Annotated in this window: 51 protein-coding genes and 1 riboswitch (2 of these 52 cut by a window edge); of the genes, 31 read left to right on the top strand and 20 right to left on the bottom strand. The window is 67.5% G+C overall.

From position 1 onward, the window contains the following. The 5 genes from AUL33_RS02345 to AUL33_RS02325 all read left to right on the top strand — a co-directional run. A protein-coding gene (locus AUL33_RS02345; protein ID WP_062203252.1) for a 2-dehydro-3-deoxy-6-phosphogalactonate aldolase crosses the window boundary here: on the top strand, positions 1 to 373 show its 3' portion. The gene continues 272 nt to the left of window position 1, outside the view; only the last 373 of its 645 coding nucleotides appear in the window; its start codon lies beyond the left edge, outside the window; the stop codon is at positions 371 to 373. Positions 374 to 608: 235 nt separating this feature from the next. Continuing rightward, complete coding sequence (gene chvE, locus AUL33_RS02340; protein WP_062203249.1) at positions 609 to 1673, top strand: multiple monosaccharide ABC transporter substrate-binding protein; 1065 nt, start codon at positions 609 to 611, stop codon at positions 1671 to 1673. A 78-nt stretch (positions 1674 to 1751) separates the two neighbouring features. Beyond that, entirely contained in the window at positions 1752 to 3293 is a 1542-nt protein-coding gene (gene mmsA, locus AUL33_RS02335; protein ID WP_062203247.1) for a multiple monosaccharide ABC transporter ATP-binding protein, read from the top strand. After that, positions 3283 to 4488 (top strand): multiple monosaccharide ABC transporter permease, encoded by a 1206-nt coding sequence (gene mmsB, locus AUL33_RS02330; RefSeq protein WP_062203245.1) that lies wholly within the window; start codon positions 3283 to 3285, stop codon positions 4486 to 4488. Before mmsA ends, mmsB begins: the two co-directional genes overlap by 11 nt. A 413-nt stretch (positions 4489 to 4901) precedes the next feature. Further along, complete coding sequence (locus AUL33_RS02325) at positions 4902 to 5828, top strand: manganese catalase family protein (protein ID WP_062203243.1); 927 nt, start codon at positions 4902 to 4904, stop codon at positions 5826 to 5828. A 75-nt stretch (positions 5829 to 5903) separates the two neighbouring features. Here AUL33_RS02325 and choV read toward each other — a convergent pair whose 3' ends face one another. The 3 genes from choV to AUL33_RS02310 all read right to left on the bottom strand — a co-directional run bounded on the left by choV (position 5904) and on the right by AUL33_RS02310 (position 9018). Beyond that, positions 5904 to 7106, bottom strand: a complete 1203-nt coding sequence (choV, locus tag AUL33_RS02320; protein WP_062203241.1) for a choline ABC transporter ATP-binding protein — start codon at positions 7104 to 7106, stop codon at positions 5904 to 5906. 4 nt (positions 7107 to 7110) lie between these two features. Beyond that, a complete protein-coding gene (choW, locus tag AUL33_RS02315; RefSeq protein ID WP_062203239.1) occupies positions 7111 to 7968 on the bottom strand; it encodes a choline ABC transporter permease subunit in 858 nt (285 codons plus the stop codon). Positions 7969 to 8067: 99 nt separating this feature from the next. Further along, entirely contained in the window at positions 8068 to 9018 is a 951-nt protein-coding gene (locus AUL33_RS02310) for a choline ABC transporter substrate-binding protein (RefSeq protein ID WP_156419245.1), read from the bottom strand. Between the two features lie 357 nt (positions 9019 to 9375). On the opposite strand from AUL33_RS02310, the gene betB reads away from it, so the two are divergent. Then, positions 9376 to 11490: a betaine-aldehyde dehydrogenase gene (betB, locus tag AUL33_RS02305; protein WP_082652254.1), complete on the top strand. Its 2115-nt coding sequence runs from the start codon at positions 9376 to 9378 to the stop codon at positions 11488 to 11490. 29 nt (positions 11491 to 11519) lie between these two features. Further along, a complete protein-coding gene (gene betA / locus AUL33_RS02300) occupies positions 11520 to 13190 on the top strand; it encodes a choline dehydrogenase (RefSeq protein ID WP_062203235.1) in 1671 nt (556 codons plus the stop codon). A gap of 28 nt (positions 13191 to 13218) precedes the next feature. Here betA and AUL33_RS02295 read toward each other — a convergent pair whose 3' ends face one another. The 8 genes from AUL33_RS02295 to AUL33_RS02260 all read right to left on the bottom strand — a co-directional run bounded on the left by AUL33_RS02295 (position 13219) and on the right by AUL33_RS02260 (position 23642). Beyond that, the gene (locus AUL33_RS02295; protein WP_082652253.1) at positions 13219 to 14286 is read right to left on the bottom strand and encodes a GlxA family transcriptional regulator; all 1068 of its coding nucleotides are present in this window, start codon (positions 14284 to 14286) and stop codon (positions 13219 to 13221) included. Then, a complete protein-coding gene (locus tag AUL33_RS02290) occupies positions 14286 to 15389 on the bottom strand; it encodes a hybrid-cluster NAD(P)-dependent oxidoreductase (RefSeq protein WP_062203233.1) in 1104 nt (367 codons plus the stop codon). The genes AUL33_RS02295 and AUL33_RS02290 overlap by 1 nt, the downstream gene beginning before the upstream one ends. A gap of 8 nt (positions 15390 to 15397) precedes the next feature. After that, complete coding sequence (locus tag AUL33_RS02285; RefSeq protein ID WP_062203231.1) at positions 15398 to 16675, bottom strand: SRPBCC family protein; 1278 nt, start codon at positions 16673 to 16675, stop codon at positions 15398 to 15400. Between the two features lie 169 nt (positions 16676 to 16844). After that, positions 16845 to 17411, bottom strand: coding sequence for a sarcosine oxidase subunit gamma (locus AUL33_RS02280; protein WP_062203229.1), 567 nt, complete (start codon positions 17409 to 17411; stop codon positions 16845 to 16847). After that, positions 17404 to 20382: a sarcosine oxidase subunit alpha family protein gene (locus AUL33_RS02275; RefSeq protein ID WP_062203227.1), complete on the bottom strand. Its 2979-nt coding sequence runs from the start codon at positions 20380 to 20382 to the stop codon at positions 17404 to 17406. The genes AUL33_RS02280 and AUL33_RS02275 overlap by 8 nt, the downstream gene beginning before the upstream one ends. Next, positions 20379 to 20729, bottom strand: coding sequence for a sarcosine oxidase subunit delta (locus AUL33_RS02270; RefSeq protein WP_062203225.1), 351 nt, complete (start codon positions 20727 to 20729; stop codon positions 20379 to 20381). Before AUL33_RS02270 ends, AUL33_RS02275 begins: the two co-directional genes overlap by 4 nt. 82 nt (positions 20730 to 20811) lie before the next feature. Continuing rightward, positions 20812 to 22068 (bottom strand): sarcosine oxidase subunit beta family protein, encoded by a 1257-nt coding sequence (locus AUL33_RS02265; RefSeq protein WP_062203224.1) that lies wholly within the window; start codon positions 22066 to 22068, stop codon positions 20812 to 20814. Between the two features lie 143 nt (positions 22069 to 22211). Next, positions 22212 to 23642, bottom strand: coding sequence for a diguanylate cyclase domain-containing protein (locus tag AUL33_RS02260; RefSeq protein WP_062203222.1), 1431 nt, complete (start codon positions 23640 to 23642; stop codon positions 22212 to 22214). Positions 23643 to 23801: 159 nt separating this feature from the next. Further along, a riboswitch (TPP riboswitch) is annotated at positions 23802 to 23913 on the top strand. A 165-nt stretch (positions 23914 to 24078) separates the two neighbouring features. Here AUL33_RS02260 and AUL33_RS02255 point away from each other — a divergent pair. The 7 genes from AUL33_RS02255 (at position 24079) to AUL33_RS02225 (ending at position 30007) form a co-directional block, all read left to right on the top strand. Then, the gene (locus AUL33_RS02255; RefSeq protein ID WP_062203221.1) at positions 24079 to 25041 is read left to right on the top strand and encodes an FAD-dependent oxidoreductase; all 963 of its coding nucleotides are present in this window, start codon (positions 24079 to 24081) and stop codon (positions 25039 to 25041) included. Continuing rightward, positions 25038 to 25235 (top strand): sulfur carrier protein ThiS, encoded by a 198-nt coding sequence (gene thiS / locus AUL33_RS02250; protein ID WP_062203219.1) that lies wholly within the window; start codon positions 25038 to 25040, stop codon positions 25233 to 25235. The genes AUL33_RS02255 and thiS overlap by 4 nt, the downstream gene beginning before the upstream one ends. 5 nt (positions 25236 to 25240) lie before the next feature. Continuing rightward, entirely contained in the window at positions 25241 to 26014 is a 774-nt protein-coding gene (locus AUL33_RS02245) for a thiazole synthase (RefSeq protein ID WP_062203218.1), read from the top strand. Then, entirely contained in the window at positions 26011 to 26664 is a 654-nt protein-coding gene (locus AUL33_RS02240) for a thiamine phosphate synthase (protein ID WP_244491893.1), read from the top strand. The genes AUL33_RS02245 and AUL33_RS02240 overlap by 4 nt, the downstream gene beginning before the upstream one ends. Positions 26665 to 26784: 120 nt before the next feature. After that, positions 26785 to 27501: a GntR family transcriptional regulator gene (locus tag AUL33_RS02235; RefSeq protein WP_062203214.1), complete on the top strand. Its 717-nt coding sequence runs from the start codon at positions 26785 to 26787 to the stop codon at positions 27499 to 27501. Positions 27502 to 27858: 357 nt separating this feature from the next. Continuing rightward, positions 27859 to 29151: a hypothetical protein gene (locus AUL33_RS02230; RefSeq protein WP_062203212.1), complete on the top strand. Its 1293-nt coding sequence runs from the start codon at positions 27859 to 27861 to the stop codon at positions 29149 to 29151. A 4-nt stretch (positions 29152 to 29155) separates the two neighbouring features. Next, a complete protein-coding gene (locus AUL33_RS02225; RefSeq protein ID WP_062203210.1) occupies positions 29156 to 30007 on the top strand; it encodes a hypothetical protein in 852 nt (283 codons plus the stop codon). 21 nt (positions 30008 to 30028) lie between these two features. On the opposite strand, the gene AUL33_RS02220 is transcribed toward AUL33_RS02225, so the two are convergent. Continuing rightward, positions 30029 to 30988: an alpha/beta fold hydrolase gene (locus AUL33_RS02220; RefSeq protein WP_062203208.1), complete on the bottom strand. Its 960-nt coding sequence runs from the start codon at positions 30986 to 30988 to the stop codon at positions 30029 to 30031. A gap of 134 nt (positions 30989 to 31122) precedes the next feature. Between AUL33_RS02220 and AUL33_RS02215 the strand changes: the two genes are divergently transcribed. Beyond that, the gene (locus tag AUL33_RS02215) at positions 31123 to 32136 is read left to right on the top strand and encodes a hypothetical protein (protein WP_062203206.1); all 1014 of its coding nucleotides are present in this window, start codon (positions 31123 to 31125) and stop codon (positions 32134 to 32136) included. Between the two features lie 8 nt (positions 32137 to 32144). Here the strand turns inward: AUL33_RS02215 and AUL33_RS02210 are convergent, their stop codons facing one another. Together AUL33_RS02210 and AUL33_RS02205 are read right to left on the bottom strand one after the other, a co-directional pair. Continuing rightward, complete coding sequence (locus tag AUL33_RS02210; protein WP_062203204.1) at positions 32145 to 32441, bottom strand: Dabb family protein; 297 nt, start codon at positions 32439 to 32441, stop codon at positions 32145 to 32147. A 38-nt stretch (positions 32442 to 32479) separates the two neighbouring features. Next, positions 32480 to 33007 carry an MAPEG family protein gene (locus AUL33_RS02205; protein WP_062203203.1) on the bottom strand — a complete coding sequence of 176 codons (528 nt, stop codon included), beginning with the start codon at positions 33005 to 33007 and terminating at the stop codon, positions 32480 to 32482. A 64-nt stretch (positions 33008 to 33071) separates the two neighbouring features. Between AUL33_RS02205 and ettA the strand changes: the two genes are divergently transcribed. The 5 genes from ettA to AUL33_RS02180 all read left to right on the top strand — a co-directional run bounded on the left by ettA (position 33072) and on the right by AUL33_RS02180 (position 38115). Next, the gene (ettA, locus tag AUL33_RS02200; protein WP_062203201.1) at positions 33072 to 34721 is read left to right on the top strand and encodes an energy-dependent translational throttle protein EttA; all 1650 of its coding nucleotides are present in this window, start codon (positions 33072 to 33074) and stop codon (positions 34719 to 34721) included. Positions 34722 to 34875: 154 nt separating this feature from the next. Further along, positions 34876 to 36345: a sensor histidine kinase gene (locus tag AUL33_RS02195; RefSeq protein ID WP_082652251.1), complete on the top strand. Its 1470-nt coding sequence runs from the start codon at positions 34876 to 34878 to the stop codon at positions 36343 to 36345. Further along, positions 36338 to 36751, top strand: a complete 414-nt coding sequence (locus tag AUL33_RS02190) for a response regulator (RefSeq protein ID WP_062203196.1) — start codon at positions 36338 to 36340, stop codon at positions 36749 to 36751. The genes AUL33_RS02195 and AUL33_RS02190 overlap by 8 nt, the downstream gene beginning before the upstream one ends. Positions 36752 to 36869: 118 nt before the next feature. Beyond that, positions 36870 to 37520, top strand: coding sequence for a DedA family protein (locus AUL33_RS02185; protein WP_062203194.1), 651 nt, complete (start codon positions 36870 to 36872; stop codon positions 37518 to 37520). 7 nt (positions 37521 to 37527) lie between these two features. Next, on the top strand, positions 37528 to 38115 hold the full coding sequence (locus tag AUL33_RS02180; RefSeq protein WP_156419237.1) for an MOSC domain-containing protein: 588 nt from the start codon (positions 37528 to 37530) through the stop codon (positions 38113 to 38115). 9 nt (positions 38116 to 38124) lie between these two features. Here the strand turns inward: AUL33_RS02180 and AUL33_RS02175 are convergent, their stop codons facing one another. Both AUL33_RS02175 and tsaA read right to left on the bottom strand, forming a co-directional pair. Next, on the bottom strand, positions 38125 to 38499 hold the full coding sequence (locus AUL33_RS02175) for a DUF2293 domain-containing protein (RefSeq protein WP_062203190.1): 375 nt from the start codon (positions 38497 to 38499) through the stop codon (positions 38125 to 38127). Position 38500: 1 nt separating this feature from the next. Next, complete coding sequence (gene tsaA, locus AUL33_RS02170; RefSeq protein ID WP_062203187.1) at positions 38501 to 38992, bottom strand: tRNA (N6-threonylcarbamoyladenosine(37)-N6)-methyltransferase TrmO; 492 nt, start codon at positions 38990 to 38992, stop codon at positions 38501 to 38503. A 119-nt stretch (positions 38993 to 39111) separates the two neighbouring features. Between tsaA and AUL33_RS02165 the strand changes: the two genes are divergently transcribed. Both AUL33_RS02165 and metF read left to right on the top strand, forming a co-directional pair. Continuing rightward, on the top strand, positions 39112 to 40113 hold the full coding sequence (locus tag AUL33_RS02165; protein WP_062203185.1) for a metalloregulator ArsR/SmtB family transcription factor: 1002 nt from the start codon (positions 39112 to 39114) through the stop codon (positions 40111 to 40113). Positions 40114 to 40125: 12 nt separating this feature from the next. After that, a complete protein-coding gene (gene metF, locus AUL33_RS02160; RefSeq protein WP_062203183.1) occupies positions 40126 to 41040 on the top strand; it encodes a methylenetetrahydrofolate reductase [NAD(P)H] in 915 nt (304 codons plus the stop codon). Positions 41041 to 41131: 91 nt separating this feature from the next. Here metF and AUL33_RS22920 read toward each other — a convergent pair whose 3' ends face one another. Continuing rightward, positions 41132 to 41254 (bottom strand): hypothetical protein, encoded by a 123-nt coding sequence (locus AUL33_RS22920; protein ID WP_280137794.1) that lies wholly within the window; start codon positions 41252 to 41254, stop codon positions 41132 to 41134. Positions 41255 to 41396: 142 nt separating this feature from the next. After that, positions 41397 to 42689: an amidase gene (locus AUL33_RS02155; RefSeq protein WP_062203181.1), complete on the bottom strand. Its 1293-nt coding sequence runs from the start codon at positions 42687 to 42689 to the stop codon at positions 41397 to 41399. A gap of 157 nt (positions 42690 to 42846) precedes the next feature. Here AUL33_RS02155 and AUL33_RS02150 point away from each other — a divergent pair, with 157 nt between their 5' ends. Further along, the gene (locus tag AUL33_RS02150) at positions 42847 to 44067 is read left to right on the top strand and encodes an alanine racemase (protein WP_062203179.1); all 1221 of its coding nucleotides are present in this window, start codon (positions 42847 to 42849) and stop codon (positions 44065 to 44067) included. A gap of 28 nt (positions 44068 to 44095) precedes the next feature. Here the strand turns inward: AUL33_RS02150 and AUL33_RS02145 are convergent, their stop codons facing one another. Next, positions 44096 to 44542 carry a DUF4112 domain-containing protein gene (locus AUL33_RS02145; RefSeq protein WP_062203177.1) on the bottom strand — a complete coding sequence of 149 codons (447 nt, stop codon included), beginning with the start codon at positions 44540 to 44542 and terminating at the stop codon, positions 44096 to 44098. A gap of 175 nt (positions 44543 to 44717) precedes the next feature. Here AUL33_RS02145 and AUL33_RS02140 point away from each other — a divergent pair, with 175 nt between their 5' ends. From AUL33_RS02140 to AUL33_RS02110, 7 genes are all read left to right on the top strand, one after another. Next, entirely contained in the window at positions 44718 to 45611 is an 894-nt protein-coding gene (locus tag AUL33_RS02140) for a neutral zinc metallopeptidase (RefSeq protein WP_062203176.1), read from the top strand. A gap of 101 nt (positions 45612 to 45712) precedes the next feature. Continuing rightward, complete coding sequence (gene glyS, locus AUL33_RS02135) at positions 45713 to 47842, top strand: glycine--tRNA ligase subunit beta (protein WP_062203174.1); 2130 nt, start codon at positions 45713 to 45715, stop codon at positions 47840 to 47842. Between the two features lie 5 nt (positions 47843 to 47847). Continuing rightward, positions 47848 to 48930 carry an acyltransferase gene (locus AUL33_RS02130; protein ID WP_062203172.1) on the top strand — a complete coding sequence of 361 codons (1083 nt, stop codon included), beginning with the start codon at positions 47848 to 47850 and terminating at the stop codon, positions 48928 to 48930. 301 nt (positions 48931 to 49231) lie between these two features. Further along, a complete protein-coding gene (locus tag AUL33_RS02125) occupies positions 49232 to 50755 on the top strand; it encodes a glycoside hydrolase family 25 protein (protein WP_244491885.1) in 1524 nt (507 codons plus the stop codon). A gap of 167 nt (positions 50756 to 50922) precedes the next feature. Then, positions 50923 to 51891, top strand: a complete 969-nt coding sequence (locus tag AUL33_RS02120) for an L-threonylcarbamoyladenylate synthase (protein WP_062203168.1) — start codon at positions 50923 to 50925, stop codon at positions 51889 to 51891. Positions 51892 to 51929: 38 nt separating this feature from the next. Further along, on the top strand, positions 51930 to 53360 hold the full coding sequence (locus tag AUL33_RS02115) for an FAD-binding oxidoreductase (protein ID WP_062203386.1): 1431 nt from the start codon (positions 51930 to 51932) through the stop codon (positions 53358 to 53360). Positions 53361 to 53536: 176 nt separating this feature from the next. Next, entirely contained in the window at positions 53537 to 54112 is a 576-nt protein-coding gene (locus AUL33_RS02110) for a DUF6101 family protein (protein WP_062203165.1), read from the top strand. A 30-nt stretch (positions 54113 to 54142) separates the two neighbouring features. On the opposite strand, the gene ubiA is transcribed toward AUL33_RS02110, so the two are convergent. Next, positions 54143 to 55147, bottom strand: coding sequence for a 4-hydroxybenzoate octaprenyltransferase (gene ubiA / locus AUL33_RS02105; protein ID WP_062203163.1), 1005 nt, complete (start codon positions 55145 to 55147; stop codon positions 54143 to 54145). A 138-nt stretch (positions 55148 to 55285) separates the two neighbouring features. Between ubiA and purD the strand changes: the two genes are divergently transcribed. Beyond that, a protein-coding gene (purD, locus tag AUL33_RS02100) for a phosphoribosylamine--glycine ligase (protein ID WP_156419236.1) crosses the window boundary here: on the top strand, positions 55286 to 56522 show its 5' portion. It continues 29 nt past the right edge of the window; the window shows 1237 of its 1266 coding nt (coding positions 1-1237); it begins with the start codon at positions 55286 to 55288; its stop codon lies beyond the right edge, outside the window.

Raw genomic sequence — 56522 nt, 5'->3', positions numbered from 1 at the left:
CGTCTCCCCCAATGTCGATGCGAGCGTGCTCCGCCGGGCCGGCGAGCATGGCATGGTCACGATGCCCGGCGTCTTCACGCCGACGGAGGCCTTCCAGGCCTTGGCCGCAGGGGCGTCGGCGCTGAAGTTCTTTCCCGCCAGCGTGCTCGGGCCCGCCGGTGTCGCGGCGATCCGCGCCGTCCTGCCGAGGGATCGGGAGGTCGGTGTCGTCGGCGGCGTGTCGGAGCACGACTTCGAGGCCTTCTCGAAAGTCGGGGTGCGCACCTTCGGCCTGGGGTCGTCGCTCTACAAGCCGGGAATGACGGTCACGGAAATTCGCTCGCGCGCCGATGCGGCGGTCTTGCTCTACGACCGCGTTTTCGGTTTAGGATAAATCAGTTCGCCGCAAGAATCCGTTTGTGGGCTTTCGGGCGATAGGATAATTCATCAGACAATAGAGTGCAGTTGCCGAAGGGACGCCATGATGGCGGGGATGGGCGACGGTTCTGGACGGATCGTGGCGGCAGGCGGGGAGCCGGTCGCCACATGGAGCGGATCGGCGGCGCGAGGGATCGCGGCGTAGTTCGGCGACGGCGAATGACGCGCGTTGCCGTTTCGGGAGGATGAGCATGATTTCGATGAAGTCCCTGCTGGCGGCCGTGGCCATCGGCGCGATGACGTTTGCCGGTAGCGCCATGGCGCAGGACAAGGGCACGGTCGGCGTTTCGATGCCGACGAAGTCCTCGGCCCGCTGGATCGCCGACGGCGACAACATGGTGAAGGCGCTGCAGGAGAAGGGCTACACGGCCGATCTCCAGTACGCCGAAGACGATATCCCGACCCAGCTCTCGCAGATCGAGAACATGGTCACCAAGGGCGTCAAGGTTCTCGTGGTCGCCTCGATCGACGGCACCACGCTCTCCGACATTCTCAAGCAGGCGCACGACGCCGGCGTGAAGGTCATCGCCTACGATCGCCTCATCCGCGAGACGCCGGATGTCGACTACTACGCGACCTTCGACAACTTCCAGGTCGGCGTGCTTCAGGCCCAGTCGCTCGTCGAGGGTCTCGACGCGGCCAACAAGCCCGGCCCGTTCAACGTCGAGCTGTTCGGTGGTTCGCCGGACGACAACAACGCCTTCTTCTTCTACAACGGTGCGATGAGCGTCCTTCAGCCGCTGATCGACAGCGGCAAGGTCGTCGTGCCGTCGGGCCAGATGGGCATGGAGACGGTCGGCACGCTGCGCTGGGATCCGGCGGTCGCGCAGGCCCGCATGGATAACCTCCTCTCGGCCTACTACACCGACAAGAAGGTCGATGCGGTCCTCTCGCCCTACGATGGCCTGTCGATCGGCATCATCTCCTCGCTGAAGGGCGTCGGCTACGGTTCGGGCGACCTCAAGATGCCCATCGTCTCGGGCCAGGACGCCGAAGTGCCTTCGGTCAAGTCGATCCTCGCGGGCGAACAGTACGCGACGATCTACAAGGACACCCGCGAACTCGCCAAGGTCACCGTCGACATGGTGGACGCCATGGCCGCCGGCACCGAAGTGACGGTCAACGACTCGACGACCTACAACAACGGCGTCAAGGTCGTCCCGTCCTACCTCCTGAAGCCGGTTCTCGTGACCAAGGCCAATGCCGAAGAGGTTCTCGTCGGCGGCGGTTACTACACGGCCGACCAGATCAAGTAATCGGGTCTGACAGAACGGGTTCGGGAGGCCGCGATCGGTCTCCCGAACCTCTTTGGTATCCGGCGGCGGGAGGATAGGATGAGCCCCATTCTGGAGATGCGCGGCATCACCAAGACCTTTCCGGGCGTGAAGGCACTCGACAACGTCAACCTGTCCGTCGTGGCCGGCGAGATCCATGCGATCTGCGGCGAGAACGGCGCGGGCAAGTCCACGCTCATGAAGGTTTTGTCGGGCGTCTATCCGCATGGCACCTATGAGGGCGAGATCCGCTACGAGAACGAGACGCGGGCGTTCCGCGACATCTCCGACTCCGAGAAGCTCGGCATCATCATCATTCACCAGGAACTGGCTCTCGTGCCGCTCCTGTCGATCGCCGAGAACATGTTCCTCGGCAACGAGGTCGCCTCCTACGGCATCATCGACTGGGACACGGCGCACGATCGCTGCCGCGATCTCCTGGCGCAGGTCGGCCTCAAGGAAGCGCCGACGACGCTCATCAAGGATCTCGGCATCGGCAAGCAGCAGCTTGTCGAGATCGCCAAGGCGCTGGCCAAGAAGGTCCGCCTGCTGATCCTCGACGAGCCGACCGCGAGCCTGAACGAAAGCGACAGCCAGGCGCTGCTCGACCTCCTTCTGGAGTTCAAGCGCAAGGGCATTTCCTCGATCATCATCTCGCACAAGCTGAACGAGATCGCGCGCGTCGCCGACTCGATCACCGTGATCCGCGACGGCTCGACGGTCTCGACCATCGACTGCCGCTCCGAGCCGATCTCGGAAGACCGCATCATCCGCGACATGGTGGGCCGCAGTCTGGCCGACCGCTATCCCTCTCGCGAGGCCAAGATCGGCGAGATCCTGTTCGAGGCGAAGAACTGGAGCTGCTTCCACCATCTCAACTCGTCGCGGCAGGTGCTGAAGAACGTCGCGGTGAACGTGCGACGCGGCGAGGTTGTCGGCATTGCCGGCCTGATGGGCGCGGGCCGCACCGAGTTCGCGATGAGCGTCTTCGGTCGCTCCTACGGCCGCAACGTGACCGGCGAAGTGCGCATGCACGGCAAGCCGGTGGACGTGTCGTCGATCAACAAGGCGATCGATGCGGGCATCGCCTACGTCACCGAGGACCGCAAGCATCTCGGCCTGATCCTCGACGACGACATCAAGCAGAACATCTCGCTGGCCAATCTCTCGGGCATCTCGAAGGGCGGCATCGTCGACAATCACCGGGAGCAGGAGGTCGCAGACGGCTTCCGCGAGAAGCTTAAGATCCGCTGCTCCTCGATCCTGCAGAAGACCCTCAATCTCTCGGGGGGCAACCAGCAGAAGGTCGTTCTGTCGAAGTGGCTCTTCTCGAACCCGGATCTCCTGATCCTCGACGAGCCGACACGCGGCATCGACGTCGGCGCCAAGTTCGAAATCTATTCCATCATCAACAAGCTCGCGGAAGAGGGGAAGGCGGTTCTGATGATCTCGTCGGAAATGCCCGAACTCCTCGGCATGTGCGATCGGATCTACGTCATGAACGAAGGCCGAATCGTGGCCGAGATGACCGCGGCCGACGCCTCTCAGGAGAACATCATGCGTGCGATCATCCGCTCGGGAGGGGTGAACCATGAGCATTAAGACGGCCGACGAGTCCGCCGGTGGCGGCTCGGGTGGAGGCTTCAACCTCGACTTTCTGAAGGCGCATGTCCGCGAATACGGCATGCTGATCGCTCTGATCGTGATCATGGCCTTCTTCCAGTACATGACCAACGGCGTGCTGATGCGGCCGCTGAATCTGACGAACCTCGTTCTCCAGAACAGCTACGTCGTCATCATGGCGATCGGCATGCTGCTGATCATCATCACCGGCCATATCGACCTGTCGATCGGCTCGGTCGCCGGCTTCATCGGCGGTCTCGGCGCCGTGCTGATGGTCAAATACGGGCTCGACGGCTTCACCGCAGCCGCGATCGGCCTTGCCGTCGGCGGCGTCATCGGCGCCGTACAGGGCTATCTCGTTGCCTACTTCAAGGTGCCATCGTTCATCGTGACGCTGGCGGGCATGCTCGTCTTCCGCGGCCTGACGCTGAAAGTGCTCGGATCGGCCTCGGTCGGCCCGTTCCCCGAAGGGTTCCAGAAGCTCTCCAAAGGCTTCATTCCCGACTTCTTCGCCGGCAACGGTCTGCACCTGACGACGGTCGCCATCGGCGCCTTCGCCTCGGCCCTCATCGTCTTCCTGAGCGCCCGCAAGCGCTCGAAGCAGGCGCGCGTCGGCCATGCGGACGAGCCGTTCGGCCTGTTCGTCGGCCGCAACCTCTTCATCGCCGCGGCGATCATGCTCATCAGCTACCTGATGGCGACCTATAACGGCTTTCCGAACGTCCTCATCGTGATGGCGCTTCTCATCGCCGTCTACGGGTTCGTGACGACGCGCACGACGATGGGTCGCCGCATCTATGCGGTGGGCGGCAACGAAAAGGCCGCCAAGCTCTCGGGCATCCGCACCGAGCGCCTAACCTTCTTCACCTTCGTCAACATGGGCGTCCTCGCCGCTTTGGCCGGCCTCATCTTCGCGGCTCGCCTGAACTCGGCGACCCCGAAGGCCGGCGTCGGCTTCGAGCTCGACGTCATCGCGGCCTGCTTCATCGGCGGCGCCTCGGCCTATGGCGGCGTCGGCAAGGTGATCGGCGCGGTGGTCGGCGCCTTCATCATCGGCGTGATGAACAACGGCATGTCGATCATGGGCATCGGCATCGATGACCAGCAGGTCATCAAGGGCATCGTGCTCCTAGCGGCCGTCTGCTTCGACGTCTACAATCGCAACAAGGCCTGAGGCGTCTCCGCCTCGGACTGATAGGGCGCCCCGGGCAACCGCGGGCGCCCTTTCTTTTTTGTTGCGCGCAGTCCGCACGCTTAGCAAACGAACGCGCTGCCACGACTGCGCTGAATCGGAGCGCCACCAGCCCGCTCACGGACCGAGCGTTCCCAAGAGGTGCGACCCGTTGGTTATGATGCGCGATGACGCTAAGGGCGTTAGGACGCTGGGCTTTCTGCAGCGTCCTCGGCCGGTGATCCTAACCGCTTCGCTGTCGCGGAAATGCTTGCCGAAATGCGATAATGAGTCGACGGTCGACGATGCAGCGCCGCCGTCCGGCGCCCGACTACGGTTAGGGGCGACCGTTGATGGTGCGGAACGATGCCTTCAACGACCGGTTGCTTTCCTGAACCGACAGGAGAGGTCCCCCCATGTTCATGCGCGTCGACAAGTTGCAGGCCGAGCTGCCAGCCCCCAAGCGAGCCGATCCCAACGCCGCCGCGGCGCTGCAGGAACTCCTCGGCGGCAAGTACGGAGAGATGTCCACGCTCGGGAACTACATGTTCCAGAGCTTCAATTTCCGCTCGAAGGACAAGCTGAAGCCCTTCTACAGCCTTGTCGCCTCGATCACGGCCGAGGAACTCGGCCACGTCGAACTCGTCTCGAACGGCGTGGCGATGCTGAACAACGGTCCGGACAAGCCGAAGGGCGACCTCGGCGACGGCGGCGACATCTCCGGAGCCCCGTTCGAAGACATGAAGGACATTCGCCTTGCGGCCGCCTTCCTCTCCGGTGGTGGCGGCGCGATGCCGGTCAACTCGAACGGCGTCTCCTGGAACAACGACTTCATCACCACGACCGGCAATGTCGTGGTCGATCTCCTCCACAACTTCCACCTCGAGTGCGGTGCGCGGCTGCACAAGCTGCGGGTCTACGAGACGCTGACCGACCCGACCGGCCGCGAGGTCTGCGGCTATCTCCTCGTGCGCGGATCCGTCCACGCCCACGCTTATGCGCTGGCGCTGGAGAAGATCACGGGCGTCAAGATCAAGGACTTCCTGCCGACGCCGAACATTCCGCTGTCGAAGATCCCGGAGTGCCAGAAGTATCTGGACGAGGGTTCCCATCGCCGCCTCTATACGTTCAGCCCGAACGACTACAGGGAAATGTCGGGCATCTGGGGCAATGGCGAAGTGGCACTGCCCGACGATCCGCAGGGCGAGCTGGAGGTGGTCGACGGCATGCCCGAGGGCGGCAAGATCCACCAGCTGACTGGCGTTCCCTCGGCTTTCACTCCAGACTATGCGCCGGAGGAAATGTTCGAGATCGCGCAGAAGCTCTATAAGGCGTCGCGCTGATCCTCATTCAGATCTGATCGAAGGACCCGGTCTCGTAGGAGGCCGGGTTTTTCTGTCTTCGTGGAGCCTGAACGGTTATCGCGGTTCGGCGCGCTGCATCAGGCCGCGATAGATCTCCTCGTTGTCGCAAAGGCCGGCGAGGCGGCCGAGCTCGTCGACGAGGAGAATCGGGTGGTTGGTCTGGCGCTTCAGCGCGATGGCTGCCCGGAGGCGAAGATCGGCAGGGGCGACGATGACGTCGCAGTCGCGATCGACATGGCCTTCCTCGGCATCGGCATGACCGATAGTGCCGGCGCCGCCCTTGATGTCGACCGAGATCGGACGGTCGCCGTCGTCGAGCTTGAGGCGGATTTCGCCGGCGTCGTCGAGCAACAGCGCCGCGCCGTCGCGCTTCAGCGAGCGCACGGGGCGCATCACGGCCGAGCCCCGCAGCACGTTCAGCGGGTTCATGTGCTTGACGAACTCGGCGACGTAAGGGGTGGCCGGCGTCAACAGAATGTCCTCGGCCTGTCCGACCTGCACGATCCGCCCGTCCTGCATGATGGCGATCTTGTTGCCGAGCTTCAGCGCCTCGTCGAGATCATGGCTGACGAAGAGAATGGTCTTCTTGATACTCTGCTGGAGTTCGAGCAGCTCATCCTGCAGCTTGGTGCGGATGAGCGGGTCGAGCGCGGAAAAGGGCTCGTCCATCAAGAGGATATCGGCATCCGTTGCGAAGGCGCGTGCGAGGCCGACGCGTTGCTGCATGCCGCCCGACAGTTCATGGGCGTATTTGTCGGCCCATTTCGTCAGGCCGACCATGGCCAGCTTCTCGTCGACGATCCGGTTGCGCTCGGCCACCGGGATGCCCTGCAATTCCAGACCAAGCCCGGCATTCTGCCGCACGGTGCGCCAGGGCAGGAGCGCGAACTGCTGGAAGACCATCGAGACCGTGTGCGTGCGCACGTCGCGCAGCGTGGTGTCGTCGCATTTCGCGACATCGACGCCCTTGTCCCGATGCTTCACGATGACCTCGCCGCGCGCCACCTCGTTGAGGCGATTCACGGCGCGCAGGATCGTCGACTTGCCGGAGCCCGACAGGCCCATGAGCACGCAGATCTCGCCGCGCTCGACGGTGAGGTTGACGCCGGCGGCGCCCAGCACGGCGTCGGTCGCGGCGAGGATCTCGTCGCGCGTCTTGCCGGCGTCGATCATCTGGATCGCGATCTTGCGCTTCTCGCCGAAGACGATGTCGACGTTTCGAAATTCGATGGCGGGAACGGCGGTTGCGTCGGCCATGAGGTCAGCTCCGCTTCGCCACACGGCGCGGTTCGGGTTTCTTGCAGATCCGGTCGAGCAGAATGGCAAGGATGACGATGGCGAGACCCGCCTCGAAGCCCATGCCGATGTTCACCGTGTTGAGCGCCCGCACCACCGGCTTGCCGAGCCCGTCGGCGCCGACGAGCGCAGCGATCACCACCATCGAGAGGCTGAGCATGATGCACTGGGTGATGCCCGCCATGATCGTCGGCAGGGCATGCGGCAGCTCGACCTTGAACAGGAGCTGCCGGTCGGTGGCCCCGAAGGCCGAGGCGGCTTCGCGTAGGTTCAGCGGAACCGAAGAGAGCCCGAGATAGGTGAGACGGATGGGGGCGGGGATCGAGAAGATCACCGTCGAGATCAGGCCCGGCACGGCGCCGAGGCCGAACAGGACGAGCGTCGGGATGAGATAGACGAAGGTCGGGATGGTCTGCATCAGGTCGAGGAACGGTCGCAGCGCCGTGTAGACCCACGGGCGATGCGCGGCGGCGATGCCGAGCGGCACGCCGATGATGACGCAGACGAAGGTCGCGCAGAAGACGAGCGACAGCGTCTGGATCGTCTCGGTCCAGTAGCCGAGATTGACGATCAGAAGCAGCGACAGCACCGCGAACACCACCAGCCCGATTGAGCGGTGCAGGAACCACGCCCCCGCCGCGACGAGCGCGATGAAGACGAAGGGCGGGATGAACTCCAGCCCGGCCGTCAGGCCGTCGATCAGCGTTCCCAGCGTCAGCGAGATCGCGTCGAACAGGCCTTGGGCGTTCGTGGTCAGCCCGTCGACCAGGCTGCGCAGCCAGACCCCCAGGGGGATCTTGTGGTCGGTCAGCCAGTCATACATGGCGGCAATCCGTCGTGTCGGGGAGGAAGGGAGCGGCGGGTCCGCATGGCCGGGGCGGCCGGGCGCTCAGCGCCAGCCGCCTCAAGCCGCGCTCTGCGGTCAGTCGGCCAGAGCGGTCTTCACGGCCTCCGCCGCAGGCTTGCCGTCGAAGGTCGTGACGCCGTCGAGCCAGGCGGCATAGGCTTCGGGGTGGGCTGCCAGCCATTCCTTCGCCGCGGCACCGGCTTCCTTGGAGTCGTTGAGGATGGCGCCCATGATCTCGTTCTCCATCGGCAGCGAGAACACCATGTTGGCGAAGAGCTTGCCGAGGTTCGGGCATTCCGCCGCGAAGCCCTTTCGGGTCAACGTGTAGATCGTAGCGCCGCCGTAGTTCGGTCCGAACACCTCGTCGCCGCCGGCAAGGTAGGAAAGCATGAAGTTGGCGTTCATCGGATGGGGCTCCCAGCCGAGGAAGACGATCGGCTTGTCGGATCGGGTCTGGCGCGCCACCTGCGCCAGCATGCCTTGTTCGGACGACTCGACGAGTTCGAACTTGCCGAGCCCGAACTGGTCCTTCTCGATCATGCCGAGGATGAGGCGATTGCCGTCGTTGCCCGGCTCGATGCCGTAGAGCTTGCCGTCGAGTTGATCGTGGAATTTGCCGATGTCGGCGAAGGTCTTGAGACCGGCGTCGTAGAGTGCGGTCGGCACGGCGAGCGTGTACTTGGCGCCTTCGAGATTGGCGCGCACCACCTCGATCGATCCCTCGGCCTTGTAGGGTGCGAGATCGGCCTCCATCGTCGGCATCCAGTTGCCGAGGAAGATGTCGATGTCATTGTTCTTCAGCGAGGCGAAGGTGACCGGGAGCGCCAGAACGTCGGTCTTGGGCTCGTAGCCGAGCGCCGTCAGGAGGGTCGAGGCGGCGGCGGTGGTGGCGGTGATGTCGGTCCAGCCGACATCGGCGAACCGGACCGTCCGGCAGGACGCGGGCTCGGCGGCATGGGCGGGCACCGAGGCGGCGAGGAGGGCCACGGCGAGAAGTCCGGGGCCGATGGAGCGTCGCGAAAGCATCATGCGTCTTGTTCCCTGCATCCGATGGCGCGCGCGCGCCGGAGTTGCGAAAATACACGACAGGATGCGTTGATCGCATCGACAATCGACGACATCCTCACGATGTGAAAACGTCCGTGTGCAGTTGTCAAGACGAAGATTGAATGCTCGTTCAATACTTGTGCTGAACTCGGCTCCCGGCGCAGAGCTTCGGCGTCGTGAGTAAAAAATAATGGACGCTTTCATCGAAGACGGTCTTAACGCCATCATCGCGCAGCCTTAAGCTTCGCGCCGATCATCGGGGTTGCCGTCGTCTGCCGGTTGATTGAATGATCGATCAACGCCGGCTATGAACGGGGTGTCCCGCAGGAGACCGCCATGCCGCCGCGCACCGCCACCGTGACCCGATTCGGCGCCGAGGACCAGCGCCGCCGCCAACTCGTCGAGGCGACGATCCAATCGCTAGGCGAGATCGGCTTCGCCGCGTCCAGCCTTGCCGAGATCGCGGGGAGGGCCGGTGTCGCGCCCTCGCTCGTGGCGCATTACTTCGGCGACAAGGACGGATTGCTGGAGGCGACGCTCCGCCATCTCGCCGGCCGCGTCTCCGACAGCGCCAAGCTTCGGCTGGCCCGTGCCGACGGGCCGCGCGAGCGCATCCAAGCGGTGATCGACGCCAATCTGGCGCCGGAAGAGTTCGATCGGCGGACCTGCTCGGTCTGGCTGGCCTTCTGGGGGCAGGTAATGCATTCGGCGCGGCTGAAGCGCGTCCAGCGGGTCTACCAGCAGCGCATGCTCTCGAACCTGCGCTACGATCTGCGAGCGCTCGTGGCGCCCGACGACGCCCATCGCATTTCCGTCGCCATCGCCGCTGTCATCGACGGCCTCTGGCTGCGTTCTACGCTCTCGGATGTCGCCGAGACCGACAGCCTGTCGGCGCGCGCCATCGCGACCCATTTCGCGGACGGGCAGATCCTGCAGGCCAAGCCCCCCGAAGCACCCCGGCCGGTCGTGCGCGCGAGCCGCGCGCCGAGCGGCGCGCGCATCCTCACCAGCCATGTCGGCGGCGCTTATCTCGACGCGGGCTCGGCCCCGACCTTCGCCACCATCAATCCGGCGACCGGCGACGTGCTGGCCGAAATCGCCATCGCCGGCGAGGCGGAGGTCGATCGGGCTGTCGCGGTCGCGACCGAGGCGCAGCGCGGCTGGGGCGCGATGACGGGCGCCGAGCGCGGCCGCATCCTCAATCGGGTCGCGGCGCGCCTGCGCGAGCGCAATGCCGAACTCGCGGTGCTGGAGACGAAGGACACCGGCAAGCCGATCCAGGAGACCGAGGCCGTCGACGTTCTCTCGGGCGCCGACTGCATCGAATACTTCGCCGGGGTCGCCGCGAGCCTTGCCGGCGAGCATGTCGATCTCGGGCCGTTGGCCTTCGGCTACACGCGGCGCGAGCCGCTCGGCGTCGTCGCGGGCATCGGCGCCTGGAACTATCCGCTGCAGATCGCCTGCTGGAAGTCGGCGCCCGCGCTCGCCGCCGGCAATGCCGTGATCTTCAAGCCGGCCGAACTGACGCCGCTGACGGCGCTGAAGCTCGCTGAGATCATGGGCGAATGCGGCGTGCCGGCGGGCGTCTTCAACGTCGTGCAGGGCGACGGCTCGACCGGCCGGCTGCTGTCGCGCCATCCTGGCATCGCCAAGATCTCGCTGACCGGTGAGGTCGGCACCGGCAAGAAGGTGATGGCGGACGCCGCCGGCACGCTGAAACAGGTGACGCTCGAACTCGGCGGCAAGTCGCCGCTCATCGTCTTCGCCGACGCCGATCTCGACGACGCCGTGGGCGGCGCGATGCTCGCCAATTTCTACTCGGCCGGCGAGGTCTGTTCGAACGGCACACGGGTCTTCGTCCACGAGGACGTGCGCGAGGCCTTCATCGAGAAGCTGGCCGCGCGCACCCGCGCCATGGTGGTCGGCGATCCCCTCGACCCGAAGACGCAGGTCGGCGCGCTGATCAGCGAAGCCCACATGAACAAGGTGCTCTCCTACATCGAGGAGGGTCGGCGCGAGGGCGCACGCCTGCTGGTCGGCGGGCGGCGCGTGATCGACGGCGCCTTGGCGCGCGGCTGCTTCGTGGAGCCGACGATCTTCGACGGCTGCCGCGACGACATGCGGATCGTCTCCGAGGAGATCTTCGGCCCGGTGATGACCGTCCTCTCGTTCCGCGACGAGGCCGAGGTGGTCTCTCGCGCCAACGCCACGCGCTTCGGGCTGGCGGCCGGCGTCTTCACGCGCGATCTCGCGCGGGCGCACCGGGTGGTGGCCAGCCTCGAGGCCGGCACGACCTGGATCAACACCTACAACATCACGCCGATCGAGCTGCCCTTCGGCGGCGCCAAGGAATCGGGCCTCGGCCGCGAGAACGGGCGCGCGGCGCTCGACGCGCACACGCAGGTGAAGAGCGTCTACGTCAATCTCGGCCGCGTCGACGCGCCGTACTGATCCGTCCGTCGACCCAGGAGACCATTTCGATGGATGTCGAGAGCTTCGACTACGTGATCGTCGGCGCCGGATCGGCCGGTTGCGTCCTCGCCAACCGGCTGACCGAGGACGGCCGCGCCTCGGTGCTGCTGCTGGAGTTCGGCGGGTCCGACCGCTCGGTGCTGATTCAGATGCCGAGCGCGCTGTCGATCCCGATGAACATGAAGAAGTACAACTGGGGCTATCATTCCGAGCCCGAGCCGCATCTCGGCGGCCGGCGGATGAACGTGCCGCGCGGCAAGGTGCTGGGCGGTTCGTCCTCGATCAACGGCATGGTCTACGTGCGCGGCGCGCCCGCCGATTTCGACCGCTGGGAGCACGAGGGCGCCCGCGGCTGGAGCTACCCGGACGTGCTGCCCTATTTTCGCCGGGCCGAGCACCGGCGCGCCGGCGGTGATCCCTATCGCGGCGGCGAAGGCGCGCTGCACACGACTTACGGCACGCTCGACAACCCCCTGCATCAGGCGTTCATGGCGGCCGCCGAGGAGGCGGGCCACCTCCACAACGACGACATCAACGGCGCCACGCAGGAGGGCTTCGGCCGGATGGACATGACCGTCCACAACGGCCGCCGCTGGTCCACCGCCAATGCCTATCTCAAGCCGGCGCTCGGGCGCGCCAACCTGAAGGTCCAGACCGGCGCCTTCGTCGAGCGCGTCACCTTCGAGGGCCGCACCGCGACCGGGGTCGCCTACACGGTCGGCAACCGCAAGGTGACCGCCACGGCCCGGCGCGAGGTGATCCTGTCGGCGGGGTCGATCAATTCACCCAAGCTCCTGATGCTGAGCGGCGTCGGTCCGGGTGCCGACCTTGCGGCGCAGGGCATCGCGGTCGTCGCCGACCGGCCGGGCGTCGGCGCCAACCTGCAGGACCATCTGGAATTCTACTTCCAGGTGGCGTGCCGCGAGCCGATCACCCTGTTTTCCTCGATGAGCCCGTTCGCCAAGGGCTCGATCGGCGCCCGCTGGCTGCTGACGAAGAAGGGGCTCGGCGCCACCAACCATTTCGAGAGCTGCGGCTTCATTCGCTCCTCGCCCGAGATCGACCATGCCGACATCCAGTACCATTTCCTGCCGCTGGCCGTGACCTACGACGGCAAGGGACTGGCCTCCGAGCACGGGTTCCAGGCCCATGTCGGGCCGATGCGTTCGAAGTCGCGCGGCACGGTGCGGCTGGCCTCGCCCGACCCGGCGGCGCCGCCGCGCATCCTCTTCAACTACATGAGCCATGCCGACGACTGGCGGGAGATGCGGGCGTGCGTGCGCCTGACCCGCGAGATCTTCGCGCAGGCTTCCTTCGACCGGTATCGCGGGCGCGAGATGCAGCCGGGCGCGGACGTGCAGACCGACGACGAGATCGACGCCTTCGTGCGCGATCACGTCGAGAGCGCCTATCATCCGTCCTGCACCTGCCGCATGGGCGGCGCGTCCGACCCGCTGGCGGTGGTCGATCCCGAGACGCGGGTGATCGGCTTGGAGCGACTGCGGATCGTCGATTCCTCGATCATGCCCTCGATCACGACCGGCAATCTCAACGCGCCGACGATCATGATCGCGGAAAAGGCGGCCGACATCATCCGTGGCCGGGCGCCGCTGGCGGCGGCCGACGTGCCCTATGAGCGCGTCGCCTTCCTGCCGCTGCCGGCGCAGGCCGCTCTCTGACGGCAGCCGGAACGATCGCGGCCGAAGATCAGGACGAGGGAAGCGGGTCCGGCTGTCCCGACAGGGGCGTGCGCACCCTAGCCATGGGGCGAGCGAGGGGCGCGGCACGCTCGGCGCGGGGCGCGTGGCCGAAGCGTCGGCGATAGGCCGAGGAGAAATGCGCCGAGGAGACGAAGCCCGAGGCGACGCCGACGGCCGTGACGGCGAGATCGGACTGGCGCAGCAGCTCGCGCGCATGGTCGAGCCGCAGCGCCATCGAGAACTCCGCCGGCCCCATACCGATATGCAGGCTGAACAGGCGCTCCAGCTGGCGGGCCGAGAGGCCGACTCGCGCCGCGATCACGGCGATCGCCAGCGGCGCACCGATCGTCTTGGCCATCAGCGCCGCCGCCTGTTCGAGCGCCGGGTGGCTGTGGCCGCGGTGGCGCAGCGGCGGATGCTGCGGCTCGGCGCCGCCGCGCAGGCGTTCGAGAATGAACTGCTCGGACATGCGCTCGGCCGCCGCGCGCCCCAGCCGCGCCTCGATGAAGGCGGCGATGAGGTCGAGCGGCGCGGAACCGCCGGTGCAGGTGAAGCGGTCGCGGTCGATGACGAAGAGGTCTTCGGTGAATTCGACCTCGCCGAATTCCTCGCGGATCGCGCCGAGGTTTTCCCAATGGATGGCACAGCGATAGCCGTCGAGAAGGCCGGCCTCGGCGAGGGCGAAGGTGCCGGTGCAAAGGGCGCCGAGCGGGATGCCGCGCCGGGCGAGGCGGCGGAGCTCGTCCACGGTGCGCCGGTCCACGGCGTGGCGCACGTCGACGCCGCCGCAGACGAAGAGCACGTCGAAGGGCGCGGTATCGGCGAGCGAGACGGTCGGCCCGAGCTGCAGGCCGCCGGAGGCCCGCGCCGGTTCGCCGCCGGGCGTCGTCACCTGCCAGGCATAGATCTCCTCGCCGGCGACGTAATTGGCCATGCGCAGGGCCTCGACCGCCGCCGAGACGGCGATAAGCGAGTAGTTCGGCAGGGTCAGGAAGGCGAAGCGCGTCAGCGCGGCCAGCGGCGAGGCCAGGGGGGAGGTTGAGGCGTGGAGAGGGCCGCCGTCGCGCGTCGCCATCAGCGCTCGATCACCACGTCGGACAGCGGCTTGGAACAGCAGATGAGGATCTGCCCCGCGTCGATCTCGCGCTGCCGGATGCCGCCCTGATGCGTCATCGCCACTTCGCCCGAGACCTTCTTGGATTTGCAGGTGCCGCAGAGCCCCTTCGTGCAGGACGAGGGCAGGCGCATGCCGGCGCGCTTGGCCGCTTCGAGGATCGACAGGTCCTCCGGGCATTCGACGACGCGGCGGGTCTTGGCGAACTCGATGCGGAAGGTGCGCACGGCCGGCGCCATGTCCTCGGTCGCCTCCACCACCTCGGCCTGCTCGGCGCCCGACAGCTCCTCGAAGTTGAAGCTTTCCTCGTGGTGCCGGCTCATGTCGAAGCCGGCCTCCTTCAGGAGGTTGCGCACCGCCGCCATGAAGGGCGAGGGGCCGCAGACGAAGATCTCGCGCGTTCGAAAATCCGGCGCCAGCGCTTCGAGGCCGCTGAGCGTCAGGCGACCGCGAAGGCCGGCCCAACTCTCCTGCGGCGCGTCGGCCTCGCAGATATGGGCGACACGGATCGAGCGGTTGCGTCGCGCCATCATGTCGAGCTCGTCGCGGAAGACGATGTCGGCCGGCGTGCGCGCGGCATGGACGAAGACGGTGTCGCGGATCTCGGCGAGATCGTAGGCGGCGCGCGTCATCGACATCATCGGCGTGACGCCGCTGCCGCCGGAGATCAGCAGGTACTTGGCATCCGTCGACGGGTGGCGCGACCAGGAGAAGTCGCCCATCGGCCCCGTCGCCTTCAGCGCCATGCCCGGCCGGAACGTGTCGTGCAGCCAGTTCGAGACGGGACCGCCCGGTACGCGTTTGACCGTGATCGAGCAGGTGTCGGGCCGGGTCGGCGCGCCCGACAGCGTATAGCAGCGATAGATCGTCTCGCCGGCGATCTCGAACTCGAACGTCATGAACTGGCCCGGCTGGAAGCCGAAGCGGCGCTGCGAGCGCGGCGCGAAGACGAAGGTCTTCACGTCATGGGTCTCCTCGCGCACCGCGCGGCAGATCAGGACGTCGTCTTCCTCGGGATCGAAGAGGAGATAGCCGGTTGGCGCGGGGGACGGGGCGTTGTCCATCAAGGGGATCAGGCGGCCGCTGCGCGCGCGACGTCGAAATGCTCGCTCATCCGGTCGATGTACCAGCGGCAGAATTTCTCGACGAGCATCTCGGTGTGCGGCGAGTAGGGGCCGGGCTCGTAGGCGCGGCTCTGCGCGCCCTTCTGGCAGAAGCCGACGAGTTCGGCATCCTGCGCGTTCGTCGCGGTCCAGACCTCGACGAGATTGGCGAGATCGTAGTCGACACCTTCCACCGCGTCCTTGTGGACGAGCCAGGTGGTGCGCACCCGCGTCTGGCCGGCGGAAAGCGGGATCGCCGAGAAGGTGACGATGTGGTCGCCCATGAAGTGGTGCCAGGAGTTCGGCTGGGTCCAGTAGTGCAGGCCGCCCATCTTCGCCGAGGCGAAGCGCCCGAGCGGCAGGCGGCAGGCGGCCTTCGTGTCCATCGTGTGGCTCTCGCCGTCGCCGTCGAGCGGCAGGCGCTCGGTGCGATAGCCCGACACCATGTCGTCGAGATGCTCCAGCATGCGCGAGGGAATGCCGCCTGCCTCCCATTCGGCATGGCTGGCGCGCACGAGCGCGGCGTAGCGGTCGGCCTCGGCGCGCTCGGCCTCGTCGAGTTCCTCCGGCGCGAAGCCGAAGCCGTGGGCAAAGAGCGGCACGGTGAGTTCGGGATGGTTCGCGCCGCAATGGTAGCACTCGCGATTGTTCTCCATCACGAGCTTCCAGTTGCCCTCCTCGATGATGTCGCTCTGGAAGGCGATTTTCGTATCGCGCACGTTGTGAGGGGCGATGTAGGGGCCCATGGCCGCGGCCATCTCGGCGAAGTCTTCCGGCGGCTCGTCGGCGAGGCAGATGAAGATCAGCCCTTCGAGCGAACGCACGTGGACGGGCTTCAGCCCGTGGCACTTGGGGTTGAAGTCGCCGCCCATGTGCTCGGCATGGATCAGGTCGCCGTCGAGATTGTAGGTCCAGGAATGGTAGCGGCAGACCAGGTTGCCGACGGTGGTCTTCTCGTCGTGCACCAGCCGCGCGCCGCGGTGGCGACAGACATTGTGGAAGGCGCGCACCGCCATGTCGTCGTCGCGCACGAGGAGAATGGCGTTGGCTCCGATGTCCACCGTCATCGCGTCGCCGGGCTCGGCGACGTCCGGTTCGGTGCCGACGAAGATCCAGTGGCGCTCGAAGATCGCCTCGATGTCGGCCGCGAAGATCTCCGGGCTCGTGTAGAACGGCGCCTCCAGCGAGTGGCCGGGCTGGCGCCGGCGCAGGAGGGCGTTGAGGGACGTCGAAGTGCGGTCGAGCATGAGGTGGCTCCCGAGACAAACCGTCCGCAGTCTGGAATGATTACGAGCTTCGTACTTATGTGCGAGCGACGCAAGTTGTCGCGATTGCGACATGCTCGAATATAGTCAGGATGCTCACGGGGCGGGCGATACAGGCCCTGGAATGGTCTCCGGCGGTAGCCGAGCCTCGTCAGGCGTATTCGCGCGCGGCTTCCGCGAGGAAGTCGAAGACGTAAGCCGCGAACGAACGCCAGACATCGATCTCGAACGCCTCCTCGCCCACCCGCATGAGCACGAGTTCGGCCTTGGCCAGCACGGTCCGCGTGCCCATGCCCACCGGAAAGCTGCGCAGCGACAGGTCGAGCGGGCAGCCCGCGTTCAGGAGGTTTGCTGCCTCCAGTCCGCTGAGCGAAATCGCGGTCGAGCGGTGGCTGACATCGGTGAGCGAATGCGGGATGACGGCGAGCGCGCCGCCGAGCGACGCGACGAGAGCCCCGCTTTCGCCTGAGGCGCCGAGCAGCCATTCGTCGGGCCCGAGCCAGAGCGCGCGCCGGCCATCGCGGTCCGTGAAGCGGCAGGCCTCGCGCGGCAGCGCGACGCCGAACGCCTGCTCGACGCCGCCGAACCCCGCCTCGTCGCGGAGCCGCAAGTTGAGGCGGACGCGAGGCCCGAGCGGCTCGACGCGCACATGCGAGGCCGAGCCAAAGCCGGGACGCGAGGCCAGCGGCGAAGCGGGGATGGCGGTGACGTCAGACATCGAGGCGCTCGTTCGCTTTGTCGTAGAAGACGGGATCGACGATTTCGGCCGCGATCCGCCCGTTCGGCATGGGAATGTCGATGGTCTCGCCGATCCGTGCACGGCCGTTCTTCACCAGCGCCAGCGCGATCGAGCGCGACAGGGTTTCCGAGCGGTAGGACGAGGTGACGTGCCCGAGCGCCGATCCGCTGGCGATGGCGTCCGCCCGCTCATGGTGCTCGACGATCTGCGCGCCTTCCTCCAGCACGATGGCGGGGTCCTTCGTCAGAAGACCGACCATCTGCTTGCGGCCGGGCGCCGAGAGCGCGGGACGGCCCAGCGAGCGCATGCCGACGAAATCGTGCTTCTTCTTGGCCACCGCCCAGGCGAGGCCGACATCGTCCGGCACCGCCGTTCCGTCCGTCTCCTGGCCGACGATGATGTAGCCCTTCTCGGCGCGCAGCACGTGCATGGTCTCTGTGCCGTAGGGGGTGATGCCGTAGGGCTCGCCCGCCGCGAAGACGGCCTCCCAGATGCGGCGGCCATGGCCCGCCGGCACGTTGATCTCGAAGCCGAGTTCTCCGGTGAAGGACACGCGCCAGAGCCGCATCGGTACGCCGAGGATCGTGCCTTCGCGCATCTGCATGTGGGCCATCGCCTCGCGGGAGATGTCGAGCCCGTCCACCAGCCCTTCGATCACCTTGCGCGCCTTCGGCCCCTGCACCGCGATAACAGCCCATTCCTCGGTGATCGAGGTCAGCCAGACGTCGAGATGGGGCCATTCGGTCTGGAGATAATCCTCCATGTGATGGAGCACGCGCGGCGCGCCGCCGGTCGTGGTGGTCAGGTGGAAGCGATCCTCCGCGACGCGTCCGACGACGCCGTCGTCCATCACGAACCCGTCTTCGCGCAGCGTTACGCCGTAGCGCAAGCCCCCGATGGCCAGCTTCTTGAACGGGTTGGTGTAGATCCGCTCGACGAACTCGGCAGCGTCGGGGCCGACCACCTCGATCTTGCCCAGGGTCGAGGCGTCGAAGATACCGACCAACTGTCGCACGGCGCGGCACTCGCGCGCCACGGCGGCGTGCAGGTCCTCGCCACCCTGCGGAAAGTAGTGCGCACGCTTCCAGATGCCGACATCCTCGAACGCGGCGCCGCGTTCAGCGGCCCAGTCGTGGATCGGCGTGGTGCGCACGGGATCAAAGAGCTTGCCGCGCGCGGCGCCCGCGAAATTGCCGAAGGTCGTCGGTGTATAGGGCGGGCGGAAGGTGGTGAGGCCGATTGCCGTCTCCGGCTTGCCGATCTCCTGCGAGACGATGGCGAGCGCGTTGATGTTGGAGAGGCGTCCCTGGTCGGTCGCCATGCCGGAGGTCGTGTAGCGCTTCACGTGCTCGATCGAGCGGAAGCCCTCCTGCGTGGCAAGGCGCACATCCTTGGCGGTCACGTCGTTCTGGAAGTCGACGAAGGCCTTCACCTTGCGCGGGTCGCCGCCGTGGAACGCCGCGCCTCGGAAGCCATCGTGCCCGGTCGCGATGGCCTCGACCGCGTGCGGGCTGCCCGATCCACCATTGCGTCCGGCTGCGTCGCCGTCCGCCAGAACTTCGGCGAGATCGTAGACGCCGCGGCAGGCACCGGCCGAGCGTTCGTCCTCGACGGATTCGGCGGGAATGTAGGCGTCGAGTGCCTCGTCCCAGCGCATCTTGCCGCGCGACTGCGAGAAAAGCGAGATCGTCGGCGTGAAGCCGGCCGACATCAGGAGACAGTCGCAGGCGATCTCCTCGCCGCTCGTCCAGCCCTTGCGCATCAGGGTCGCGGACGAAATGCGCAGCCGCCCGGAGGTCTTGGACACCGAGGTCGCCGGATAGATCGGAATACCCGCGGCGCGGGCCTTCTCGACGTAGAGGCCCGACGGATTGTCGCGAAGATCCGCGATCCCCGCGATCTCGACGCCGGCGGCCCTCAGATCGAGCGCCGCGCGATAGGCGCTGTCGCCGGCGGTGAACACGAGCGCGCGGCGGCCCGGCAGCACGCCGTAGCGGTTGGCGTAGTGGCGCGCCGCTTCGGCCATGAGGATGCCCGGCCGGTCGTTGTCCGGGAACACCATCGGCCGCTCGATCGAGCCGGTGGCGAAGACGATGCGCGCGGCGCGGACCTGCCACAGGCGCTCGCGCGGCAGGCGGGGATCCGCATGGGCGAGATGCTCGGTGACGCGCTCGCACAGGCCCATGAAATTGTGCGGGTAGAAGCCGAAGCCGGTGGTGCGCGGCAGCAGCGTCACGTTCGGCCGCGCCCGCAGCTTGTGCAGGCAGTCGCGCACGAAGGCCGGTCCCGACAGGCCGTCGATCACCGCGTCGCTCTCGTGCAGCAGCGCGCCGCCCATTTCCGACTGCTCGTCGCAGAGGATGACGCGCGCGTCCGGGTCTTCCGACGCCGCCAGCGCCGCCGCGAGCCCTGCGGGACCGGCGCCGACGACCAGCACCTCGCAATGGGCGAAGCGCTGGGTGTAGCGGTCGGCATCCGCCGTTTCCGGCGCGCGCCCGAGCCCGGCGGCATGGCGGATGATCGGCTCGTAAAGCTTCTCCCAGGCCGAGCGCGGCCACATGAAGGTCTTGTAGTAGAAGCCGGCCGAGAAGAACTTGCCCAGCACGTCGTTCACCGCACCGACATCGTGGCGGAGCGAGGGCCAGCGGTTCTGGCTGGTGGCGACGAGCCCCTGGTAGAGCTCGACCTGCGTCGCCCGCAGGTTCGGCGTGTAATGCGCCTCGTCGGCGCCGACGCCGACGAGCGCGTTCGGCTCTTCCGACCCGGCGGTGAGGATGCCGCGCGGCCGGTGATACTTGAAGGAGCGCCCGACGAGATGGACGCCGTTGGCCAGCAACGCCGAGGCCAGCGTGTCGCCCTCGTAGCCGCGATAGGTGACGCCGTCGAAGGAGAAGGTGAGGGGCGAGGCGCGGTCGATTCGGCCGCCCGAGGCCGTGCGGAACGCGCTCATCGCGCCGCCTCCGACGACCAGGTGCCGACATTGTCGCCGCTCAGCGCCGGCGCGTTGGCCTCCGGCGTGCCGCCCGTGTCCGGCCTCGGCTCGCCGACCTTGTAGGTCGCGGCGAAGAAGTCGGTGCGCGTGTCGCGCAGCGCGTTGAAGAAGTGGGCGCAGCCGTGGATGTGGCGCCAGCGCTCGGCGTGGAGGCCCCGCGTGTTGGAGCGCTGGTAGAGGAAGTCGCCCCACTCGTTGGCGCCGACCTCCGACGGGGTCTCGGCGCGCACGACATGGGCCTCGCCGGCATAGCGGAACTCGAGTTCCGGCCGGGGTCCGCAATAGGGGCAGTGGATCAGCAGCATGGGGGTCGGCCTTTGCAGGACGGATGAGGCGTCGAAAGGGTCGAGGCGGGCGCGGGGATCGAGGGCGATCGCGTCGCCATCGTCAGTGCGCCACGGCCGCCGCCGCCGCCTCGTCGATGAGCACGCCGTCGCGGAACCGCTCGATCGTGAAGGGCGCATTGATGGGGTGCGGCTCGTCGCGGGCGATCGTATGGGCGAAGACGTTGCCCGAGCCCGGCGTCGCCTTGAAGCCGCCGGTGCCCCAGCCGCAATTGACGTAGAGCCCCTTCACCGGCGTCTTGGCGAGGATCGGCGAGCGGTCGGGCGTCACGTCGACGATGCCGCCCCACGAGCGCAGCATCCGCATGCGCCGATATTGCGGGAACAGCTCGCAGATGGCGTCGAGCGTGTGGTTGGCGATGTGGAGCCCGCCGCGCTGGGTGTAGGACGTGTAGGCGTCCGTGCCGGCGCCGATCACCAGTTCGCCCTTGTCGGACTGCGAGATGTAGGCGTGGATCGTGTTCGACATGACGACGCAGGGAAAGACCGGCTTGATCGGCTCGGACACCAGCGCCTGCAGCGGATAGCTTTCGAGCGGCATGCGCACGTCTGCCATCGACATGACCACCGAGGTGTTGCCGGCCGCGACGACGCCGACCTTGGCCGTGTCGATGGCGCCGCGGGTGGTCTCGACGCCGATGACCTCGCCGCCTAGCCCGCGCCGGATGGCGGTGACCTCGCAGTTCTGGATGATGTCGACGCCGAGCGCCGAGGCGGCGCGCGCATAGCCCCAGGCCACCGCGTCGTGCCGCGCCGTGCCGCCTCGCCGCTGCAGGGCGCCGCCGAGCACGGGATAGCGCATGGTCGATGCGTCGATGTTGAGGGGCGGGCAGTAGGCCTTGCACTCTTCGGCGCTCAGCCATTCGTTGTCGACGCCAGCCAGCCGGTTGGCGTGGACATGGCGCTTGAAGACCTGGATGTCGTGGATGTTATGGGCCAGCATCAGGACGCCGCGCGGCGAGTACATGACGTTGTAGTTGAGGTCCTGCGACAGGCCCTCCCAGAGCTTCACGGCATGGTCGTAGAGCGCCGCCGACTCCTCGAAAAGGTAATTCGAGCGGATGATCGTCGTGTTGCGCCCGGTGTTGCCACCGCCGATCCAGCCCTTCTCCAGCACCGCGACGTTGCGCAGCCCATGCTCCTTGGCGAGGTAATAGGCCGTCGCCAGTCCGTGCCCGCCGCCACCGATGATGACGACGTCGTAGCGGCTCTTCGGCTGGGCGTCGCGCCACTGCGCCTGCCAGCCCTTGTTGGACCCCAGCGCCTTGGCGATGATCGAGAAGCCGGAGAAGTTCTGCATGGCGGTCCGTCCTGCCGAGCGCGTCTGGTCCGGACCTTCGCATTGGCGACACGGCTGTCGCGATGATGAAAGCGGCAGGGGGCTTGTACAAAGCCGACATCCGCGAAGAATTGCGACATCGGGTCGGGACGGCTCCGGCCTCGTCAGCCGACGTCCGCGACCTTCCGATCTTCGGGGATGGGGGCGAAGTGGAAGCACGAGCGCCCCGCTGCCTTCGCCGCGTAGAGGGCGCGGTCCGCCCGTTGGATCAACTGCTCGGCATCGTCGCCCCGCACCGCGACGGCCACGCCGATCGAGGCGCCGACGCAGAAGCGCGCATCCCCGAACTCGATGTCGCGCGACATCTCGGTGATCAGCTTGCGGCAGAGCGACTGCAGCGCCCTGAGATCCGTCTCGCCTGCGAGGATCACGAACTCGTCGCCGCCGATGCGCGCGCAGCGATCCTGCGGGCCGATCAGTCCGCGGATGCGGTCGCTGACCTCGCGCAGCACGGCGTCTCCGGCATCGTGGCCGCAGCCGTCGTTGACCGCCTTGAAGCGGTCGAGGTCCATGTAGAGCAGAGTCGGTAGGGCGACCTTCGGCGTCAGCGATGCCGTCAGGGCGCGGTAAAACGAGGCGCGATTGGAAAGGCCGGTCAGCATGTCGTGCGAGGCGCGGTGTTCGGATTCCGCGTTGGCGGCGCGCAGCGCCTTGGCGAGTTCGCGACCCTGCCGGGCTATGCGCCGTCCCTGCCACGACAGGGCGATGCCGATGCCGGACGCAAAGACGAACAGCGCGGCGGCCCAGGGCGCGAGCGCGGCCAGCATGTCGCTTCCCGGTTTCGGCAGGGCGGCATCGAGACCGAAGGACGTATGCCCGTCGCTCGTGTCGAGAATGGTGGCGGAGGACCCATCCGTCCCATCGAACTGCGAGATGGCAAGGTCGACGAGGCCGATCTCGCGGCCCATGCGTTCGACCTCGGCCGGCGACAGGCGGTCGGCGAAGACCAGGATCGAGGGCGGTCTCTGATCGATCGTCACGGTTGGATCGTCGCCCGCGCCGATCGCGGTGGCCGACAGGAAGACGGGTTCGCCCGGCACCGCCGCCACGGCATTGACCGCCCGACCGTAGGAGATCGGTAGAGCCCGCATCTTGGCCAGCAGGCGCCGTACGGCGGCCGCTTCGGCCGGGTCCTCGAAGACCGGGGTCGACGCCAGTTCACCTTCGCGAACGGCGTAGACCTGCCGGTCAGCGCCATCGAAGACGGCAAAGGTCTCGATGCCGAGATCGGTCGAGAGTGTCCGACCCAGATTGTTTTCGTTCCAGGCCCAGCCGATGTCGATCGTCTGATGGAGATGCGCATAGGCATCGCCCCAGTCGGCATAATCGACGACGACGTCCGCCAGCTGATCGGCCTTGTTCGTCAGAAGCACGCGCGCGAAATGCCGCGTCTGCTCGGCGGCGTGGTCGTCCTGCGTCCGTGCGGCCTGGACAACGAGGGCGGCCGACACGGCGGCGACCGTCAGGACGGAGGCGAGAAGGACGAAGGTCGTCGTGCGACCGAAGGCGATGGTGACGGGTTTGGCGAACCCCATCGTGGGCTTTCCTCATGGTTCGCCGGCCATTGGACAGGAAAAGTCTTGCGATATCTCTGCGGGGATCCGAACGAATGGACACGACCTGACGCATGGGACGGTCCGCCCTGGTTCCTCGCGCCCATGGTTGACAGGGTAAGTCGAATGTCTACGTTCACGTCTATGTCCAGGGGGAGTTCCGCGAGGGGAACTGAGAGGCCGACGAGATGCGCGGCGACCCCAAGAACCTGATCCAGTTCGCACTGGCGTAGGGATGGAGTTGAACGCTCCGCGACGGCATCCACCGAGACCCGACCGGGTGCGGAGAATGGCGTCCGGTTTCGAGCCGAAGCCGCTCGATGCGTGGACCCCCGTCTGTCGCCCCGATGCGCCGGATCGAGAGCCGTGGAGCCCGTTCGATGCAAACCGACCCGTCCATCCATCCTTTGGCCCCCCTGTGACGATCCATGTTCTCGGCGCCGGGGTCGCCGGGCTCACCACGGCGTTGCGCCTCGTCGAGGCGGGGCGGGAGGTCGTCGTACACGAAGCCGCCCCGACGCTCGGACAAACCGCCGCCTCATGGCTCGCCGGCGGCATGCTGGCGCCCTACTGCGAAGCGGCGACGGCGGATCCGTCCATCGTCGAGCCGGGCTTGGCCGGGATCGAATTCTGGGCCGGGGTCACGTCGGTCAAGCGTGCCGGTACGCTGGTTCTCGCCGCCGCGCGCGACAGCGGGGATCTGCGCCAGTTCGCGGCGCGGACGCAGGGCCACGAGACGGTGGATGCCGGTACGATCGAGGCGTTGGAGCCCGATCTGGCTGGACGTTTCCGGCAGGGACTGTTCTATCGCGGCGAGGCCCATCTCGATCCGCGCCGGGCGCTGGCGGCGATGGCCTCCCATCTGACGCAGTCCGGCGGCACCATCCGGTTCGGCGAAGCTGCCGACTCCGGCGATTTCGCCGGCGAGGTCGTCGTCGATTGCCGGGGGCTCGCGGCGACGTCGCCCGAGCTGCGCGGCGTGCGCGGCGAGATGGTGTTGCTGCGCAGCCGCGAGGTGCGCCTGTCGCGGCCCGTTCGCCTGCTGCACCCGCGCTGGCCGATCTACGTCGTGCCGCGCGAGGAGGGCGTCTTCATGGTGGGTGCGACGATGATCGAGTCGGACCGCGCCGGCGCCATCTCGCTCCGCTCTGCGGTCGAATTGCTGTCGGCAGCCTTCGCCTTGCATCCCGCCTTCGCCGAGGCCGAGGTGATCGAGACCGGCGCCGCCTGCCGGCCCGCCTTTCCCGACAATCTGCCGCGCGTGACGCGCGAGGGCCGCGTCGTCACCTTCACCGGCCTGTTCCGCCATGGTTTCCTCCTGTCGCCGTCCTGTTCGGCAAAGGCGGCGGCGATGGCCCAAGACGCACTGGAGACCGCATGATCATTCGGCTGAACGGCGAGGCACGCGAGATCGCGGCCCGCACGCTGGACGCGCTCGTCATCGAACTCGACCTGCCCGGCGAGGCGGTGGCGACCGCCGTGAATCAGGAATTCGTGCCACGCGGCGAACGAGCGGAAACGACGATCATGGCGGGCGACGCGGTCGAGATCCTGTCGCCGATGCAGGGAGGCTGAGACCCATGGACATCTACGGACGCATCTACTCTTCGCGTATGATGCTCGGCACCGCGCTCTATCCTTCGCCTGCGGTGATGCGCGAGGCGATCCGCGCCTCGGGCGCGGGGCTGATCACGGTGTCGCTGCGCCGCGAGCAATCGCTCGGCGGCGGAACGGCGCCCGGTTTCTGGAACGAGATCCGCGATCTCGGCGCCGACTTCCTACCGAATACGGCGGGCTGCCACAGCGTCAAGGAGGCGGTGACGACGGCGCGAATGGGGCGCGAGCTGCTGGGCACCAGCCTCGTGAAGCTGGAGGTCATCGGCCATGCCGACACCTTGCAGCCCGACGTCTACGGCCTCGTCGAAGCCGCGCGCATCCTGACGGACGAGGGCTTCGAGGTGCTGCCCTACACGACCGAAGATCTCGTCGTCGCCGAACGCCTGCTCGAAGCGGGCTGCCGCGTGCTCATGCCGTGGGCCTCGCCCATCGGCTCGGGGCTCGGTCTCAACAACCGCTATGGACTGCGCTCGCTGCGCGCGCAGTTTCCGGGTGTCACGCTCATCGTCGATGCAGGCCTCGGGCGCCCGAGCCACGCGGCCGAGGCGATGGAACTCGGCTATGACGGCGTGCTCTTGAACACGGCGGTCGCCAGCGCTGGCGATCCCGTGGCGATGGCGACCGCCTTCCGGCTAGCGGTCGAGGCCGGCCGGCTCGGCTTCGAGGCCGGGGCGATGGAGCCCCGCGACATGGCCGCGCCCTCGACGCCGGTCTTCGGCAAGGCGGTGCTGGCATGAGTGGGATGGCGGAGGAGCGGGCGCGCGTTCGCCTCGATCCGTTCTATCTCGTGCTGCCCGATGCCGACTGGATCGAGCGGCTGGTGCCGGTCGGACTGCGGCTCGTCCAGCTGCGGGCCAAGGGCGACGATCCGGCGGTCCTGCGCAGCGAGATCCGTCGCTCGCTCGCGGTGTGCCGCGCCCATGATTGTCAGCTCGTGGTCAACGACCACTGGCGGCTGGCCATCGAGGAGGGCGCCGACTTCCTGCATCTCGGTCAGGAGGATCTTGCCGAGGCCGATCTTCCGGCGATCCACGCCGCCGGCCTTCGCCTCGGCTTCTCGACCCACGACGAGGCGGAACTGGAGGTCGCGCTGGCCGCACGGCCGGACTACGTCGCACTCGGGCCGATCTGGCCGACGGTCCTCAAGCAGATGCCGTGGGCGCCGCAGACTCCCGCGCGACTTCGGCTCTGGCGCGAACGGGCCGGCGCCATGCCGCTCGTCGCCATCGGAGGGATCACGGTGGAACGCGCGCCTCTCGTCTTTGCCGAAGGCGCCGATTGCGCGGCGGCGGTGACGGACGTGACACTCCACGCCGATCCGGAAGCCCGCGTTCAGGCATGGCTGGATGTCACTCGCCCCTGGCGCGAGAGCCGACCGCCTCACTGAGGCGATCTCGTTACGATGATGTGCGAAGGTTGTCGATAGTTTCACCCTTAGGTTGCATTCACTCTGCAACTCAAGGTAAGGTTTCGCATCTTCCGAAGGATGTGAGACAGGGAACGATCGATGTCGCTTGCCAAGCCGTTCAACACCCGACCCCTGTATCAGCAGGTCGCGGACGAGTTCATCGCCCGCATCGTGCAGCGGACCTGGGCGCCCGGCCAGCCGATCGAGAACGAGGCCGAGATCGCGCGTTCGCTCGGCATCAGTCTCGGCACGGTGCGCAAGGCCTTCGACATCCTGACCGAGCACAAGCTGCTCGAGCGTCACCAGGGAAAGGGAACCCTCGTCGCCGATTTCGAGGGCTCGAAGATGCGGAGCCGTTTCTCCAACATTCGGGATCAGGCCGGCAACCGGATCTCCGGCGAGGTCGAGATCGCCAACGTCACGCTCGGCGTCGCCGATCCCGACGTCACGGCGGAACTGCAAGTCAACGCACGGACCCCGGTTCTCCGTTTCGAACGCCGCCGGACCCATCTCGGGCGCCTGTTCATGATCGAAGACGTGTATCTGCGGGTCGATGCGAGCGTGCGTCAGATGTCGCAGGTCGATCTCGAAAGCGTCGCCTCCGCCCGGTGGACGGGCCAGGATCTCGCCACGCAGAAGTTCGAGAAGGTCGCGGTAGAGGTTGCCACGGCCGACGACAAGCGCACCTTCCGGTTGAAGGGCGATGCTGTGGTGCTCAAGCTGTCGCGCATCATCTGCTCCTACCAGAATCGCCCGCTCGAACTGCGCCGCGCCCGCTGCCATCTCGGCTCGGATCTGATCTACGCGACGGAGTAGGGCGTTCGCCGGTTCGTGGCTCTCGGGTGAACGGGATTACCGAAGCGCTCGGCGGGAGTCGGCATGACTGAGCGACGCCTCCTCGTGACCGGGCCGATCGAGGCAGGGACTACGCGTCTCATCGCTGCATCACCGTGACGGGGTGCTCGATGCACGAAGGTCCCTCGCGCATGCAATCTCGTGTACGATGGCGGATGGATAACGGTGTCGCGGCACCTCTCTATCCCGCCCCGCTCATCACATCGGCGGGAGGGCGGCACGCCGCCTAGCCTGCGGCGCGGCTTGGCCTTAATCCTCTCTTAAGCCTCATTCAGGCCGGCTTCCCGTCGGCTCTTGTTGTGTGTTTCGGGGAACCGCATGGCCGCATCGCATTCCTACACGCTGCGCGGCCAGATCGCGCGGCTCGAACTGATGACCCGAATGACCCTCGCGATCCTCGCGACGGCCAGCGGCGTCTTCACCTATCTCGGGGTCCGCGAGCTTCTCGATGGCGATGCCTCCACCGTTTTCTTCGGCGCGGTGATCTACTCCGTCTCGGTCTCGGTCGGCATCTACGCCTTCTGGACCTACCTGATGCGGATCATGCCGCATGTGCGCCGGCCCGCCGGGCGGCGGATGCTCTACGTCGCCATGGCGCTCGGCGCAGCGATGATCATGGCGATGTCGGCTTGGCTGAACGCCGCGGCGCTGGCCGGCGCGGCGGCGCTCGAGCAGCATATGTCGGTGACCACCGAGGCCTATCAGGGCAAGCTGAACGAGGCGCACGAGAACGCGCTGGCCGCCCAAAGCCTGCTGCCCGACATCCAGCTGGCCTCGCAGCGCTTCGCCCGGCTGGCGGACGAGGAGCGCTCGTCGGGCGCGCTGACCGGCACGTCGGGCTCGGGCACCGTGGTGCAGCTCCTGTCGCAGATGTCGACGCAGCTGTCCGGCCTGCAGACCGAGATCGAGACCTCGCGCGACGATGTCAGCGCCCTGTTCAAGGACGGCGGCGAACGGCTCGGCGAGATGCGCCGACTGGTCGCCGCCGACGGCAGCGTCAAGCCGCGCTCCACCGATTATGCCACGCAGGCGACGGAACTGGCGGGCATCATCGGCTCGCTGCAGCAGACGTCCGTCGCGCCGGCCGTCAAACGCGCCGCCGAAGACCTCGGCCGCACCTTCATCGCGCCGGCCGCCGATGGCGCCGACGCGGCGCTTCAGGGCCGGCAGTCGGCCGTGGTGGGCCAGGTCGAGACCGCCGTGCGCCAGCAGAGCCTCGCACTGGCGGCTGCGGCCGACTCGATCCTCGATCGCCCGCGCGTCGAGACCGTGCGCTTCACGCCGCTCTCGGCGCCGGAAGCCGTGGTCATGTATGCCCGAGACTTCCTGCCGTCCTGGGCCGGGGCGATCTCGATCGACCTGATGCCGGCCGTGCTCGTCTTCATCCTCTGCATCGTGCAGGACCAGATCCGGCGCGAAGAGAGCGACGAGGACAGCGAGATCGGCGACATGAGCGCGCTCGACATGATGCGTGCGATCCGCCTCCAGCGCCGCCTCGTCACCGAGAGCGAGATCGGCGCGGCGCCGACGCGGTTGGTGGTCGAGGACGACGGGATCGTTCAGCAGAACGATCCCGGCCCGGCCGCCTATCCCAAGACCGTGCGGTCCTGACGCGGTGAGCGACGTCCATGCGACGCCCGGCTGGTTCGAGCGGCGGCTGCTGGCCATTCCCGACGGCGCGATGCTGCGCGCGGTCTTCCTCGGCGTCGTCGGTCTGGCGGGCACGATCCTCGCCACCGACATCCAGCGCGCCACGCAGGGCGAGGGCGATCGCTCGCGCATGCGCCGGACCGAGCCGATGCCGCTGTCGCGGCCGGTGCCCGGCGATCAGGTGCGGCCCTACCTGCCGCGTGCCGTTCCCGTCGCGCCGAACCGGGGCGAGCCGGCCATTCCCGGCTTCGAGAGCCCGCTCCCGGACGATGCATTGGCACGGCCCATGCGCTTCGTGCGGGCGGATGAGCGCACCGTTTCGGCGGTGGGGCGGATCGATCCCGGCAGCGCCGACGATCTCACCCGTTTTCTCGACGGCGAGGGCAAGGGTGCAGGCGTTCTCGTGCTGCATTCGCCCGGCGGCTCGGTGCGGGATGCGCTGGCGATGGCGCGGCTCGTGCGCGAACGCGGGATCGAGACGGCGGTGCCGGCCGACGGCTACTGCGCCTCGGCCTGCCCGCTTCTTTTCTCCGGCGGGGTCGCACGGTCGGCCGGAGAGGATGCCTGGGTCGGCGTACATCAGGTCTATGCGGTCGACGCGGGGACGGGTGGTCCACTCCGCGACCTCGGGCGCTCGATCGCCGACATCCAGGCGACCACGGCTGAGTGCCAGCAGCTGCTCGTCGACATGGGCGTCGATCCGCAGGTCTGGATCAAGGCGATGCAGACGCCCGCCGACGAGCTCTATGTGCTGACGCGCGACGAGTTGGAAACCTTCCGGCTGGTCGCCGCCGCGCCCAATGCAAAGCAGGGTTGACGTCTGACGCGACCCCGAGGTTTACGGCGCGCCGATCGGCTTGGGTGCCACGACGGAGTGATGTTCCAGGAAGTCGAGGAGTTCGTCCACCGCCTCCTGGCGCATCGGCTCCACTTCGTTCAGCGTCTCGTGACGGGCGCCCTCGACGATGCGACATCGAACATCGAGCGAGCCGGCCTCCTCCAGTCGGGCAGCCAGCCGGCGCACCGCCTGACCGCCTTGCGTCGCCGGATCCTGCGTGCCGCCGAGGCAGTGAATGGGTAGGCGCCGGGGCAGGTCGGCGAGGCCGGAATGCAAGCGGGCATCCTCGATCAGGGCGAAGAGGTCTTCCACCATCGAGATCGTCGGCGTCCAGCCGCAGAGCGGATCGGCATTGTAGCGGTCCACGGCGCGCTCGTCATGGCTGAGCCAGTCCGCCATCGTGCGCCGTGGCTCGATCGCCCGGCCCCAGGCCTCGAACGTCGCGCGGGCAAAGAGCGCGCTTGCGACGTCGGATCCCTTCAGCGCCTTTTCCGCGCGAAGCGCCACGCGGCCGAGCCGCTCCTGCCAGCCGGCCTCGAAGCTGGCGTTCCAGACGAGAAGCCCGGCCAGCCCTTCGCCGTGCTTTCGCCCGTAGTTCATGGCGAGATGGCCGCCCATCGAGTGGCCGAGCACGAAGACCGGCTTGCCGGGATGATCGGCCTCGGCGCGTGCACGCACGGCATGGATGTCGCGCAGAAGCTTGGCCGGTCCGGCCTTCGATGCGAAACGTCGCATCGGGGCGTCGATGGCGGTGGTGGAGCCGTGCCCGCGATGGTCGGGGGCGTAGACGGCAAAGCCGCGCGCCGCCATCTCGAGGGCGAGGCGGCCGTAGCGGCCGGCATGCTCGGCCAGTCCGTGCAGCACGAGAAGAACGCCGCGCACCTCGCCGAGCGGGCGTGTGCGATACAGATTGATGGCGGCGCCGGTCGGGCTGTCGAGAAGAAAAGGACGCTCGGGCAATGTCGTTTCGGCGCTCTGGAGAGTGGATGACGCATCAAATGGGGCGCTGTCGCGCAATCGCAATCGGCGGACGTGCCGAAGTGGCGGGTGCCGGCGGTGCGGGGACGCCGCCGCGGCGAAGTGCGCTCGCGGCAATGGCCGCGATGCTCGCGGCGCTGATGCCGGGCGCCGCCGCCGCGCAGGTGCCGATGAGCGGCAGCTTCACGGCGGAGGCGAGTTGCTTCGCGACGCCCTCGATCCGGTCCGAGGACAATTCCGGCCGCATCGTCACGGAGCCCGGGCGCTCCTACGATCTTCTCGGCCGCAACGCCGTTCCCGGCAGCCACTACCTGATCCGCGTGCCCGGTGCCGAGCCGGACCGCCGCTGGGTCCCCTACGGATGCGGGCGCGTCGGCGACGGATCGTCGTCGGCCTCGGTTCAGCCTCAGTTGCCGGCGGAAGCGCCTGCGAGAACCACGGATCGTGTCGCATCATCCGCCGGCGCCGAGGACGAGGCAGCCTCCGGCGACTTCATCCTCGCGGCCAGTTGGCATCCCGCCTTCTGCGAAATTCGACCCCGCTCGCGCGATTGCCGGTCGGGCGGCGTGGCCAGCGGCGGCTTCTCGCTGCACGGGCTCTGGCCACAGCCGCGCGGACGCGAGTATTGCGGCGTCGCCGCCCGCATCCGCGAGACCGATGAGCGGGGCGACTGGATGCGCCTGCCGGCGATCGAGCTGACGGTCGCGACGCGCCGGGCGCTGGATCTGGCGATGCCGGGCGTCGCCTCCGGGCTCGACCGGCACGAGTGGTGGTCGCACGGCACCTGCCACGGCGGCGGCGAGGAGCGCTACTTCCGCGATTCGATCCGCCTTCTCGACGCGCTCAACCGATCCGACGTGCGGCGCGTGTTCGAGGCGGCCGTGGGCGAGGACCTGCAGGCCGATGCCGTGCGCGCGGCGTTCGACCGCGCCTTCGGTCGCGGCGCGGGCGCCCGGGTGCTGATCGACTGCGCTTCGGGCGACGACGGCCGCCGGCTCCTGCAGGAAATCCGCATCTCGCTCCGCGGTCCGCTGCGCGAAGATGCCGACCTCGGACCGCTGATCCTCGCCGGCGCCACCCAGCCGCGCGGCTGCCGAAGCGGCATCGTGGACGCGCCCGGCTTCGGCTGAGGCCGCGCTCAGGTCCGGTCGGGAATCTCGTAGTCGGCGGAGTAGCGAATCTCGCGCAACGGGCGCACGGCCTGCGTCGACGCGTCGTAGATCGGATCGGCCTTGTAGGCGTCGAGCGCCGTGCGGTCGCGGAACTCGGCATAGACCACGAGATCCACCGCATTGCCCATCGGATCGACGCGGGCGTTTTCGACGACTTCGAAATGGTCGTGGTGGCGGATCGCCCCCAGCGTCTCCAGCCCGGCCTTGATGCGCGGCAGGTCCTCGCGGTTGCGGGCGCTGAAGAAGACGATGTGTCGAATCATGCGGGAGGTTCCATCAGGGATCGGCGGGGCGGCGCGCGTCAGCGAAGTGCCAGAACGAGCGCCGCCACGAGGCCGAGAAGGCTCGGGTAGAAGGTCGCCGCGAAGCCGAAGGCCCGCGCGGCGGCTCCCTTAGCATAGGTCGCGGCGAAGATCGCGCGTGCGATGACGAACCAGATCGCCATCGCGATTGGTAATGCGGCAAGGCTCGGCGGCAGGACGGGCGCCAACGCCAGGAGCGCGAGAACGAAGAGCACGGTCTGCTCCAGCGTGTTGGCGAGAATGGCGCGCAGGCGCCCGAGCGCCGCGTCACCGGGCGGCACGGATCCGTCGATCGCCGCAGGCGCGGTGAACCGATAGGCAGCGATGCGCCCAATACAGGCCGCCAGCGGCAGGGCGGCCAGCGCGAAGGCGACGGCCGGCACGGGCGCGATGTCCGCCAAGACCCGCAGGAGCCCGGCGATCGCCAACGGCGGCGCAATGACGGCGAGCGCGATGCCGGTCAGGACGCCGCGCTGTTCGGCGCTGAAGCTGCGGGCGCCGATTTCGACCGGCGATTTGTTGCTCATCGGAGCCTCATGGCTTACCTGTGCCGCAATCCTATCGACCCTTAGTTTCGGAGACGCGCGCTCGATGGCTCGCCAGTTCATCTACCATATGGCCGACCTCACGAAGGCCTACGGCAACAAGAAGGTGTTGGAGAACATCTTCCTGTCCTTCTACCCGAATGCCAAGATCGGCATTCTCGGCCCGAACGGCGCCGGCAAGTCGACGCTGCTGAAGATCATGGCCGGCATGGACAAGGACTTCACCGGCGAGGCCTGGGCCGCGGACGGTGCGACGGTCGGCTACCTGGCGCAGGAGCCCAAGCTCGACGAGACCAAGACCGTGTTCGAGAACGTGATGGAGGGTGTCGCCGACAAGCAGGCGATCCTCGACCGCTACAACGAACTGATGATGAACTACTCGGACGAGACCGCGGACGAGGGCGCCAAGCTGCAGGACGCAATCGACGCCCAGAACCTCTGGGACCTCGAGAGCCAGGTCGAAATGGCGATGGACGCCCTGCGCTGCCCGCCGAAGGAGGCGACCGTCGGCCCGCTGTCGGGCGGCGAGAAGCGCCGCGTGGCGCTGTGCAAGCTGCTCCTGTCGAAGCCCGACATCCTGCTCCTCGACGAGCCTACCAACCATCTCGACGCCGAGACGATCGGCTGGCTGGAAAAGCACCTTCGCGAATACGAGGGCGCCGTGCTGATGATCACCCACGATCGCTACTTCCTCGACAACGTGACCGGCTGGATCCTCGAACTCGATCGCGGCCGGGGTGTGCCCTACGAGGGCAACTACTCGGTCTATCTCGAGAAGAAGGGCAAGCGGATGCAGCAGGAGGGCCGCGAGGACGACAGCCGCATGCGCGCCCTCTCGCGCGAGCGCGAGTGGATGCAGCAGGGGCCGAAGGCCCGCCAGTCCAAGTCCAAGGCCCGCATCCAGGCCTATAACGAGCTGGTCGAGGCTGCCGAGAACCGCCGGCCCGCCGATGGCAAGATCGTCATCCCGACCGGCGAACGCCTCGGCCAGAAGGTGATCGAGATCGAGAACCTGACGAAGAGCTACGGCGATCGGGTCCTCATCGAGAACCTGTCGTTCAAGCTGCCCGCCGGCGGCATCGTCGGCATCATCGGCCCGAACGGCGCCGGCAAGTCGACGCTGTTCAAGATGCTGACCGGCCAGGAGAAGCCCGACAGCGGCAAGGTGGACATCGGATCGACCGTCGACCTCGGCTATGTCGACCAGAGCCGCGATGACCTCGCGCCGAACAAGACCGTCTGGGAAGAGATCTCGGGCGGCAGCGACATCATGAAGCTCGGCAAGTACGAGATGAACAGCCGCGCCTATGTCGGCAACTTCAACTTCAAGGGCGGCGACCAGCAACAGAAGGTCGGCACGCTCTCGGGCGGCCAGCGCAACCGCGTGCACCTCGCCAAGATGCTGAAGTCGGGCTCGAACGTCATCCTGCTCGACGAGCCGACGAACGATCTCGACACCGAGACGCTGACGGCGCTGGAGGATGCGCTGGAGGAATACGCGGGCTGCGCCGTGGTGATCAGCCACGATCGCATGTTCCTCGATCGGCTGGCGACGCACATTTTGGCCTTCGAAGGCGACAGCCATGTCGAATGGTTCGAGGGCAACTTCGCCGATTACGAGCAGGATAAGATCCGTCGTCTCGGACCCGATTCCGTCAACCCCAAGCGCCCGACCTACAAGCGTCTGACGCGCTGACGTAAAGTTTGCACCTCCGTCCCCTGTCCCATCGCTCCGCTCCGCCTATCATCAGTGCGCAGCCGGCGATGAGGCCGGTGGGCGGAGTGCGACGCTTCGCCCGATCAGCGGTGATCCGTTCCGATTGCCAGACACAACACATCAGGCGCATTCGATGAATCGGATCAGCTTCCACCAGTTGTTCTCGGCTCTTCCCAGCCCTCACATGATTCTCGACCGCGATCTGAAGTTCGCGGCCGTCAATCACGCCTACGAGATCGCGACGATGCAGGGCGAGGCGGATCTCGTCGGGCGCCACGTCTTCGAGGCCTTCCCCAACGACGGCGAGGCCGGACGCAGACTGCAGACGTCGTTCGATCGGGTGCTGCAGACAGGCGAGCCCGACACGCTCGCCTATGTCGAATACGACATTCCCCGACCGGAGGAACTCGGCGGCGGCACCGAAAAGCGCTACTGGACCGCCGTTCACTCGCCGCTCTTCGATCAAGCCGGCGAGGTGATGTTCATCCTCCAGAACACCGTCGACATCACGGAGATCGTGCGCCTGCGTGCAGCGGCGACGCTGCCGTTCCAGGTGTTGCCGGGCGAGGTGGCGCTGGTGCAGCGCGCGCGCGAGGTCGAGGAAGCGTACAAGGAGACGGTCAACCAGACCGAGGCATTCCAGCGCCTGTTCGAACTGTCGCCGGGCATGGTCGCCCTGCTGCAAGGCCCCGACCACATCTTTACCTTCGCCAACACGGCCTACCGCGCCTTCGTCGGGCCGCGCGACCTTCTGGGGCTGCCGGTGCGCGACGCACTTCCCGACATCGCGGGACAGATCTTCTTCGACATGCTCGACCAAGTCTACCAGACCGGCGAAGCTCAGATCGCCTCCGACACGCGCGTCCTCATCAGCGACGGCACCAGCGCCATGCCGCGCGAGGCGTTCATCGATCTTTCCTATCATCCGATTCGCGACCGGCAGGGCGCCGTCTCCGGCATCTTCGTTCAAGCCTACGACCGAACCGACGCCGTGCGGTCGCACCACCGTCAGCGCCTGCTGATCGACGAACTGAACCACCGCGTGAAGAACACGCTCTCCACCGTCCAGTCGCTCGCCCGGCGCTCGTTCCGGACCAATGCCGACCGGGAGGACGCCCGCCGCGTCTTCGAAGCCCGGATCCTTGCCCTGTCGAACGCGCACAATCTCCTGAGCGAGCAGCACTGGCAGTCGGCGGATCTTGAGACGATCCTGCGGCTGGAACTCGGCGCCTTCGGCGACGACCGGTTCGAATTGCACGGCTTGCGCGTCACGCTGAGTCCGAAGGCGGCCATCGCGCTGGCGATTGTCTTCCATGAACTCTCGTCGAACGCGGTGAAGTACGGCGCGCTGTCCCAGGCCGGCGGATTGCTGCGCATCGGGTGGGCCTATGACGGCCAGGAGCTCGTCTTCCGCTGGCACGAAACGCCGCTTCCCGAAGGCGCGCAGCCGACGCCCGGCTTCGGCATGCGCATGCTGGAGCGGATCATCACCGGCGAGTTGGAGGGCAACCTGCAGGTTGACTTCGGCAGCGGGAGCCTCACGTGGATGTTCAGGCTGAAGCGAACAGAGATCGAGGATCTTGGACAAACCGCCTATGACTGACGGTTCCTCCTGCGCAGGCCTGCGCGTCTTCGCGGTGGAGGACGAAAGCCTCGTCGCGATGCAACTCGAAGACATCCTGGAAGAGCTGGGCTGCGAGATCGTCGGCATGGCCATGCGCGTCGGGCGGGCACTCGAAATGCTTGGCGCGTTGCGCGCGGTGGACGTCGCGGTGCTCGACATGAATGTTGCCGGCGAGAAGGTCTATCCGGTCGCCGAGTATCTGCGCAGTCGCGATATCCCCATCGTCTTCGCCACCGGATACGGCCGCAACGGCATCATGGAAGAATGGCGCGACAACCCGATTCTGCAGAAGCCGTACACCGGCGATCAGGTGGCTGAGGCCATCGCGGACGCCCATGCGGCCCGGCGCGCAGCCGCCGCATCGCGGTCCGAACCGTCGGCCTAGCGTTCTCGCACGGCCGGTCTACCGCGATCCATCGGACGGCCGGCCGGTGACGGCGGCGCAGCGGAATGCTACTGGGCCGCGAGACCCTGACTCCGAGATGTGAAAGAGCCACCGCCGCATGGATACCTTCGTTCAAGGCCTGATGGACAATCTTGGTGTCTTCGGCATCGCGCTGCTGATGTTCCTTGAGAACATCTTCCCGCCCATTCCCTCCGAGATCATCATGCCTCTCGCCGGCTATCAGGCGGCGACCGGGCAGCATTCGATCTGGGCGGTCATCCTGGCGGGCTCGATCGGCTCGCTGTTCGGAATCCTGCCTTGGTACTATCTCGGCCTGCTCGTCGGCGAGGAGCGCATCGTCAAGCTGGCCGACCGGTTCGGCCGCTGGATCACCATGTCGGCCGAGGACGTCCAGGCCGCCGACACGTGGTTCCGGCGTTACGGCATCTGGGCGGTGATGCTCGGGCGTCTCGTGCCGACGGTTCGCACGTTGATCTCGATCCCCGCCGGCCTGTCGCGCATGTCACTCGGCACGTTCCTGTTCTTCTCGGCCATCGGTACGGTGGTCTGGACGGCGGGCCTCGCCTTTGCCGGCTATCTTCTGGCGCAGCAATACGAGCGCGTGAACGAATATGTCGGCCCCGTCTCGAACGCCGTGATCGCCATCGTCGTGCTGATCTACGTCTACCGCGTCGTCACCTTCAAGGCGAAGCCACGCACCCAGCCGATCGACCTGAAGTCCGACGAGCATCCGCACCGCCATGACTGACGCGACGATGACCACCGGGACCAAGCGCCACCGCGCCCGGAAGCTGCAGGCCACCGTCGGCGGTCTCTACAGGGCGGCGGGCGGCGATTTCGTGACAGCGCCGGCCGATGAACTGGAACTCGGCTTCGACGGCATCGTCGAGGATTTCCATGGTGGCGCGACCCGCCGCACAGGTGGACGCGAGCCCTGGTATCCGCGCGGTACCGAGATCCGCAACGAGCGACAGCTGTCGATCCTCTCCTTTGCCGAACTGGCGGAAATCGCCGCCACTCTCGACGTTCCCGAGGTGAAGCCGGAGTGGATCGGCGGTAATCTCGTGCTCGACGGTATCGAGCGTCTGACCTGGCTGCCGCCGCGCACGCTGCTCTTCTTCGAAGGCGGCGTGACGCTGAAGATCGATGGCGACAACGGTCCATGCCGGCTGTCGGGGCGTTCGATCGCTTCGAATTACGAGGGCCGAGCCGACATCGACCTCGGCTTCGTCAAGGCCGGCAGGTATCGCCGCGGTCTCGTTGCCTGGGTGGAGAAGCCCGGTCGCATCACGCTCGGCGAGGCGGTCGAGGCGCGCCTGCCGGAGCAGTGGATCTACGAATAATCAGGCGCCTCAGTCCGCGTCCGGTCGCTGGCGTATGGCCGACGCCGGTTCTTCGTCGTCGCCCTCCGACACCTCTTCGTCGGCATCGGGTTCCGACAGGAGCGGGCGCGTCGAGCCCCAGCGGTCGAGCACCTCGTTGACCGCCTCCAGCACGAAGAACCGGGCTTCGTCCCGCTCGTAGCCCTCGTCGCGCAACTCGTCGTAATCCGTATGCTGGTGCCGGATGTGGGCCACCGTCGCGAGCCAGATGGCGGCAGCCGGCGTCAGATCGCGCATGTGCTTCGAGCCGGCATCGGTGCGGATCGCCTCGGCGTCGAGGAAGGGTACGCGCGGGATCAGCAGCGTCAGGTGACGGGCGATGGCCTTCTGGCGCTCGGTGGCCATGTCAGGCCTCCGGCGGCTGATCGACGGAGGCGAAGTAGGGCTTGATGTCGAGGAGCGGCGTGCCGTCCAGGACATCGGCCGCATCAATGCGCAGAAGGCCGGCCGCGGCGTCGATCGCCACGAGCCTTACCAGATGCAGGCCGATCGGATTGGGCCGGACGGGTGAGCGCAACGCGAACGTACCGGTCGCCTGCGTTGCATGTCGCGGCATCTGGGTCGCCAGATCGCGCCGCGCCTCGTGCAGCCACGTTAGCAGGAACACCCACTGTCCGGTCTCCAGCGAGGCGAGGGCCGGCCGGAATGCCGCGTCCATCTCGATACTCGCGCCCTCCATCCGCTCTCGGGCGACGCGCAGGTTCTTCGGGCAGTCCGAGCGCTGCGTCCACGGCGTGCGGACGCGGCCGATGAAGGTGAGGCGGGCGTCGTCCGCCTGTCGGCCATCGAAGGGCAGGAGGGTTTCGCCGGGGCGGGCGGGGGTCGCACAATCGGTCATTGGCCCAAGCTAGAGCCGGACCCGCGCGAGGGGAACCGGCACGGGCACGCACGGCTTGTGAAACCAACGCGAAACACATAAACATATCTTTATGTGATGTTGGCCGAGGGAGGGCCGTGATGCCGGCCTCGTTCGACCGTACCGTGGACATCCTGAAGGCGATTGCTGAGCCGACACGGCTGCGGCTCGTGCTGCTGCTGTCGGGCCACGACCTGACGGTGTCCGACCTCACGACGATCCTCGGCCAGTCTCAGCCGCGCATTTCGCGCCATCTGAAGCTTCTCGTCGAGTCCGGCACGGTGCTGCGCCATCAGGAGGGCGCCTGGGCCTATTTCCGGCTCGGCGACGATCCGCTCGTGACGGCGCTGGCGCAGTCGCTGGAGAGCGGCATTCTCGACGAGGAAGGGCTTCTCGCCCGGGATCGCGAGCGGCTGGGCGACGTGCGCCGCGATCGCTCGACGCGGGCCGCCGACTATTTCACTCGCAATGCCGAGCAGTGGGACCGCCTGCGCTCGCTCCACGTACCGGATGCCGAGGTTGAGCGCGCGCTGCTCGGCGCACTGGGGAGCGACGACATCGGCGCATTCCTCGATGTCGGCACCGGAACGGGGCGTTTGCTCGAACTCCTGTCGCCGATGAGCGAGCGGGCCGTCGGGGTCGATGCCTCGCGTGAGATGCTGGCCGTTGCCCGCGCCAAGCTCGACGCGGCAGGCCTGACCCGCGCCACCGTGCGCCAGGGCGATGCCTACCGCCTGCCGGTGCCGCGCGGCAGTTTCGACCTCGTGACCCTGCATCAGGTTCTGCACTATCTCGACGATCCCGCCGCCGCGGTGCGCGAAGCCGCAGCCGCCTTGCGGCCGGGCGGTCGGCTGGCGATCGTCGATTTCGCGCCGCATCAGCTGGAGTTCTTGCGCAGCGAGCATGCGCATCTGCGCCTCGGTTTCGCAAAGGCGACGCTGTCTGCCTTCGTCGTGGCGGCCGGCCTCGTGGTCGAGACGACGCTTTCGCTGCCTCCGGCCGACGACCGGCCGGACCAACTGACGGTGACGGTTCTGGTCGCCCGTCGCCCCCTGTCCGCCGAGATGCCCGACCGGGCCCGGCGCCAAGCATCAACCGCCTGAAGGATCGCCGTCATGGCTCAACGCAAGTCTCCGCGGTCGCCGATCCGCGTTTCGTTCGAGTTCTTCCCGCCCAAGATCCCGGCGATGGAGGAGACTCTGTGGCGCTCGATCCAGCGTCTGGCCCCGCTGCAGCCCGACTTCGTCTCGGTGACCTACGGCGCCGGCGGCTCGACCCGCGAGCGCACCCACCATACGGTGCAGCGCCTGCTGGCAGAGACCGACCTGAAGCCCGCTGCGCATCTCACCTGCGTCGATGCCACGCGCGAGGAGGTCGACGGCGTGGTGCGCCAGTATCATGAGACGGGCGTGCGCCATTTCGTGGCGCTGCGCGGCGACGGGCAGGGTGGAGCAGGCGGTGCCTACGAGGCCCATCCCGACGGCTACCGCAACGCGGTGGATCTGACGGCCGGCATCAAGCGCATCGATCCCGCCATCGAGGTCTCTGTTTCCGCCTATCCCGAGAAGCACCCCGAAAGCTCGGATTTCGCCACCGACATCGACCTCCTCAAGCGCAAGGTGGACAACGGCGCGACGCGGGCGATCACCCAGTTCTTCTTCGACAACGACATTTTCGAGCGCTACGTCGAGCGCGTCCGGCGGGCCGGGATCTACGTGCCGATCGTGCCGGGCATCGTGCCGATCCACGACTTCACGAAGGTCGCGCGCTTCTCGGCCGCGACCGGCGCCTCGATCCCCGGTTGGCTGGCCGATCGTTTCGCCGGGTTGGAGAACGACCCGCATACCCATAGCCATGTGGCGGCGGCTGTCTGCGCCGAACAGGTGCTCGATCTCGCCGAGCGCGGCATCGGCGACTTCCATTTCTACACGATGAACCGGGCCGATCTCGTCTATTCGATCTGCCACATCCTGGGGCTGCGCGAGGGCGCGTCGCAGGGCGTATCGGCGCCGGAAGCGGCTGCGGCCTGACGGCCCCAAACCTCGACAAGGAAAAGGCCGGGAGATGATCCCGGCCTTTCGATTGCGAGCTCCGTCCCTTGCCTGCGCGGCGCCCTGGTCGTCAGGAGATCAGCCCGACCACCATGGCTCCGACGAACACGAACGCGGCGCCGGCCATCATGAAGTTCAGCGAACGCATCATTTCCATCGCAGCCTCCTGCTCACGAGATGTTTCAATCTTCATCAATCGTTCAACTTCGTAAAGACGAATTCGTTTCCGGGTCGTCGACGAAAGATTGTGGAAACCTTGTTTTCAGGTGAGGGGGCGATGGCTTACGGGGATCGGCTCGCGTGAAAGAAATTTGAACGATCTGTCCAGATGTCGTTCACGCACTGCACAAAATCGACTCAAGCCCGGCTGCCGCCGCCAGCGCCAGCTTATCCCGCCCGAACCTCGCCGAGATCGTCAGCCCCAGCGGCAGGCCGGATGGGCTTCGAAGACCGGGAACGTTGACGCAGGGCGTTCCCGCCAGCGTCCAGAGCCGGTTGAAGGCGGGATCGCCGGTGCCCTCAATGAAGAGGGGCGCTTCGCCCGGCGCCGAGGGCGACAGGATCACGTCGCAGTTCCCGAAGAGCGCATTTACCGCTCGTCGACCGTTGCGCGCCGTCCGCCGCGCGTCGTCGTAGCGCTCGGCCGGAATCGCCGCTCCCCGCTGGAGCGCGAGTCGCAGGGCTTCGCTCAGGCTCGCGCCGTGATGCAGCCGCTCATATGTCAGGGACACCGCGCCCTCGTAATCCTGAATCAGCGGCTGCACCTCGCGCGCCTGGCGCAGCGTCTTGTCCTCCACGATGTCGACGACCCGCCAGCCCAGGCGCTCGCAGGCCGCCGCACCCTGAGCCCACGCGTCCGCCATCGCCGGGCTGAGCTGCCCGTCGATGCCCGACCGGTAGAGCCCGACCCGCAACGCGGACGGTGTGTCGTCACCGATGCCGAGGTCGCGACCCGACAGGATGGCGGCGAGGTGCGCGACGTCGCGCACGCCGCCAGCGAACAGTCCGGCCGTATCGAGCGACCAGGCAAAGGTCTTCATGCCGACGGTCGGCAGCAGGCGGAAGCTCGGCTTGAAGCCGGCAATGCCGCAGAACGAGGCCGGGCGGATGGTCGAGCCCGCCGTCTGCGACCCGAACGCGCCTGCGACGAGGCCGGCGGCGACCGCTGCGGCCGAGCCCGAGGATGATCCGCCGGGGCTGCGCGCGAGATCGTGCGGGTTGCGCGTCGGCGCGGGCGTCATGAAGGCGAACTCGGTCGTGTGCGTCTTGCCGGCAACGAAGGCGCCGGCCGCTCGCGCGACGGCGACGAGGGCTGCGTCGGCGCGCGGCTGGTGGCCGGCGTAGATCGGTGAGCCGTATTCGGTGGGAAGGTCCGCGGTGTCGAAGAGGTCCTTGATGCCGAGGGCTATGCCGGCCAGCGGACCTTGCGCCAGCACCGGCGCATCGGGAGCCGCCCTCCGCGCAAAGGCGAACAGCTCGCCGTCGGCAGCGTCGATGCGCTCGCGCGACTGCGCGATCGCAGCCTGCGGCGTCAGCGTGCCGGCCTCGATGCGGCGGCGGATGTCGAGGATCGAGACGGGTGTGACGGCTCGGAAACCGGGGCGGGGCGTCGAAGGGCGATGGCTCATGGCAGGCGATGAGATCCTTGCGGTGGAACGCGCGCGTTCAGTGGCAGAACCGTCATGTCCCTGCCACCCGTTTGTGATGAACAGGCCGCGGAAGGGTTTTCCTTCCCGTCCCCTGTCCTCTATTGGCGGGGACGGACGAGCCGACGAGGAGACGAGATTGCAGAGATTCCCGACGGCAAAGGACGCCGCGCTTTCGATGAGGCCGGACGTTCCCGTCTACTGCTTCCGACCCGACGTGCTGCGCGAGGACATCCGCCGCTTCAAGGACTCGTTTCCCGGCCAGACCGCCTACGCCGTGAAGACCAACGGCGAGCCTATGGTGCTGGAGACCCTCGCCAAGGCCGGTGTCGACGTCTTCGACGTGGCCTCGCCCGGCGAGTTCGCGGCGGTGCGCGCCGTCGCGCCGAATGCCGAGATGCTCTACATGCATCCGATCAAGGCGCAGTCCGACATCCGGCTGGCGCTCGAGACCTACGGCATCCGCACCCTGTCGCTCGACCACGAGGACGAGGTCGCCAAGATCCTGCGTATCGTTCACGCGCTCGATCTCGATCCCGGAACGATCACCGTCTTCATCCGGCTGCAGACGAAGGGCCATGCGGCCTACGAGCTCTCGAAGAAGTTCGGCGCGGCGCCTGCCCATGCCGTCGAACTCCTGCAGCGCTGTCATCGGATCGGATTCAAGGTCGGCCTCTGCTTCCATGTCGGGTCGCAGATCGAGGATCCCGAGACGTACGAGCGAGCGCTCGCCTCCTGCGACTGGGTGCGCAACCGCGCCGACGTCCCGCTGGCTGGGCTCGATGTCGGCGGCGGCTTTCCGGCCGAGTACGGCTACGACCCGCGCCGCAAGAAGCCGGACATGCCGGGCATGGGCCAGATCATGTCGCGGCTGCGCTCGGATATCGAGGAATGGGGCTTCGGCGACGTTCCGCTGGTGGCCGAACCGGGACGTGTCGTGGTGGCCCGCTGCTTCTCGCTGATCGTGCGCGTGCTGCTGCGCAAGGGGCGCCGGCTCTACATCAACGACGGGATCTGGGCGTCGCTGTCCGACTCCTGGACGGGCAAGATCACCCTGCCGGCCCGCTTCATTCCCGATCCTGCGCGCGTCTCGCGCAAGGGCGACAAGAGCTCGATCGTGCCGTTCCGCGTCTGCGGCGCAACGTGCGACAGCGTCGACATCCTGTCGCGGCCGTTCTGGCTTCCCGAAACGGTGGACACCGGCGACTGGATCGAGATCGGCCATATCGGAGCCTACTCGCTGTCGCTGCGCACGCGCTTCAACGGCTTCTATCCCGACACGTTCGTCGAGGTGACGACGCCCTTCGACGAGGGCGACGCGGCGGAGGGCTTCGCCAGCCTCGAGACGATGGCGGACTGACGCCGCCATCCCCCAGGAGGCCCACCCGTCAGCGCTTCGGCGTCACGTCCTTCATCGTCCGTTCGTCGGGCCCATCGCGAAATTCGCGGTGGGCGATGTCGAAATGGTCGGCGACGATAGCGATGTTGCGCTTGTGCGACTTGAAGTAGACGTCGAACAGGTCGCCCGCCAACGGCACCGCGCCAACGGCTGCGTCGACGCCGAGATTGGCCACCATCCGCGCCAGCTTGCGCTTGGGCACACCCATCCGGCGCGCCTCGTTGACGATGAACAGCCCGATGGCCGCGCCGCTGGCGTCGCCGATACCCGGAACCAGGCCCAGGATCGCGTCGGCGCCGAAACGGATCTCCGTGCCGGGAATGCGGATCGCCGTGTCCATGAGCCGGGCCAGACGGTTAAGGCGGTTCAGGCGGCGGACGGTCTCGGCGCGCGTGAAGTCGCCTGAAACGTCCGAGGCGTAGGCAGTGGAAGTCATCGTCGAACGGTCTCCTGCGGCGAAGCGGTGGATCCGTCGCCGACGCTACAGGATATGGTGAGGTACGGGGCGCGATGCGAGTGCCCCCCTGGTGAACCGCTCTCGTTCCATTCCCGAAAGCGTGAACGGCGCTAGCTTGATGTGAAGGGATGCGAACGACAGGGGAACCTCGACCATGGAATGGCGCGGCCGGCGGGAAAGCAACAATATCGAGGACCGCCGCGGGAGTGGCGGCGGAGCCGGGCCCGGCGGGGGTGGTTTCCGCATCCCGATCCGTGCTGGGGGCGGGGGCGGGATCGGCCTCATCATCATTCTCGCCGTCCTCTGGATCGGCTTCGGCATCAACCCGCTGTCGGTGATCGGCATGGACGGCGGCGGTGGCGGCACGACGCAGACGGCCTCGAACATCGGCCCGGGCGTCGACGGCACGGCGGACGAGACGGACGACTTCATCGCGGTCGTGCTCGCCGACACCGAGGACGTCTGGAACGCGCGCTTCCAGCAGATGGGCCAGCAATACAGCGAACCGACGCTCGTGCTCTTCGACCGGCAGGTGGCATCGGCCTGCGGCAATGCCAGTTCGGCCTCTGGTCCGTTCTACTGCCCGGGTGATCGCAAGCTCTATCTCGACACTTCTTTTTTCCGTCAGCTTTCCGACCAGCTCGGCGCGCCCGGCGATTTCGCACAGGCCTATGTCGTGGCGCACGAGGTCGGCCATCACGTGCAGAACCTGACCGGTGTCCTGCCGCGCACCACCGAACTGCGCCAGCAGGCCTCCGAGACCGATGCGAACGCGATCTCCGTGCTCGTCGAACTCCAGGCCGACTGCTACGCCGGCATCTGGGCACACGACACGAAGAATGCGGGAACGCTCGAGGACGGCGACATCGAGGAAGCCCTGAACGCCGCCAGCCGCATCGGCGACGACACACTGCAGCGCCAGAGCCAGGGCTCCGTGGTTCCCGACAGCTTCACGCACGGCACCTCGGCGCAGCGCGTCGAATGGTTCCGCAAGGGCGAAACGACGGGCAACATGAAGGCCTGCGACACCTTCGGCGGGCGTCTCTAGCAACTTTGGCCGCGCCGGCATTCGTCCGGCGCGGCTTGCATTCGTCGGAATGGCATGGTGAGACGCGGCACGTTTGAACCTGCCGCGAAGCGTGACTCTCCATGCCCGATCTTCTTCTCGAACTTCGTTCCGAGGAAATTCCCGCCCGCATGCAGCGCAAGGCGGCGGGAGATCTGAAGAAGGCGGTGACCGACGCGCTCGTGGCGGCCGGTCTGACCTACGAGGGCGCGCGGGAATACTGGACGCCGCGGCGCCTGACGCTCGATCTGCGCGGTCTCGATGCACGCTCCAAGGACATTCGCGAGGACCGCAAGGGCCCGCGCACCGATGCGCCGGAAAAGGCCATCGAAGGCTTCCTGCGCGGCGCCGGGCTGACCTCGATCGACCAGGCCCACAAGCACAGCGACGGCAAGAAGGGCGAGTATTACGTCGCCCACATCGTCAAGCCAGGTCGTCCGACCGAGGAGATCGTCGCCGAGATCCTTCCGGCGATCATCCGCGAATTCCCGTGGCCGAAATCCATGCGCTGGGGCGCCGCCTCGCGCGAGCCGGGCAGCCTGCGCTGGGTGCGCCCGCTCCAGTCGATCCTCTGCGTCTTCGGACCCGAGGTCGGCGAGAGCGTCGTGGTGGATTTCGAAGTGTCCGGTATCCGCTCGGGCGACCGCACGGTGGGGCATCGCTTTCACGCTCCGGCCGAGATCAAGGTCCGCCGCTTCGAGGACTATGCCGAGAAGCTGGAGCGCGCCCACGTCGTTCTCGACGCCGAACGGCGCAAGGACATCATCCGCACCGACGCCGACAATCTCGCCTTCGCGCAGGGGCTGGAGGTCGTCGCCGACGAGGGGTTGCTGGAAGAGGTCGCGGGCCTTGTCGAGTGGCCGGTGGTGCTGATGGGCGAATTCGATGAGGCTTTCCTCGCGATCCCGCCGGAGATGGTGCAGCTGACCATCCGCACCAACCAGAAGTGCTTCGTGACGCGGCGTCGTCGGCGCGACGGTCTCGCCAACCGCTTCCTGCTCGTCTCCAACATCGAAGCGGCCGACGGCGGCGCCGAGATCGCCCGCGGCAACGGCAAGGTCGTGCGCGCGCGCCTGTCGGACGCGCTCTATTTCTGGCAGACCGACCAGAAGCCGATGCCGGACTTTGCCGGTCTCGAAGCCTCCGCCGACGCTTTCGGGCTCGACCTCGCCAAGCCGCTCGACCAGCGCATGGCCAAGCTCGACGCACTCGGCGTCACCTTCCACGCCAAGCTCGGCACGCAGGGCGCCCGCGTGAAGCGCATCGCCGATCTCGCGGCGATCATCGCGCCGCTCGTCGGCGCCGATGCGGCGCTGGCGCGGCGCGCGGCGCTGCTGGCCAAGGCCGATCTCACAACCGAGGCCGTTGGCGAATTCCCGGAACTGCAGGGCCTGATGGGCCGCAAGTATGCGCAGCTGCAGGGCGAGGACGCCGCGGTGCAGGCGGCGATCGAGGATCACTACAAGCCGCAGGGACCAGGCGACCGCGTGCCGACCGAGCCCGTCGCCATCGCGGTGGCGCTGGCCGACAAGCTCGACACGCTCCTCGGCTTCTGGGCCATCGACGAGAAGCCGACCGGCTCGAAGGACCCTTACGCACTGCGGCGTGCGGCGCTCGGCGTCATCCGCATCATTCTCGACAACGAGCTGCGCCCGCAACTCGGCCGTCTCATCACGTCAGGCGACCTGCTCGCCTTCTTCCACGACCGTCTGAAGGTCCAGCTCCGTGATCAAGGCGCACGCCACGATCTAGTGGACGCCGTGCTTGCCGGCGGTACGGGCGAGGCCGACAAGGATGATCTTCTCGACATCGCACGCCGCGTCGCCGAGCTCGGCCGCCTGCTCGAGACCGAGAATGGGCGAAACCTCCTGGCGGCTTCTCGCCGTGCCGCCAACATCCTGGCGGCCGAGGAGAAGAAGGGAACCCGCGTCGCGCCATCGGTGGACGCAAGCCTCTTCGTCGAGGACGAGGAACAGGCGCTTTCCAGCGTCATCGATCGGGCGGAAGCCGACCTCGGGGCCGCGCTCGGTGCGGAGAACTACGCCGCTGCGACAGCCGCGCTGGCGCAGCTTCGCGCCCCCGCCGATGCCTTCTTTGAGAAGGTGCTGGTGAATGCAGAAGATGAGGCGGTGCGGGCCAACCGCCTGGCTCTGCTCACGCGCATTCGCACGGCCACGCTGCAACTCGCCGACTTCTCGCGGATCGCCAGCTGATCGCGATGCAGCCGGTCGCGCGCCGCCGGATCGGCGAGATCCAATGGCTGCGGGCCGCGGCGGCCCTGATGGTCGTCGCCGCGCATATCAAGGTGGCGCTCGATCTGCGCTACTTCCAGTACGACATGGCGTCGGCGCCGCTCAGCCCGTTTCCGTTCGTCGCCGGCGTCGACATCTTCTTCGTCATCTCCGGCTTCGTCATGGCGTATGCGTCGGAGGGATTGCATGGACGATCGGACGCTTGGCGCCGTTTCCTCGTGCGCCGTCTCGCCCGTGTCGCCCCGCTCTATTGGCTGATGACGCTGCTGCTCATCGGCCTGATGATCGCGATCCGCGCGCCCGACTGGCCCGAGATCACGCGATGGCAGATCGCGGCGTCCTTCCTGTTCGTGCCGACCGGAAATGTCGACGGATATCCGTTCCCGCTGCTCGATGTCGGCTGGACGCTGAACTACGAGATGATGTTCTACGTCGTCTTCGCGCTCTTCGTCGGCCTGCGCCAGCGCTGGGCCTTGCTGGCGACCGCGCTGGTGCTGGTGGGGATCGTAGCTCTCGGTCGCATCGAGCCGATGCCGACGATCGCGCTTCGGTTCTGGACCGACCCGGTGGTGCTGGAATTCCTCGGCGGCATCGGCATCTTCCTGCTGTTTCGCACCGGACTGACGTTGCCGTTGGGCGTTCGCGTCGCGCTCGCCGCCGCGGCGGTGGTCGGCTTCTTCTGCTTTCCGCTGCTCGATTTCACGTGGCGCTTCCTGCAATGGGGTGTTCCGGCCTGCCTTCTCGTTCTGGCGGCGGTGACGGGGCGCGGCGATCGCCACTCCCCGGCGGCGGAATGGGCAGGCGACATATCCTACGCCATCTACCTGTCCCACTTCTTCGTCATCCGCATCGCGCTGCAGATCTTCGAACGCACCGCCATCCAGTCGCCCCTCCTGTGGCTCGTCGGATTTCCGCTGCTCGTGCTCGGCGGAACACTCGTCGCCTCCGCGCTCCTGCACCGGCTGTTCGAAAAGCCCGTGCTGCGCTTCATCCGAGACCGCTTCGACCGGCGCGTGACCGCAGGGCCGGGCGCCGCACCGGGCCTCTGAGTGTAGAGCCTGCTCGCTCTTCAGGTCGGCACAAGCCGCGAAGCGTTCCATGATGGGTGTGGTGTCACCACCGATGGCTCCCGTTCACTGAAACATTATGTGATCGAACGTGCCTGCAACCCGCCTGAATGATGGTGGAAAAGCCACACACGATGAGGGGGAGGCGTCGCGGCGCTTTTTCGCAACTCGACATGCGAGATCCGACAGGCCGCATCCTGCCGTCGGTTCCGACGGACATTGCCTCCGGGCGTCGCGCAACCGATCGCGCACGCCCTCAAGCGACGACGAGGGGACATCCTGAATGCCTGACATGAGCGCCGCCCGTGCGGCTGCCCTGCGCTGGTTCTGTGCTCTGACCGCTGGTGTCATGATGCTCGGCGCGCCTTCGGCCAAGGCCGAATGGGATCAGCCCTGGAAGAATACGGATCGCGCACTCGTCGTCGACGCCTACGAATTCAACCCGATCAACTGGCGCGAGCTGACCGCCGACAAGCGGATCGCCGGCTTCATCAACAAGGCGTCCGACGGTCTTCCGCCGGAATGGTCCTGCGGCAGGCTTTCGGGCGACGATCTCAATCTCTGCAAGAACCGCTGGTGGAAATACACGGTGACGCAGGAGCTCTACCTGACGCGCCGCGAGATGGCGAAGACGCTCGGCCTCAAGTGGGGCGCCTACCATCTCGGACGCCCCGGCAACCCGCGCGAGCAGGCCGACCATTTCGTCGACTTCGCCCAGCCCGAGGCGGACGACCTGATCGCCCTCGACATCGAGGACAACACGTCCGACTGGATGTCGCTCGCCGATGCCGAGATCTTCGCCCGGCAGGTCAAGACCCGCATCGGTCGCTATCCCGTCCTCTATACCAACGGCTCGACGGCCGCCTTCATCGCCCAGAACAAGATCCAGTACCCGCTGCTCTCGCGCCTACAGCTCTGGTACGCCCGCTATCGCGAGGACATCACCGGTGTCTTCCCGGAAGGCAATTGGCCGACCTACTCGCTCTGGCAGTTCTCCTCGATGCACAATTGCAACGCCCGGAGCTGCCCCTACCGCGTGCCCGGCGCCAAGAACGACATCGACGTGAACATCTCGCCGCTCGACGTCGCCGCGCTGAAGGCCGCGTGGCCCTTCGACGGGCTGGTGGGTGCCGATCCCGCGCCGCAGCCCGATGCCGGTCAGCTGATCGCCGAGGTCGGCCGCTCCGCCAAGGACGCCGTCGCCGATCTCGGAACGGAAGTCGCCAGCCTCGTCGCCCCGGCGGCGGCCAATGCCGGCGTGGTCGAGAAGCCGGTGGCCGATACGTTCGCCGCCGCCTACGGCCCGACGACACATGCGCCGATCGATCCGCTGAAGCTCCTGACCGAGACCGCGCGTCAGGAGCAGGCGGCGCGCGCGCCCTCGGCGGTGCTGTCCGCGCTGACGCAAGGGCCAAAGACCGATCCCGTGATACCCGGTGATCGCGCACCCGCACCGCTGCCGGGAACGCCGGCGGCCGGTCTCGTCAATTCGCTGGCCCAGCTGAAGGACGAGATGCGCACCGTGCGGGCGATCCTCAGCGACGGCGTGGTGGAGAAGGTGGACGCGAAGGCAGCTGCCGCCAGCGCTCCGCACGCTGCGGTCCTCCCGCACGACCTCAAATCGCGCATCGTCGACATGATGCGGGACGCCGGGGCCGCCATCCGGGGCGCCGCGCCTGCGCGACCGCAGGGGCTTGCGCCCGACGAGCGCGCCGACGCCTCGTCGGGGCGTACGGGCTGGACGACGCTAGCACATCTGGCACCGGCCGATCGCCGCATCGTCAAGGCTTTCAGCGCGACCCGCTGAACCTCTTCCACCCTTGTCGATCTCCTGACGTTGATTCTTCGCCCAGAAGCTTGCGCAGATCTGATCTCGACTCGCTTCCACTTGAATATTCGGCGACTTATCGGCCGCCGTCTTTCTTTGCAGGCCGGGCTTCATCGCCGCCGCCTCCGGGGATACATCGGTGAACGATGATCCAGACGCAGCGCATCTCCTTGAATGACCCCGCGGCCATCGGCCTGCTCGTGGCCTGCCTGGCGCGTGGCGGTCTCGCTGCGATCCCGACCGAGACGGTCTACGGGCTGGCTGCGGATGCCACGAACGGCGAGGCGGTCGCCGGCATCTTCGAGGCCAAGGGGCGTCCCCGGTTCAACCCGCTGATCTCGCATGGCAGCGATCTCGCGATGGCCGAGCGTTACGCGCTCTTCGATCCGTTGGCGCGTCGCCTTGCCGAGACCTTCTGGCCGGGGCCGCTGACGCTGGTTCTGCCCGCGCGGCTCGGCGCAGGGCTGCATCCGCTCGTGCTCGGCGGCCTTCAGACGGTCGCGCTGCGTATCCCGCAGGGGCCGATGCGCGAGGCGGTCGCAGCGCTGGGCCGCCCCGTCGCTGCGCCGAGCGCCAACCGGTCCGGCCGCGTCAGCCCGACCACCGCAACCCATGTCCTGCACACGCTCGATGGCCGAATCGACCTCGTGGCCGATGGCGGGCCCACGATGCATGGGCTGGAATCGACGATCGTGCGTCCCGAGGGCAACCGCGTCGTACTGCTGCGGCCCGGTAGCGTGACGGCCGACGATCTCGCCGCCGCCTCGGGCGTGCCCGTCGTCCGGCGTGGTGAGGGCGATGCGATCGACGCGCCGGGACAGATGCTGTCGCACTACGCGCCCCATGGCCGGGTGCGTCTTGATGCGGTCGCGCCCGAGCCGGGCGAACACTGGATCGCCTTCGGCCCCGAACCGGCCGCTGGGCTCGAAGCGGCGGCCGGACTGTTTCAGTTGAGCGAGACCGGCGACCTGCGCGAAGCCGCGAGTCGCCTGTTCGCGGCGCTGGCCGCCTTCGATTCGCCGGACATCGAGCGCATCGCGGTGGCGCCCATCCCGCGGGAGGGACTGGGCGAGGCGATCAACGACCGTCTGCGACGGGCCGCCGCCGACCGTTGACCTCGACCGACGCCATGGCCGGCATTAACAATTCGGTCATGGATATCCCCGAATCACTCCCGCTCGCCGCCGATCTCATCGCCCGCTTCGAGGCGCTCGTGCCGCCCGGCCGCGCCCTGACGGAGCTGGCCGACGTCGCGCCGTTCCTCATCGAGCAGCGCGACCTCTTCAAGGGCCGCACGCGGCTGGTGATGCGGCCGTCCAGCGTCGAGGAGGTTTCGGCGATCCTGGCGCTGGCGAGCGAGACGCGAACGCCCGTCGTGCCGCAGGGCGGCAACACCGGGCTCGTTGGCGGGCAGGTGCCGCGCTCGGATGCCGAGATCGTGCTGTCGCTGTCGCTGATGGATCGCATCCGCGACGTCGACGCGGTCGGCCGGACGATGACGGTTGATGCCGGCGTGGTGCTGCAGCGGGTGCAGGAGGCGGCCGACGCGGCCGGACTCTTCTTCCCGCTGTCGCTGGGGTCGGAAGGCTCCTGCCAGATCGGTGGAAACCTCGCCTCGAATGCCGGCGGCACGGGCGTGTTGGCCTATGGCAACTCGCGTGACCTCTGCCTCGGCGTCGAGGCGGTGCTGCCGTCCGGCGAGGTGTTCCACGGGCTCCGGCGGCTGCGCAAGGACAATCGCGGCTACGACCTGCGCAATCTCCTCGTGGGCTCGGAGGGCACGCTCGGCATCATCACCGGCGCCGTCCTCAAGCTCTATCCCAAGCCCGCCGGGCGCGAGGTGGCCTATGTCGGGCTCGCCACCCCCGAAGCGGCCCTGCGCCTGCTGACGCGCGCCGAGCATGAGGCGGGCCACCAGCTGACGGCGTTCGAGATCATGCCGCGGATTGGCATCGAGTTCACCGTGCGCCACACCCAAGGGGCGCGCGACCCGCTGGCTGCGCCTCATGCCTGGTACGTCCTCGTCGAAATTTCCTCCGGCCGCTCGGCCGAAGAGGCGCGCATCTCGATGGAAAGCATTCTCGAAGGCGCCTTCGAGGCCGGCGACATCGAGGATGCCGCCGTCGCCCAGTCGATCGCCGACGCGCGCACCTTCTGGCGCATGCGCGAGGAGATGAGCTGGGCGCAGAAGCCCGAGGGCGGGTCGATCAAGCACGACGTGTCCGTGCCGGTGGCGCTGGTGCCCGAGTTTCTGGAGCGAGCCAATGCGGCGGTTCTGGCGGCGATCCCAGGCGCGCGCCTCGTCTCGTTCGGGCACCTGGGCGACGGCAACATCCACTACAATGTCAGCCAGCCCGTGGGGGCGGACAAGGACGCCTTCCTCGCCCGCTGGAGCGAGATCAACGGATTGGTCCACGCGATCGTCGCAGAACTCGGCGGTAGCTTCTCGGCCGAGCACGGCATCGGCCAGCTGAAGCGCGACGAACTGGCGCGAACGAAGGAGCCCGTCGAGATGGCCTTGATGCGCGGGGTGAAGGCGGTTTTCGATCCTTTCGGGATCATGAATCCCGGCAAGGTTCTTTAAAGTTCTATTCGAAGTTACGGTTTGAATACCGTCTTGAAGGTCAGGAACACTTAACTGCCTTTCTTAGGTCAAGGGCAACAAGCGCAGGATAGTCTCCAAGCATCAGAGGCCGGGATACATCGGCCCACCGCGAATATCCCGGGAGGGCGGTTCGCACAGCGAGACAGGAAGCGATCATGAGCCTGGTTCCCCAGCAGAAGTCGACGAAGCCCGAGTGGGCGAACGTTCCGATCCGTCTTGATCCCGGTCTTGCCGACCGCAAGCAGACCTTCGAGCTGAACGTAGACGGCGAGACCGTCGCCTACCGCGTCGACCGCCGCGGGGCCGTGATCCGCCGCCGCCTTGAGCAGAGCGGCATTCCGGTTTCGATCGCCGTCTCGGCCCGTTCGTTCAAGGGTATCGCGGCCCGTGCGATGGAAGACGATACCGGCGAGATCACCGTGACACTCGAACTGCATCACGAGGATGCCCGTCTCTCCGTGCCGCTGCTGGTGGCCTGCGACCTCTACGATGTCGCCGCCGACTGGCGCAGCTGGTCCGAACTCTTCGGCCTGCCGATGCTGATGGTCGAGGCCGACGGTGCGGTCACCGCGCTGGAAGACACGCTCGGCTCGCTGCGCAAGGGCGACCCGTCCTCGCGTCGTCGCGGCAGCCATCACGGCCGCCGCCCGCGCTTCCTGGCCCGGCGCAAGCCCGGTGGTCTCGGCATGCGCATGGTCGTGGCCGGCGAAGAGATCATCGCCCGCAACTGAGCCGTCCCGCCTTCCCGACACCCGGCAGGATCAGAGGATGGTCGCCGGGAAGGACAGGCGCCAGAGGCTGGAGAAGATCAGCCCGAGGAAGATGATCCAGCCGAACAGGTTGTTCGTCCGGAAGAGCCTGAGGCATTCGTCGGGCTCGTCGATGTTCAGCCGCCGGATCTGCCAGGCCATCTGCGCCGCGCCGATCACCAGCGCCGCATAAGCCGGCCAGGCCGGGCCCGTCGCGCCCGAGCCGGTGGCAAGATAGGCCAGCGCGAAGAGCATGATCGTCGCGCCATAGAGCAGCACCAGTGCTGTCTTCGTCCGCGCGCCGAACAGCCGCGCGGTGGAGCGCACGCCGACGAGCGCGTCGTCCTCGCGGTCCTGATGGGCGTAGATCGTGTCGTAGCCGACCGTCCAGAGCACCGCCCCGCAATAGAGAAGCACCGGAGCCGGCGCCAGCGTTCCCCAGAACGCCGCCCAGCCCATCAGCGCGCCCCACGAAAAGGCGAAGCCGAGGCCGAGCTGCGGCCAGTCGGTCACGCGCTTGAGGAACGGATAGACCGCGACGACGCCGAGCGAGGCGATGCCGAGGCCGATGGCGAACAGATTGAACTGCACGAGCACGGCAAGCCCGACGAGGGCCTGCGCCACGAGGAAGATCTTGGCGTTCCGGCTCGTTACGCGGCCCGAGGGCAGGGGGCGCGAGCGCGTGCGCGCCACCTTCATGTCGATGTCCTGGTCGACGAGGTCGTTGTAGGTGCAGCCGGCCCCGCGCATCGCGATCGAGCCGATGAAGAACAGCACGAGATGCCAGAGGTCCGGCAGTCCCGTATGGACGGCCGAAGGCGCGGCCCATTGCGGCGCGAGCGCCGCCGACCATAGGCAGGGCCATAGCAGCAGCTGCCAGCCGATCGGCCGGTCGAGCCGCGCCAGCTGCGCATAGGGCCAGGCGGCGCGCGGCAGGACGCGATAGACGAAATTGTCCGACGGGGCGTCCGAGACGCGGTCTGCGGGTTCGGCGGTTCGGCGGTTCGGCTCGGACATGGCTCGCAGAAACCCGCGCGCTCCCGTCCCGTCAAGTCCTCTTGGCCCCGCGCCGCACTTGACCCCGCCCGCGCCCGACCCGTAATCGGCGGGTGAACGGGCGTGCGATCGACGCCCGGCTTTCGGGGATCCTGCGCCATGACCATCGACGTCCTGCTCATCGGTTCCGGTGGCCGCGAGCACGCCCTGGCCTGGAAGCTGCGCCAGTCGCCGATGCTCGGTCGCCTGTATGCCGCCCCTGGCAATCCCGGCATCGCGGCGGAGGCCGAGCTTGTGACCCTCGATCCGGCCGACCACGCAGCCGTTGTGGCCTTCTGCCGCGAGGCGGCGATCGGGCTCGTTGTCGTCGGGCCGGAAGTCCCGCTCGTCGCGGGGCTGGCCGACGCGCTGAGCGCCGCCGGGATTCCCGTCTTCGGCCCGAGCGAGGCGGCAGCCCGGCTCGAAGGCTCGAAGGGGTTCACTAAGGATCTCTGCACCCTCAAGTCGATCCCGACCGCCCGCTACGGCCGCTTCACCGACGCCGAGAGCGCCAAGGATCATGTCCGGCGCGAGGGCGCGCCGATCGTCGTCAAGGCTGACGGACTGGCGGCCGGCAAGGGCGTCACCGTCGCGGCCACGATCGACGAGGCGCTGGCGGCGATCGACGATTGCTTCGCGGGCGAAGCCGGCGCCGAGGTGGTGTTGGAAGAGTGCATGATTGGCCCGGAAGCTTCGCTCTTCTGCATCTGCGACGGTGAAGATGCGCTGCTCTTCGGCACGGCCGAGGACCACAAGCGTGCCTTCGACGGCGACGAAGGGCCGAACACCGGCGGCATGGGAGCCTACTCGCCCTCCTTCCTGATGACGCCGGAGCTGACGGAGCGCGTCCTGCGCGAGATCGTCCGGCCGACGCTGGCGGGCATGCGCGAGCAGGGGGCCCCGTTCCGCGGCGTCCTTTATGCTGGCCTGATGCTGACGTCCGAGGGGCCGAAGCTCATCGAATACAATGTCCGCTTCGGCGATCCCGAATGCCAGGTGCTGATGATGCGCCTCGAAAGCGATCTCCTGCCGGTGCTCCTCAAGGCCGCCACCGGCTCGGTTGCCGGCATCGAACTTGACTGGTCGCCCGAGCCGGCGGTGACGGTGGTGATGGCCGCGAAGGGCTATCCCGGCGCCTACGCCAAGGGCACCGCGATCCGGCACCTGCCGGAGACCGGGCCGGGCGAGACGATCTTCCACGCTGGCACCGCACTTGACGGTGCAGGCCTCGTCGCCAACGGCGGCCGGGTCCTCAACGTCACCGCGCGTGCGCCCGATGTCGCGGAGGCCGTGCGGCGCGCCTATGCGCTTGTTGACGGCGTCGATTGGCCGGACGGTTTCTGTCGCCGCGATATCG

The sequence above is a fragment of the Aureimonas sp. AU12 genome, from assembly GCF_001463705.1.
Classification (GTDB): domain Bacteria; phylum Pseudomonadota; class Alphaproteobacteria; order Rhizobiales; family Rhizobiaceae; genus Aureimonas.
Note: the sequence above shows the minus strand (reverse complement) of the source record. Positions and strands in the feature narration are given on the sequence as shown.

Coding starts and splice junctions, on each gene's coding strand:
- chvE (WP_062203249.1), top strand. CDS start 609: ATGATTTCGATGAAGTCCCTGCTGGCGGCCGTGGCCATCGGCGCGATG.
- mmsA (WP_062203247.1), top strand. CDS start 1,752: ATGAGCCCCATTCTGGAGATGCGCGGCATCACCAAGACCTTTCCGGGC.
- mmsB (WP_062203245.1), top strand. CDS start 3,283: ATGAGCATTAAGACGGCCGACGAGTCCGCCGGTGGCGGCTCGGGTGGA.
- AUL33_RS02325 (WP_062203243.1), top strand. CDS start 4,902: ATGTTCATGCGCGTCGACAAGTTGCAGGCCGAGCTGCCAGCCCCCAAG.
- choV (WP_062203241.1), bottom strand. CDS start 7,106: ATGGCCGACGCAACCGCCGTTCCCGCCATCGAATTTCGAAACGTCGAC.
- choW (WP_062203239.1), bottom strand. CDS start 7,968: ATGTATGACTGGCTGACCGACCACAAGATCCCCCTGGGGGTCTGGCTG.
- AUL33_RS02310 (WP_156419245.1), bottom strand. CDS start 9,018: ATGCTTTCGCGACGCTCCATCGGCCCCGGACTTCTCGCCGTGGCCCTC.
- betB (WP_082652254.1), top strand. CDS start 9,376: ATGCCGCCGCGCACCGCCACCGTGACCCGATTCGGCGCCGAGGACCAG.
- betA (WP_062203235.1), top strand. CDS start 11,520: ATGGATGTCGAGAGCTTCGACTACGTGATCGTCGGCGCCGGATCGGCC.
- AUL33_RS02295 (WP_082652253.1), bottom strand. CDS start 14,286: ATGGCGACGCGCGACGGCGGCCCTCTCCACGCCTCAACCTCCCCCCTG.
- AUL33_RS02290 (WP_062203233.1), bottom strand. CDS start 15,389: ATGGACAACGCCCCGTCCCCCGCGCCAACCGGCTATCTCCTCTTCGAT.
- AUL33_RS02285 (WP_062203231.1), bottom strand. CDS start 16,675: ATGCTCGACCGCACTTCGACGTCCCTCAACGCCCTCCTGCGCCGGCGC.
- AUL33_RS02280 (WP_062203229.1), bottom strand. CDS start 17,411: ATGTCTGACGTCACCGCCATCCCCGCTTCGCCGCTGGCCTCGCGTCCC.
- AUL33_RS02275 (WP_062203227.1), bottom strand. CDS start 20,382: ATGAGCGCGTTCCGCACGGCCTCGGGCGGCCGAATCGACCGCGCCTCG.
- AUL33_RS02270 (WP_062203225.1), bottom strand. CDS start 20,729: ATGCTGCTGATCCACTGCCCCTATTGCGGACCCCGGCCGGAACTCGAG.
- AUL33_RS02265 (WP_062203224.1), bottom strand. CDS start 22,068: ATGCAGAACTTCTCCGGCTTCTCGATCATCGCCAAGGCGCTGGGGTCC.
- AUL33_RS02260 (WP_062203222.1), bottom strand. CDS start 23,642: ATGGGGTTCGCCAAACCCGTCACCATCGCCTTCGGTCGCACGACGACC.
- thiS (WP_062203219.1), top strand. CDS start 25,038: ATGATCATTCGGCTGAACGGCGAGGCACGCGAGATCGCGGCCCGCACG.
- AUL33_RS02245 (WP_062203218.1), top strand. CDS start 25,241: ATGGACATCTACGGACGCATCTACTCTTCGCGTATGATGCTCGGCACC.
- AUL33_RS02240 (WP_244491893.1), top strand. CDS start 26,011: ATGAGTGGGATGGCGGAGGAGCGGGCGCGCGTTCGCCTCGATCCGTTC.
- AUL33_RS02235 (WP_062203214.1), top strand. CDS start 26,785: ATGTCGCTTGCCAAGCCGTTCAACACCCGACCCCTGTATCAGCAGGTC.
- AUL33_RS02230 (WP_062203212.1), top strand. CDS start 27,859: ATGGCCGCATCGCATTCCTACACGCTGCGCGGCCAGATCGCGCGGCTC.
- AUL33_RS02215 (WP_062203206.1), top strand. CDS start 31,123: ATGGCCGCGATGCTCGCGGCGCTGATGCCGGGCGCCGCCGCCGCGCAG.
- AUL33_RS02210 (WP_062203204.1), bottom strand. CDS start 32,441: ATGATTCGACACATCGTCTTCTTCAGCGCCCGCAACCGCGAGGACCTG.
- AUL33_RS02205 (WP_062203203.1), bottom strand. CDS start 33,007: ATGAGCAACAAATCGCCGGTCGAAATCGGCGCCCGCAGCTTCAGCGCC.
- ettA (WP_062203201.1), top strand. CDS start 33,072: ATGGCTCGCCAGTTCATCTACCATATGGCCGACCTCACGAAGGCCTAC.
- AUL33_RS02195 (WP_082652251.1), top strand. CDS start 34,876: ATGAATCGGATCAGCTTCCACCAGTTGTTCTCGGCTCTTCCCAGCCCT.
- AUL33_RS02190 (WP_062203196.1), top strand. CDS start 36,338: ATGACTGACGGTTCCTCCTGCGCAGGCCTGCGCGTCTTCGCGGTGGAG.
- AUL33_RS02185 (WP_062203194.1), top strand. CDS start 36,870: ATGGATACCTTCGTTCAAGGCCTGATGGACAATCTTGGTGTCTTCGGC.
- AUL33_RS02180 (WP_156419237.1), top strand. CDS start 37,528: ATGACCACCGGGACCAAGCGCCACCGCGCCCGGAAGCTGCAGGCCACC.
- AUL33_RS02175 (WP_062203190.1), bottom strand. CDS start 38,499: ATGGCCACCGAGCGCCAGAAGGCCATCGCCCGTCACCTGACGCTGCTG.
- tsaA (WP_062203187.1), bottom strand. CDS start 38,992: ATGACCGATTGTGCGACCCCCGCCCGCCCCGGCGAAACCCTCCTGCCC.
- AUL33_RS02165 (WP_062203185.1), top strand. CDS start 39,112: ATGCCGGCCTCGTTCGACCGTACCGTGGACATCCTGAAGGCGATTGCT.
- metF (WP_062203183.1), top strand. CDS start 40,126: ATGGCTCAACGCAAGTCTCCGCGGTCGCCGATCCGCGTTTCGTTCGAG.
- AUL33_RS22920 (WP_280137794.1), bottom strand. CDS start 41,254: ATGAAGATTGAAACATCTCGTGAGCAGGAGGCTGCGATGGAAATGATG.
- AUL33_RS02155 (WP_062203181.1), bottom strand. CDS start 42,689: ATGAGCCATCGCCCTTCGACGCCCCGCCCCGGTTTCCGAGCCGTCACA.
- AUL33_RS02145 (WP_062203177.1), bottom strand. CDS start 44,542: ATGACTTCCACTGCCTACGCCTCGGACGTTTCAGGCGACTTCACGCGC.
- AUL33_RS02140 (WP_062203176.1), top strand. CDS start 44,718: ATGGAATGGCGCGGCCGGCGGGAAAGCAACAATATCGAGGACCGCCGC.
- glyS (WP_062203174.1), top strand. CDS start 45,713: ATGCCCGATCTTCTTCTCGAACTTCGTTCCGAGGAAATTCCCGCCCGC.
- AUL33_RS02130 (WP_062203172.1), top strand. CDS start 47,848: ATGCAGCCGGTCGCGCGCCGCCGGATCGGCGAGATCCAATGGCTGCGG.
- AUL33_RS02125 (WP_244491885.1), top strand. CDS start 49,232: ATGCCTGACATGAGCGCCGCCCGTGCGGCTGCCCTGCGCTGGTTCTGT.
- AUL33_RS02120 (WP_062203168.1), top strand. CDS start 50,923: ATGATCCAGACGCAGCGCATCTCCTTGAATGACCCCGCGGCCATCGGC.
- AUL33_RS02115 (WP_062203386.1), top strand. CDS start 51,930: ATGGATATCCCCGAATCACTCCCGCTCGCCGCCGATCTCATCGCCCGC.
- AUL33_RS02110 (WP_062203165.1), top strand. CDS start 53,537: ATGAGCCTGGTTCCCCAGCAGAAGTCGACGAAGCCCGAGTGGGCGAAC.
- ubiA (WP_062203163.1), bottom strand. CDS start 55,147: ATGTCCGAGCCGAACCGCCGAACCGCCGAACCCGCAGACCGCGTCTCG.